Genomic DNA, 57,671 nt, shown 5'->3' with positions numbered 1-57,671 from the left:
CTGCGCGATCTGCTCGCGGCGCGGGTCGCCCTGCCGCGCGAGCATCCAGCCCGGGTACTCGGCGGGCAGGCGGCTCACTTCGTCGAGCTTCGCGAGTTCGTCGGCGGTGAGTTCGACCTGGGTGGCCGCGATGTTGTCGTCGAGCTGTTCGAGCCGCTTCGCGCCCACGATCACCGTGGTCACGACGCGCTGGTGCAGCAGCCACGCAAGCGCGATCTGCGCGACGGACACGCCCTTGCTCTGCGCGATGCCGCGCATCGCGTCCACGCAGTCCCATGCGCGCTCACGGTTGACGGGCGGAAAGTCGAACGTCGTGCGGCGGCTGCCGGCTTCGCCCTGCTGATCGCGCCCGTACTTGCCCGAGAGCAGACCACCGGCGAGCGGACTCCACACCATGAGCCCCACGCCTTCGCTTTGCAGCATCGGCACGATCTCGCGTTCGAGGTCGCGTCCCGCGAGCGTGTAGTACGCCTGCAGCGTTTCGAAGCGCGCAAGGCCGAGGCGCTCCGCAATGCCCAGCGCCTTCGCGATCTGCCACGCGGCCCAGTTCGACACGCCGACATAGCGCACGTGGCCGTGCTCGACGAGCGTATCGAGCGCGCGCACCGTTTCTTCGATGGGCGTGGCGGGATCGAAGCCGTGAATCTGGTAGAGGTCGATGTGATCGAGCTGCAGGCGCTTCAGGCTGGCCTTCACGCCGTCGAGGATGTGGTAGCGCGACGCGCCGCGCGAATTCGGCCACTCGCCGACCTGGCCATACACCTTGGTCGCGACCACCACCTTGTCGCGCGGCACCTTGAGGTTTTTCAGCGCCTGCCCCGTGATCTGCTCGGAGCGGCCCTGCGAATAGACGTCGGCGGTATCGATGAAATTGATGCCCGCTTCCAGCGCGCGGCCGATGAGCCGCTCAGCATCGCCTTGCTGCACTTCGCCGATCTGCTGCCACATGCTGCCTTCGCCGCCGAACGTCATCGTGCCGAGACACAGCTCGGAAACGAACACGCCTGTGCGGCCCAGCTGGTTGTAACGCATCGTAGGACTCCATGGTGGAAGGGAGGAAATGAACAACCGAACACCCGCGGAGCAACCGAGCATACTGCAGGCCCGCGCGACGCGCAGAGCACCGGGCAGGCTGAAAGGCGATGGTCAGGAGCGGAGACGGCGGGCGTGACGCGCAGAAGGGACGGATGCGGCGAAAGCGCCCGAAGCAATGAAGCAACGAAAGCAGCGAAAGCACCCAAAGCGCCGAAGCAGCGAAAGCGCCGCCGGCATCGAAGCACAGCAAGCGGCAGGGCGCCCCTGGCAGCGGCTCGCAAAACCTGCGAGACTCTTTTCGACTTGTTTTTCGGGGCCTGCGCAGCGCACGCTCGGCGTGACGCACGCGCAAGGCCGCACGGCGCGTTTGCATGCAAGCGCCACGCACACCACGCGCCGAACGCAAACAAGGGCCATAGCAGCGGCATTGGATATCGCGAGCCGCATCCCCAACTACGCGACCATGAACTCTCGTCCCGCTCCCGCCGACGCGCTCGCCGGCTTCCACCCCGCGGTGGCCGGCTGGTTTCGCAAGCGCTTCGCGGCGCCCACCGCGGCGCAGGCCGCGGCGTGGCCGCTCATCCGCAGCGGACGTTCCACGCTGGTGGCCGCGCCCACGGGCTCGGGCAAGACGCTCACGGCGTTCCTCTCGGCCATCGACGAACTCGTGCGCGAAGGGCTCGCGAATGCGACGCAGCCTTCGGTTAAGGCAGTGCCGCCTGCGGCTAAGGCTGCGCAGCGTCCGACAAAGACCGCGTCTGCGAAGCCAACCGATCCGGCCGCGACTCCCGACGCCGCCGACAACCCCGCAGCCGCCGCCCTGCCCGACGCCACGCTCGTCGTGTACGTGTCGCCGCTCAAGGCGCTCTCCAACGACATCCGGCTCAACCTGGAAGCGCCGCTCGCCGGCATCGCCGACGAACTCGCGCAGCGCGGCCTGCCGCCCGTGGAGATTCGCACCGCCGTGCGCACCGGCGACACCTCGCAGCAGGAACGCACCGCCGTGCGCAAGCGCGCGCCGCACATCCTCGTTACGACGCCCGAATCGCTCTACGTGCTGCTCGGCTCCGCCTCGGGGCGAGCGATGCTTTCCACGGTGCGCACGGTGATCGTCGACGAAATTCACGCGCTCGCCGGCAACAAGCGCGGCTGCCATCTCGCGTTGAGCCTGGAGCGCCTCGATGCGCTGTGCGGCCGGCCTCTTCCGCGTATCGGGCTGTCGGCCACGCAAAAGCCCATCACGACTGTGGCGCGTTTTCTGGTGGGCAGCGCCGCGGCAGCCGGGCACGTCGCCGAAGCAGGCAGCAAGACGGAGCGCGACGCAAGCCTCGACACCAGCCGCAATACGAGCCGCGATACGAGTCTCAATGCAAGCCTCAATACAAGCGTGAACGCGCCCGCCCCACGGCGCGCAGACCGCACGGCCCGCACTATCCGCCGCGGTGCAAAAGCCGACCCCAGCACCACCGCCGACCTCCCGCTCGACCCCGAAGGCCACCCCATCGACTGCGCCATCGTCGACGTGGGCCACGTGCGCGAACGCGATCTCGCCATCGAGATTCCGCCCGAGCCGCTCGAAGCCGTCATGGCCAACGACGTGTGGGAGCGCGTCTACGACCGCCTCGCCGAACTCGTCGCGCAGCACCGCACCACGCTCGTGTTCGTGAACACGCGCCGCATGGCCGAGCGCGTCGCGCGCCATCTCACCGACCGGCTCGGCAAGGAAGCCGTCGCCGCGCACCACGGCAGTCTCGCGAAAGAGCATCGCTTCGACGCCGAACAGCGGCTCAAGGCGGGCGCGTTGCGCGTGCTGGTGGCCACGGCGTCGCTGGAACTGGGCATCGATATCGGCGACGTGGATCTGGTGTGCCAGATCGGTTCGCCGCGCACCATCGCGGCGTTCCTGCAACGCGTGGGGCGCTCGGGCCACCAGGTGGGCGCGGTGCCCAAAGGCCGGCTCTTTCCCACGTCGCGCGACGATCTGATCGAATGCGCCGCGATTCTGGACTGCGTGCGCCGCAACGAACTGGACCGGCTCGTCATGCCGCATGCGCCGCTCGACGTGCTCGCGCAGCAGATCGTGGCCGAAGTCGCGGCCGCCGAGTGGAACGAGGACGCGCTGTTCGAACGCCTGCGCCACGCAGCGCCCTACGCGACGCTTACGCGCGAACAGTACGATGCGGTGCTGCGCATGCTCGCCGAGGGCTACACCGGGCGTCACGGCGTGCGCGGCGCGTGGCTGCATCGCGACGCCGTAAGCCGCACGCTGCGCGGGCGGCGCGGCAGCCGGCTCGTGGCCCTCACCTCAGGCGGCACGATTCCCGACAACGCCGACTACGCCGTGCTGCTCGAACCGCAGGGCGTCAACATCGGCACCGTGAACGAGGACTTCGCGGTGGAAAGCCTCGCGGGCGACGTGTTCCAGCTGGGCAACGCGTCGTACCGGATTCTGCGTGTGGAGGCGGGCCGCGTGCGCGTGGAAGACGCCCAGGGCCAGCCGCCCAACATCCCGTTCTGGCTGGGCGAGGCGCCGGGGCGCAGCGACGAACTCTCAGCCGCCGTCGCGCGGCTGCGCGAGGAAGTCGAGCACAGGCTCGCGGCGGCAGAGCCTCACGCTGAAGGTGATGAAAGCGATGAAGTCGACGAAGGTGCCGATGGTAGCGAGCGAGCCAATGACGCGCACGCCGACCACCGCGCCACTGCGCTCGCGCCCGCCATCGGCTGGCTCGTCTCCACGCTGGGCCTGAACGAAGGCGCCGCGCGTCAGATCGTCGAGTACCTGGCCCGCGCGCGGGCCGCGCTCACCGTGTTGCCCACGCAGCACACGCTCGTCATGGAGCGCTTCTTCGACGAATCGGGCGGCATGCAACTCGTCATTCACGCGCCGTTCGGCAGCCGCATCAATCGCGCGTGGGGCCTTGCGCTGCGCAAGCGCTTTTGCCGCAGCTTCAACTTCGAACTGCAGGCCGCCGCCACTGAAGACGCGATCATCCTCTCGCTCACGGGCAGCCACAGCTTCGTGCTGGACGAAGTGTGGCGCTATCTGCGTTCCACTTCGGCCGAACACATCCTGATTCAGGCGCTGCTTGACGCGCCGCTCTTCGGCGTGCGCTGGCGCTGGAACGCCACCACGTCGCTCGCGTTGCCGCGCCAGACGGGCGGGGGCAAGACGCCGACGCCCATCCAGCGCATGCGCAGCGAAGACCTGCTCGCGGCCGTGTTTCCGGACCAGGTGGCGTGCCTCGAAAACATCGTGGGCGAGCGCGAGTTGCCCGATCATCCGCTCGTGAACCAGACCGTGGACGACTGCCTGCACGACGCCATGGACACCGACGGCTGGCTGCGCCTTCTGCGCCGCATCGAGGCGGGCGAAGTGAAGCTCGTCGCGCGCGACCTGCCCGCGCCGTCGCCGCTCGCCGCCGAAATTCTCAGCGCGCGGCCCTACGCGTTCCTCGACGACGCGCCGCTCGAAGAACGCCGCACGCAGGCCGTGCTGAGCCGCCGCTGGACCGACCCCGAATCCGCCGACGACCTGGGCGCACTCGATGCCGACGCCATCCGGAGCGTGGCGGCCGAAGCCTGGCCGCTCGTGCGCAACGCCGACGAGATGCACGAGGCGCTGATGAGTCTTGCCTGCATCAACGAACGCGAGGCCGGGCAATGCGACGGCTGGTCCGCGTGCCTCGCTGCGCTCGCCGGGGCGGGCCGCGCCACGCGCATGAAAGTGGCGCTCGGCGACGCGCTCTGGGTGCCCGTGGAGCGCCTCACCTGCCTCGAAGCGCTCTACCCGCAGGCGCCGTGCGAGCCCGCGCTGCGGCCGCCCGCGGGCCACGATGCGCCGTGGCACGAAGAAGACGCGCTCGTCGAAGTGATCCGTGCGCGGCTCACGGGCTTCGGGCCGCAGCCGGTGCCCGTGATCGCGCGGTCGCTCGCGCTGCCGGCGTCGGCCGTCGCGCTCGCGCTGACGAAGCTCGAAGCCGAAGGCTACGTGATGCGCGGCCGCTTCACGCCCGGCGCGCTTGAAGACGAGTGGTGCGAGCGGCACCTGCTCGCGCGCATTCATCGCTACACCGTGCGGCGGCTGCGGCGCGAGATCGAGCCTGTGCAGCGCCACGACTTCATGCGCTTCTTGTTCGAATGGCAGCACGTGAGCCCTTCTACACGCGTGGAAGGCCGCGATGCGCTCGCCGCCGTGCTCGACCAGTTCGAAGGCTGGGAAGCCGCGGCGGGCGCGTGGGAAGAAGACATCCTGCCCGCGCGCGTGAAGGACTACTCGATCACCTGGCTCGACGAACTGTGCCGCGCGGGCAAGGTGGTGTGGGCGCGGCTCGGCGCACGGGCACGCACGGCGGCGGGCCCCGTGCGCGCCACGCCCGTCGTGCTGCTGCCGCGGCGGCATCTGCAACACTGGCAAACGCTGGTCGGCGAAGCGGACGGCGAACTCTCGGCACGCGCGCAACGCGTGCATGACCTGCTCGCGCAACACGGCGCGATGTTCTTCGACGAACTCGCGCAGCACGCGCATCTGCTGCCCGTGGAACTGGAAAACGCGCTGGGCGAACTCGTGGCCGCGGGGCTGGCGAACGCGGACGGCTTTGCCGGCCTGCGCGCGCTCATCAAGCCCGTGGCGAAACGCAACGCCTATTACGGCAGCCGACGGCCTCGCGGCGCAGGCGCGCTGATCGGCGGCATGGAGGACGCGGGCCGCTGGGCGCTGCTGCGGCGTCCGGCGGCATCTACGGCGGCCACTGCGGCCACAGCGCAGAGCGAAAGCACGGACAGCGCAACGCTTGCCCGCAAACCGCAGACCGAGCCCGAGGTGCTCGAACACGTCGCTATCACGCTGCTGCGCCGCTATGGCGTGGTGTTCTGGCAGCTGCTCGCACGCGAGGCGCCCTGGCTGCCGCCGTGGCGCGACCTGCTGCGCGTGCTGCATCGCATGGAGGCACGCGGCCACGTGCGCGGCGGACGGTTCATCGAAGGACTCTCCGGCGAACAGTTCGCGCTGCCCGAAGCCATTCCGCTGCTGCGCGAGGTGCGCCGCCATGCCGACGACGGCGTGCTCGTCTCCATTGCGGCCACGGACCCGCTGAACCTCGTGGGCACCGTGCTGGCCGGCGAGAAAGTGCCGGCGGTGGCGGGCAATCGCGTGCTGTTTCGCGACGGCGTGCCCGTGGCGACGCTCGTGGCCGGCAGCTTCGATTATCTCGGCGACTTCGACCCCACCACGAAGAACCAGATGCGCATGCGCCTCGCGCAGCGGTATTGAAGCGGCGGTATTGAAGCGGCGATATCGAAGCCGCCATGTCGAAGCCCCCTGCCGGGACGCCACGGTCGATTGTTCTTTTTGCACGGCGTCACCGGTCACGAGCGCGACGCGCACCGCATCGCCCATAGCGGCGCCGTCGCGCCTCGACCCCTGCCAGCAAGGCGCCGCGCGCATACGCGGACGCTGCCTGCACGCTCGCGAGCCGCGCAGGATAATCAGGCACCAGTCTTGCCACTTCGAGGCACATTGAGTTCAAGACGAGGTTCACGCGATGGGCACTCCCGCAGCACGACCCGCCCGGCCCGGCATCAAGCCCGGGCTCACGCAGCGCACCACGCTCGCCATCGGCGAGGCGCTCGCGGGGCAGAGCCGCGGCCTGCGCTCGATGCTGCTCTTCGCGGGGCCGGCCGTGGTGGCGTCCATCGCCTACATGGACCCCGGCAACTTCGCCACCAACCTGCAAGCCGGCGCGCGCTACGGCTACGCGCTGCTCTGGGTCGTGCTGGCGGCGAACGTCATCGCCATGCTGTTCCAGGCGCTTTCGGCGAGGCTCGGCATCGTGACGAACCGCAATCTCGCCGAGATGTCGCGCGACCACTTCCCGCGGCCCGTCGTCTATGCGATGTGGGGCGTGAGCGAAGTGGCGGCCATGGCCACCGACCTCGCCGAGTTTCTGGGCGGCGCCATCGGGCTCTCGCTGCTCTTTCATCTGCCGCTGCTCGTGGGCATGGCCGTGACCGCCGTGGTGACGTTCGCGATTCTGAGCGCCGAGCGGCGCGGCTTTCGGCCCGTCGAACTGATCATCGGCGCGCTGATTGCGGCCATTGCGCTTTCGTACGTGGTGGAACTGATGATCGTACCCGTCGATCTGGGCGCCGCCGCTCGAGGCGCATTCGTGCCGCAGTTGCCGGACTCGGGCGCGCTCGCGATTGCCGTGGCCATGCTGGGCGCCACGGTCATGCCGCACGCCATCTATCTGCACTCCGGACTCATGCAAGCCCGCGCGCCGGCCCGCGACGACGCCGGGCGCCGCCAGCTCGTACGCTATTCCAACCGCGAGGTCATCGTCGCGCTCTCGCTCGCGGGGCTCGTCAACATGGCGATGGTGATCATGGCATCGGGGGCGTTTCATGCCGGGCACCGCGACGTGGCCGAAATCGGCGCGGCGTTCCACACGCTCACGCCGCTCTTCGGGGCCGGAGCGGGCGTGGTGTTTCTCGTCTCGCTGCTCGCTTCGGGCATGTCGAGTTCCGCCGTGGGCACGCTGGCCGGGCAGATCATCATGCAGGGCTTCACGGGCTATCGCATTCCCGTGTGGCTGCGCCGCGTCGTGACGATGGCGCCCGCATTCGCGGTTGTCGCGGCGGGCGTGAACGTCACCGATGCCCTCGTCTACAGCCAGGTGGCGCTGAGCTTCGCGCTGCCCGTGCCGATGATCGCGCTCGTGATCTTCACGAGCCGCCGCGCCGTCATGGGGCCCTTCGTGAACAGCCGCTTCATGACGATGGTTGCGGCGCTTGCCACCGTCGTCGTGCTCGCGCTCAACGCCGTTCTGCTGCTGCACGTCTTCGGCGTACCGGTGCCGGGGCTGCCGGCCGCGTGAAGCGCTCGCGGCTTGTCTCATTGCGCGCGGGCGTTCAGGAGTTCGGATCGGTCCGCATGGGCGGTTCGCGTTTCGGGTCTCATTCAAGCTCTCACACGTCAGCCTGCGCCTGGGATTTCTCTCACGCGGGCGTTCAGGGCATGACCGACCTGCGAACCCACCGTCCATGAAAAGATCGCCTGCTGCCTGCGAATCCGTCGCTCCGCGCGTGTGCCCGCGCCCACGCCTGCACGGCATGCGCCTCGTCGTGCCCGCGTGCCTCGCGTCCATGGTGGCGGCCTGCACCACGCCGCCCACCGCGCAGATGCCGCCCGCCAACGACACGCTGCCCGAAGCCCTGCGCGCCACGCCCAACGAAGTGCTCGCGGACGTGCTGACGGCCGTAGGCGACACGACCTACACGTGCCGCCGCAACGGCGACACGCTCACGTGGGTCGCGACGGGTTCGGACGCCACGCTCGTGGACCCGGCACGGCGCAGCGTGGGCACCGTGGCGCCGGGCCGCTATTTCGTGGGCTACGACGGCAGCTACGTGGTGGGTCGCGTCGTGGGCGAGGAAGTGGTGGCCGCGAACGCGCTGCCCTGGCAACGGCTCGTCGCACGCTTCAATGCGGGCGAGCGGCGCGGCGAAGGCCGCTTTGCACGCACGAGTTCGGTCCAGCGCGTGCAGACCACGGGCGGCATGCCGCCGGACCCGGCGTGCGGCCAGGAAGGCGTCTCGCTCTTCGTGCCTTATTCGGCCACGTACCTGTTCTATCGCAACGCGGAGCCTTCCGCGGACAATGCGGTGACGCGGCCCGCGCCCAAGCCTGGCATCAGCGTCGCGCATGCAATGGCATCGAGCGGCGTATCGGCCAGCGCGACCGCGACCGCAAGCGCAAGCGCGACCGCAAGCGCAAGCAATGCGGCACACGAATGACGGGCAGCATCACGCAGTCATTCCCCGTCTGCCGCTTTTGCAGAATATGGCAATAGCGTGTCAGCAGAAGCTATGCATATCGACTTCGCCCCGATGCCGCGTTTATGCAAATGGCGTACGAATGAATGGGACAAAGCTCAATAAGCTTAAACCATCCTTTCATATTCGTAATATTTGATAGAAATGCTTGTCCGGCGAGGCTCCGACGGCATGTCATGTCGAATTGACCGAAAGCTTCATGCAATGGCGCAAAATCTACGTGACGCGATTTTCTATCGATTTTGCCGTTAACGTTGCGCGAATTGCGTTGAAACGCGCATAGGCATTTTTCGTCACGTCTCCTCCGGTCTTACCAAGGTGACATTCGGCAATCGGTATGAAACAAACCGTTACAGCCTTGAAACACTCGCCGCTCTACCTTCCGATCATTCGCTGCGACGGCTACGGTCTCGATACGGTTTGCATTGCGTGCGAGTGCAGGGGGACGCCGGGCGACAGGGACAACCGGAGGAAAAATGAAACTAGCCGTAATGACGAGGAGCACCGCGCTGTTCAGGTTGATCTGTCAGTGTTTCGAGGCCGACGGCGCCACCTGCAGCCAGTTCGCCGACGACGTTACGCTCGCCCGCGCCGTCTATCGCGAAGACTTCAGTGCGATTCTGATCGACGCCGAAACCGGCGTGAACCCGCTGCGCCCCGTGCTCGCGCGCCGCGCCTGCTATGCGGACCGCCGTGCTCCGCTCATCGTGGTGGGCGCGCGCGGCGACCGCGCGAGCATTGCCCGCACCTTCGACGCGGGCGCCGACGACGTCGTGCTCTCTCCCATCGACTCGCGCGAACTCGTCTTGCGCGTGCATCTCGCGCTGCGCCGCTTCCAACCCGTTCAGCCTTCCGACGCCGACGACCGCCTGGAATGCGGCGTCTATCGGCTCGACCGCCGCTCGTGCGTCGTGCACGTGGCAGGCGATACGGTGCGCCTCACGTCGCGCGAATTCGCCACCGCGTGGCTGCTGTTCTCGCGTCCCGGCGAATACGTGAGCCGCCGCCAGATTGCGGGCGCGGTGTGGAGCAGTTCGGAAGACATCGTGGGCCGCACGCTCGAGCAGCACATCTACAAGCTGCGCAAGAAGCTCGAACTCAACGGCGCGCACGGCGTGCATCTGCGCACGATGTACGCGCACGGCTATCGCATCGAGCTCGCGGAGACGGCGGCAGCGCAATCCACGGACGAGATGCACGAGGCGAGCGGCCTGAACGACACGGGCGCCGCACGCCACAACGCCACGCACGAATCGCACAACTCGCACCCATCGCACAACGCGCAGCACGAGCCCGAGACCGTGATGCGCACGGCGACGCCGCGCCATGTCGCCGTGCTCGCCGCGGTCGTGCAGCGCAAGGACGCCGCCGCAGCCGTCACGCGCGCCGCGCCCGCCGACGCGACGGAATCGCTGGTGCTCGAAGAAGCCCTGCGGCCCCAGGTGCATCCGGCGGGCAGCGCGGCGGCACTCGATGCGCGTCCGTGGTCCGATACCGACAGCGACGCCTACCCGCCGCCCGCCGCCAGCCTCACGGCGTGCGCGCAAACGGCTGCACGCGTGGTGCGCACGCCGTGGGCCGGCACCACGCGCACGCCGCGCAGCAGCCGCAACTGAGTCGCCGAAGCATCAACGGAAAGACAAGCGGGCGCAGCCGCCCGCTTGCCGTTTCTTCACCACGCGTCAGAACTCGATGATGCGCGGCGACAGCAGAAAGAGCCGTTCCATGTGGCTGTGCTCGTTGCTGCGATAGCGGAACAGCGCGCCGATGAGCGGAATTTTCGAGAGCCCCGGCACGCCCGATTCGCCGTTCGTCGTGCTGTCCACGCGATAGCCCGCGATCAGCAGACTCTCGCCCTCGCCCACGAACGATTCGGTGTTGATCGTGCTCGTCGTGATGATCGGAATGTTGTCCACCTGCTGGCCCGTGAGCGTGCCGTCTTCGATGTGCACGTTGAGCTTGATGCGCTCCTTGCCGTCCTCGTCCACCACGAGCGGCAGCACGCGCAGCGACACGCCGGTCGAAACCTGGTAGAGATCCGCCGACGTATAGCCCGACACGCGCACGAAAAAGCGCGTCTTGTGGTCCATCACGGCCTCCACGTTGTCGAGCGTCGCCACCTTCGGGCTTGCGTCGATCCGCGCGAGGTTGTTGTTCTGCAATGCGTTCACGCGCGCCAGCAGGTAGCGGCCCGCGTTGCCGATCACGGCCGTGAGCGACCCGCCCACGGGCGACGTGTCGATGACGGTGGTGCCGTCCGAGAGCGTGCGCGTATCGAAGGTCGGGTTGATGTTGCCGTTGTAGCCGTTCTGCTGCGTGATGCCGTTGCCCGTTTGCAGGTCGATGTGGCTGTTGTGCGCGCGCCAGTCCACGCCGATCTGCTTCAACGCGTCTTCGTCGATCTCGATGATGTGCGCCTCGATCTCCACGAGCCTGGGCTTCACGTCGAGCTGGTCGATGAGCGTCTGGTAGAGCGGCAGGCGTTGCGGCAGATCGCGCACGAGCACGGAGTTCGTGCGCGGGTCCGCGACGATGACGGGCAGGTTGTCCGTGCCGCCCATGGGTGTGGCGCCATAGCCGCTCTGCGAGGCGTTGGCACCGTATCCGCCATATGCGCCGCCGGCGCCGCCATAGCCCGGCAGCGGCGCGCCGCCGCCCCCGCCGCCATTGCCGCCGCCGCCCATGCCCGCGATGAGCCCGCCCAGCGCCGTGGGCGTGCCCGCGCCCGCCATGCCCGGCGGCAACGGCGGATTGCCGCCGCCTTCGTAGCCGCCGCCCGAGGTGCTGCCCGTCACGTCCTGCATGGGCTGCAAGCGCTGCATGGTGGGCTGCACGGCGTTGCGCTGGCCGCCCGCATCGCTACCATCCGGGCCGCCGTTGCCCTGCGGGTGGTACATCTTCGCGAGCACATTCGCCACGCCCGGCACGTTCACCGTATTGCCGTCGATCTGCACCTTGTGGTCCGCGGCCCACGCGTGGTGCAGCGGGAACACGCGCACCATCGACCCGATACGCTGCTCCGCGTTGTCGTCGAGCCGCCGTGCCACGTCGGCCACCATCTGCACGTACGCGGGCGGCCCGCTCACGAGCGCCGTGCCCTGCTCCGCGTCGAACATGATCGGAAAGCGCGGGTTGGAAATGTGCAGCTGGTCGAGCGACGCCTTCAGGTCCGACACGCGCGCGTGGTCGAGCTTGATGACCTGGCGCGTCACGCTGTTGGCGTCGCTGATGGACAGCACATTGCCGTCGTAGAACCAGACGAAGCCGAAGGTGGACGCGAGCGTATCCAGAAAGCGCTGCGGCGACATGTCGAACTGCCCCGTCACCGTGCCGTGCACGTCGCCGGAGATGGTGGCCGGCACGCCCTGCCCCGCGGTGAAGTCGCGCAGCACGTCCTTGAGATCCTTGCCTTCGACCGAAATATGAACCGCCGAATTGCGCCACCGGATGGGCGCCGCATCGGCGGTGAGCCCCGGCATCGCAGTCGCGACGAACACCGCTATCCAGACGGCGCAGACGAGTTTTTTTCTATTCATGGAGACAACGTCGTTCGTTGGGAGAGGGGACGTCTCGACCTCCACGGCCGCGCGCGCCGGGACCAGCGGCGGCGCGCAGCGTGGAGGGCCATGCCGGGCGTGGGGCGCCCGCGATGCGAAGGCGTTTAGCGTTCCAGCGTTTCCGAAGGCGCTTCGTGGAATTGCTTGCGGTAGCCGTTCACGAGCGTGGAGCGGTTCTGCACGCCCCACTTGTTCGCGGCGATAAGCACGCTGCGATCGCTCGTGAACGAGTCGCGCAGCAGTTCGGCGCGAATGCGTTCCATGCGTTGACGGCGAATCAGTTCCGTGGGCGAGAGCCCGAGGAAGTTCTTGAACGCGCTTTGCAGCGCGCGTTCCGTGACGCCCACCTCCGCGGCCACCTCGCGCACCGAGAGATCGCGGCGATCGAGGTTCTCCTGCAGATAGCGGTACGCGCGCCGGTACTTCGCGGGCAACCGTGCACCCACGTCGTCGAGTTGCGCGCCGTGGCGCGGCGCGCGATTGGCGAACGGCACGATGGCCGCCGCGTCGTCGCGCAGGCACTGCGCGCAGATCAGCGCGTAGCGGCTGTAGAACTGCATCGATTCGCGCGTGCGGCCCTGCGTCTGCCGCACCTTCGCCACGCAGTAGAGATATTCGAGCTGGCGGTGCCCCGTGGAGGCCGCATAGTCGATGCGATGCAGCGGCTCCAGCATCGTTTCGGCCAGTTGCGGCGACTCGGACGCGAGCGCGGCCAGCACGATTTCGAGCCGCGTGGTGCGCAGGTATTCGTGCAGACCCGTGTGCTGGGCCCAGTTCAGATGCGCGGTGAGCGCGTCCATCGCATTGCGGTTGCCGCGCGTGAGCGCACGCAGTTGCCGCAGATAGTCGATGCGTTCGCGCAGCAGCGGCACGCGCACGCGCAGCGCCGCCACTTCGTGCAGGTCCGCGGCTTCCGTCACTTCGCCGCTGCCCGGCGTGCGGTCGTCGGTCATGCCCGATTGCCAGTACGCGTGGTCCGAGAGCGCCGCCGCGGAGCGCAGTTCGCGCTGCACGGCGAGATCGAAACGCAGCGTCGTGATGACGTCGCGCCAGTACGAAGGCTCGCCGTTCACGGCGCCGCCCGCGGACGACGCGGCCATGGCCGCGAGTTCGTCGAGCGCTTCGGCCGCGGCACGCGACTGCCCGAGTTCGTGCAGCGCGCAGACGATGCCGAGCCGCGCCTCCATGCGTTGCAGCGGGTCGATGCCGCTCTCGTCCACCACGCGCGCAAAGCATGAAAGCGCCGTGGCGAGCCGGTGCCGGAACAGCGCCTGCCAGCCCGCGTTGCGGCACGACGCGGCACGAATGGCTTCGCGCGGCGTGCGGATCACCTTCTGCGCGCGGCGGTACTGCTCTTCGGCTTCGTCGCCGATACCGAGCGTCATCTGCATGTCCGCGTGCAGTTGCAGCAGGTACGGCATGTCGGTGCCCTGATGCGCGTCTTCGGCCCAGCGGTTGGCTTGCGCGCCCGCCGCGCCGAGATTGCCTTCGAGCACCTTGTCGAGAAAGCCCGCGGGCAGACGGCGCACGGTAAGCGCGGCGGCGAGCGGGAAATAGGGTGTCAGGAACATCGTGCACTCCTTGTTGAAGGGCCAGCCTGACAGGCGACCATGTGAGCCCAATGTATCGGAGCCCTTGGTTGACATCTTCAACAAATCTTATTGGCGCGCGCGATTTGAGAACTGTTGAGGTTCGATGCGTGACGGATGGTGACGCAGGCGCGAACGGTGCGCGTCAACGATGCTGCTGCGCCGTCGCGATGGCGCGCAACTGCTCGCCGAGGCTCGTGAGCACGAGCTGGTCTTTCACCTGGTCGACGAAGATGCCCACCAGCAAGGCCAGCATCAGCACGGTCATGGCGCCCTTCACGGGCTGGCTCAAGGTCATGAGGTCGAGCTTCTGCGCCGACTTCGACACGAAGCCGAACGCGAAGTCGATCATGAGCAGGATGAACAGCATGGGCGCGGCGAGCTTCGCGGTGGTCTGCATGAGCGTATCGGTCTGGCGCAGCACGAAGCTTTCGAAGATGTTCGCGGCCACCGGCGTATTCGAAGTCAACGGCCACCAGTGATACGACTCGTAGACCACGCCCAGCAGGAACGTCATGCCGCCCAGCGTCCAGAACGCGACGATGGCCACCTGCGAGAGCAGCGCGCCCGTGGGCGTGGACTGCTCCTCGCGCAAGGGGTTGGTGACCTGCATGTTGTTGTAGCCCGTGAGGTCGTCCACGTAGGTGCCCGCGCTTTCGGCCACCCAGAACACCGTGGAGGCCGCATAGCCGAGCACGAGTCCGATCACGGCCTCGCGCAGGCCGATTTCGATCAGATGCACGCCGGAAAGCGTGGTCATGAGCGAAGCCGGCTGACCGTACGCTACGAACGAACTGAGCAGCATCGCCACGCCGTTGCGCACCACGCCTTGCAGCACGCCGTCGGCCGTGGGCGGAAACATCGACATGATGACGAGGAGGCGCACCGAGCAGATGCCGAGCAGCGTCATGTAGCCGACGAAGGTGGTGCCCAGTTGCGGCAGTGCGTTGAAGAGGTCGTTCATGCGCGGATGGTTGGGCTTGTTTGTTCGTGCGGGCTCAGGCAGGCGTGGCGCGTGCGGCACGCGCCGCCGCGGCCAGACGTGCGAGCGCGGCTTCTTCGGCTTCCTCGTCGGCGGCGTCGCTCGCGGCTTCTTCGTCGCGGCGGCGCATCGCTGCAATGCGCTCGTTGCAGAGTTCGATGCGGCCGCGGTTGTTCGCGATGGCCCGCACCGCCGTGACGATCTCCTGCTGCTTCGCCTCGCAGGCCGCCACGAGCGCGGCGAGGTCCGCCTCGAGCACGCGCACGCGGTCGGTCACCACTTCGGCATAGCGCATGGCCGCGTTGAGATCGGCCAGCGAAAACGCGGCGCTGCCGCCCATCATCGCGCCAATGCGTGCGTGGCATTGCGCCAGCGTGTCGCGCGCCTGCTGCACTTCGGCGGCCTTGCCGTCACGCTGGGCCGCCAGCTGCGCGGCTTCTTCGCGCCGTGCCGCGAGCGCGGCGCGCAGCGTCTGCTCCAGCCGTTCGCGGCGTTCGGTGGTGCGCGTAAGGGCCGCGATGCGGCGTCGGTGCGTGGTCATGGTGCCCGGTTCGTTCCTCAGCTTGCTCGTGGCGCAACGCGTCAGCCGTTCGCCAGCGCGAAGAGCTGCGCGCCGGTCTCGTCGGGCGAAGCGAATTCGTCGGTGCCCTGCGAGAAGAACGCGCGAATCGCGTCGATCTTGCCGATGGCCTCGTCCGCCACGGGGTTGCCGCCCGGCTGGTATTCGCCGATCTGCAACAGCATCTCCACTTCGCGGTGCTTCGCCATCAATTCGCGCAGCCGCGCCGAAGCCGCCATGTACTCGCGCGGCACCACCTGAGGCATGACGCGCGAGAGGCTGCCCAGCACGTCGATGGCCGGATACTGGTTTTTCGCGGCGATTTCGCGCGAAAGAATCATGTGGCCGTCCAGAATGCCGCGCACTTCTTCGGCAATGGGATCGCTGCCCGATTCGTCTTCGGCCAGCACCGTGTAGAGCGCCGTAATCGAGCCGCGCGCGCCCATGCCCGCGCGCTCCAGCAGGCGTGGCAACTCCGCGAAGATCGAAGGCGGAAAGCCGCGTCGCGCAGGCGGCTCGCCCGCGGCGAGGCCGATCTCGCGCTGGGCGCGCGCAAAGCGCGTGAGCGAATCCATCATCAGCAGCACGCGGCAGCCTTCGTCGCGAAAGTGCTCGGCAATCGCGGTGGCCACATAGGCGGCCTTGGCGCGCTCGATGGACGAGCGGTCCGAGGTCGCGCACACCACGACGGAGCGCGCCATGCCCTCCTCGCCCAGAATCAGTTCGATGAACTCGCGCACTTCGCGGCCGCGCTCGCCGATCAGCGCGATCACCGTGACGTCGCACTGCGCGCCGCGCGCGAACATTCCGAGCAGCGTGCTCTTGCCCACACCCGCGGGCGCGAAGATGCCCATGCGCTGCCCTTCGGCGAGCGTCATCATGGCGTCCACCACGCGCACGCCGGTGGCAAGCGGCGCCTCGATCAGGCGGCGGCTCATGGGGTCCGGCGGGTCCGCGAAAATGGGACGCTCTCCGGTGGCGTCGATAGGACCGAGCCCGTCGATGGGCCGCCCGAGGCTGTCGATCACGCGCCCCAGCAACGCCGTGCCCACGGGCACGGAGAGCGGCCGGCCGAGCCCCACCACCTGGGTGGAACGCGACACGTCCGCGAGCCGCGAAAACGGCGAGAGCAGCGCGACGTCGCGCGTGAAGCCGATCACCTCGGCGTATTGCAGCAGCGCGCCGTTCGGCGCGCGCAACTCGCACAGCTCGCCGAGCGACACGTCGAGGCCGCCCACCTTCACGAGCGTGCCGATCACTTCGAGCACCTTGCCCGTGCGCGCGATGCTGCGCGTGGCGAGAATCTCCTGCTCGATGGCGTCGGTCAGGCGCTCGACGTCGAGCAGCCGGCGCGAGACCGCGGCGCGCGTGGAAGCGGTGTCGTGCGGCGTGCTCATTGCGGGCCGGGGTCATGCGCGGCACGCGCGTCGAAGTCGGGCGAGACGGCCTCTTCCAGGTCCGCACCCGCCTGTTCTTCTGACGCCCCGGACGCCTGCTGCCACGCCAGCCCGTCGATCTCGGCCGCGGAATGCTTGAGCGCGCGCGACACCGCCGAGCGCATGGCGCGCAGTTGCGTGGCGAGGCTCGCGTCCACGGCGCCGAAGTCCGATTCGCAGATGCAGCTGCCGGGCGCGAGCCGCTTGTCCGCGACCACGGAAAGCGGGAACGGCCGCCCCAGCTCGCGCCAGCGCGCGGAGAGCCGCTCGAACGCGACGCAGGCCTTGTCGTAGTCGCCGGGGCTCACGGCCACGCGCAGATACGTGGCCCCTTCGACGATGCGGTCCACGGTGGCCAGCGCGCGCTCGAACAACTGCTCCGACTGCTGCACGTGCACGATCTGCTCGACGGCGAGCGTGACGATTTCGGCGAGGCGCTCGCGCATCTTCAGTTGCGTGCGCCGCTGGTCGTCGCCCGCATCGGCCTGGCGCGCCATCCATTCGGCGAGCGCGCGTGCTTCGCCGTCGCGGTAGCCGCGCCCGGCCGCTTCGTCGTATTGAGCGCGCGCGTCCGCGAGAATGGCGGCGGCCTCGTGCTGCGCCGCGGCCACGATGGCCTGGGCCTCGGCCCGCGCCTGCCCGAGCGTCGCTTCGCGGTCGGCTGCAAGCTGCGCGTAGCCCTCTTCCAGCGACATCAGCGCGCCGAACGCGGCACGCGGCACGACGTCGCCGTGCACGCCGATGTGCACGGCGCCCTGCACGTCGGCCGGGTTGGGCAACGCGCGGTCGGATCTCAGCCAGATAACCATGCCCACTCCGGAAGCAGTTCGGGAAAGCGCGCGATCAGTTGAGGCGTGCCGAGCGGATCGGGCTCGCGCGCGGCAGCATCGAGCCACGGCACAGGCGGCAGGTCGCGCGGCAAGGCCAGGCGCAGCAGCGGGCATGGAGCGTCGGCTGGGCTTGACGAAGTGCCTGAAGTGCCGGCAAGGCCCGCGGAAAGCGTCGCGCCGCCGTTATGGTGCTCGCGGGCCATCAACGCGTAGCCTTCCAGCGCGAGCGTATCGGCGTCGAGTGCATCGAGGCCCGGCATCGCTCCGCGCGCGACGAGCCGAGCAGTGTCGGGCGCGTTCGTGGCCGTGGTGCCCGGCGGCTGCGCGAGCAGCCGATCGAGCGGCACGCCCACCCATTGCGCAAGCTGCATGCGGCTGCGTTTGTCGATGAGCCGCCGCACGTCCGCACGGCGAAACAGCAGCGCGCGCATGCGCAGCACGTTCAGACCGAGCGCGGCCGGCAAGGCGTCGAGCACCTGCGGGCCGGGTCTGAACCATGTGTCGAAGGCGGGCGGCGGCACGCGAAGCGCGCGCAGCAAGGCGCGCGAGCAGGTATCGATGGCGTTGCGGCAAGCGCTTTGGCTGTGTGCGTCGCTATCGCCCAGCGCCGCGTAGAACGTATCGAGCGCTCCCGGCGCCACATCCAACGCGCCCGCCAGCCACGACGGATGCGCCCATTGCACCGCCGTGCGCGCGTTGCGTTCCCACGCCGCGAAAGCGGCGGCAGTCCGTGCGAAAGGAAAATCTGTAGAAGCACCCATGGCGTGTGCGATATGTGCTCGTCGAATACCTGCGATACCCGCGCGATTCCGATGGTGCCGCTAGCGGCGATCGTGCCGTGCGCCGCGCCCTCAGGCCGTGGAAGACGGCCCGGCACGCCGCAGCCGCGCGAGCAGCGCGTTGAGCTTCGCGGCGAGCGCGTCGCCCTCGCGCGCCCCGCCCGCCTTGCCCGGCACGCCGCGTTTCATCCAGACGAAGAGGCCCGCGGCGCCCAACACCAGCACGAGCACGGCGCCCGCGATGATGGGCAGCGGCGAATGCGATTGCGGCAGCTTCGAAAGCTCGACCGGGTCGGCCGGCACGGCCGTCACGCTCACGGCGTCGTAGGTCAGCCCTTCCACGCTGTGCATGACGAGCGTCTTGATCTGCGGAATGAGCGCGCCCGCGTCAGAATCGGGCCGGTACTTGATGAACACCGACGCCGAAGACGGCTTGATCTGCTGCGCGAGCGGATCGTTGTTCGGCAGCACGATCTGCACACGCGCCACGATCACGCCGTCGATCTTCGACAGCGTCGACGAAAGCTCCTGCGAGAGCCCGTAGATGAAGCGCACGCGCTCTTCGGTGGGCGTGGAAACGAGCCCGTCCTTTTTGAAGAGACTGCCCAGGTCGTCGTACTTGCTGTGCGGCAGGCCGCGCGAGCGCAGCACTTCCACGGCGCGCACGATCTGGTTGCTGTCCACGTCGAGCGCCCAGGTCTTGCCGTTGTCGGGCGTCGCCTTCGAGGCGTCCACGCCCTGCTCCAGCAGCGCCACCAGCATCTCGTTCACGTCCTGTTCCGTGAGATTGCTGTACAGCTCCTTCTGACAGCCCGCCAACGCGGCGCAGAGCGCGAGCGTCGCCACGAGCGCGGCGCGGCGCGTGGTGCGCGCGATGCCGTGCCCCGGCTGCCGGACAGGTCGTGCCGCGTGGACCGTCGTTGCGTGCATGGCTACTGGTTCTTCATCAGCGTTTCGATGGCGGACTTCGACGAGTCCACCACGCCCATCTTCGCTTCCATGTCGAGTTGCGTGCTCGCCATTTCGAGCGTCATCTTCGTCGTGGCGGCCATGATCTCGTTCATCGACATCTGCGGGGCCTGCTGCGAGAACTGCACGACGTCGTTGACCGACTGCTGGATCTCCGCGTCCTGCGCGGCCACGAGCTTCGACACCACGTTGGTGTTCTCGCCGTCCGCGTGCTCGGGCTTCGCCATGCGGTGGTTCTTCATCATCGAACTGAACTTCTCGCCTTGCTGCGCGAGCGACGGGTCGCTCGCCTGCTGGGTGGCCTGCAGCGCGCTTTCCACCTGCTTTGCCGTCACCGATACGCTCATTGCTTCTCTCCCGCGGGAAGGTTGCCGTCATGCCGCCGCGTGCCACCGCGTGCGATCAGGTGCCACCGGCCGTCATCGCATGCGATGGGGCCGGGCCTGATGCCGTCCATGCCGTCGCGCGCTCGCGCCCATTCACGCCCATTCACGCGCGCAGATAGCCCTGGTAGCCCTGCTGCGCGAGCGGGTCCTGCGGCTGGCGCACGCTCTGCTGATGGCTGGCCGTCGTGGCGCTCTCTTCCTCGTCGTCGTTCAAGGTGGTGACCGACAGCGGAATTTCGAGCGGCGCGCCGTTGCGATGCTTGCGCACCGCTTCGAGCAGATCTTCACGCGCCTCCAGCGCGCGCACGAGCTTCTGCGTGTCGCGGCTCGGGTTGGCCTGCACGGCCTCGGTCGCGCTCTGGCGCCAGTTGGGGTCACCCTTCACCGAGAGGCAGAACGCGAGCAGCGCCTTCGCATACGCGAAGTGCGGCGCGTTCTCCACCACGCGCGAAAACACGCGCACGGCGTCGTCCCAGTGGCCGCGCGTCATGTGGATGATGCCCTCGAAGGTGTCGATCTCCGCCACCTTCGGACGCAGCACGCGCAAGGCGTCCAGCACGAGTTCGATGTCGTAGGGGTCCGCTTCCACTTTCGGGAAATTCGAAAGCAGCGCAGTCGAGACGGTCTCGATCAGCCCACCGACGATGTCCGGACTGCAGTTGAGATAGTTCGGCGAGGTCACGCTCATGTCGAAAGGCTCCTGCACAGGGTGAAAGAAGAGCACGATGCGGCGCGATGGGTCGAGCCACCGCCACAATGGTTCACGCCCACCAATGGTTCACGCTCACCAATGGTTCACGCCCACCAATGGTTCACGCCACAATACGCAGCGCGGTCCCACAGGAGCGGCAGCGACGCGAAGCGAGCGCAACGGGTGCGAAGCGGGTACGCAGCGGGTACAAAGCGCGGGTACACAGCTGAGCAACGGCAGGGCAACAACGAAGCCCGAGTCGCGACGGGCCGCAGCGCAACAGGCGACGGCCACGGCCGCGCAACCCGCCGTTCGCTACGGAAGCATGGTCCTGAAAAACCGCACCACGTCGGCGTTGAATCGATCATGGAACGCCGCGCGGTCGAACCCCGGCAGACTGTTGCAGAGCGCGGGCCGCATGCGGGAAAGGCGCGCATCGCACGGCGGCAGGAAGTCGTAGTGGCCTGCGTCGGCCACGAGGTGATAGTCGGGCGCGCGCGGCAAGTCGTCTCGCACCGGCTCGTCGTAATACGGATGCGGCTGATGACGATCGTCGGCGGCGCTCCAGAGCTGAACCGGCACACTAACGCCGCACAGGCCTGCGCGACCGAAGGCGAAGCCAAACGAAGGCGCGGCCACGACTGCAGCACGAATGCGCGGATCGTGCACCCATGCCCGCGCCGGCACGTCGGCCGCGAAACGGAGATCGACGCCGGCATGCCGCAGCGCCTCGCACAGGTCCTGCCCGGCGTGGACTTCGCAAAACGGGGCAATGGTGGAGAGGTCCGGTACGCCGCCCGCGGCTACCAGCACAGTGAAGCCGCCGTTGGAAAAACCGAACGCGCCGATGCGGGTGCCGTCCAGCCGTTCGTGCCCGTGCCACGTGTCGAGCATGTAATCGATCAGGCGGTGTAGCTGTTCAGGACGGCGCCAAAGTTGCAGGACGCCGCTCTGGTCGTCGACGGTGTCACCGGCGTGACTGACCGCGGCCGCGACGAAACCCGCGTGAGCCAGCGCGAGCGCGGTGTCGTAATGGCCGCCATACCAGCCCCCGCCGCCATGCGACAGCACCACCAGCGGCAGACGGTCACCGGCCAGCGGCGCATCGGGCGCGACAACCTGCGTGAGTTCGCCCACGGAATGCGACGTGGCCGGCGCATCGGTCGGATACCAGATGCCTGCTGTGAGCGGCGGCTGCGCTCCGTTCGGTATCCGGACCACTTCGAAGCCGACCTGGGCGGCCAACCCAGGCACAGGCACGGCCATCAGCCCGAGCAGGATCGCGACAACGGTGGTCCATCTCACGGTGCGCTCCGTCATGGTGAGTGCGCGAGGCGGGTGCGGGAAACCTCAGTATCGTCCGGCCACGCCCGCGCATGCTCCCCGCCCCTTCGCTTCCCCGCGAGCCGCTTCGCTTCGCCCGCACCTGCGCCGGACGCAGCCGATATCGTCGAATGTCGGCGCACATGGCGTGCGCCTGTCGGGCCTGTCGGGCCTGGCAGAGCTGCCGGCATCATGGGCGAGAGCACAAGGCAATGAGCGAGGAAAAGACCGAGAAACCCACATCGAAGCGGCTGCGCGACGCACGCCGGGACGGCCAGGTCTCGAAGAGCACGGACCTCGTCGATGCCATCGTGATGGTCGCCGTGGCCGGCACGCTGCTGCTCGCGGCGGGCGTCTTCGCGGGCGCGTTTCGCAGCATCGTCACGCTCACGCTCGATTTCGTTTCCGGCGACCACTCGCTGCCCGCGCTCGTGACGCGGCTCTACAAGATCGGCGGCGCCACCCTGCTCGTGGTCGTGCCCTGCGTTGCGGTGGCCGCAGCGGCGGGCGTGGCCGCGCTCATTCCGCAAGTGGGCTTCCAGATCGCGACCAAGCCCGTGGTGCCCAACATCCAGAACGCGAGCCCGATGGCGGGCCTGAAGCGCATCTTCTCGATGCGCACCATCATCGAACTCGTGAAGATGGTCATCAAGGCGGCCATCGTCGGCGCCGTGATGTGGCTCACGATTCGCTGGATGCTGCCGCTCATGGTGGGCTCGCTCTATCAGCCGCTGCCCGAGCTTTCCACCATGCTCTGGAGCCTGCTCGTGAAGCTCTGCCTGATCGCGGCGGCGGTGTTCGTCGTGATCGGCGCGGCCGACGTCAAGCTGCAAAGCTTCATGTTCATGCGGCGCATGCGCATGTCGAAAGACGAAGTGAAGCGCGAGTACAAGCAGCAGGAAGGCGACCCGAAGATCAAGGGCGAGCGCAAGCGGCTCGCGCGCGAATTGATGACCGCCGCGGCGCCGCAGCAGCGCGTGACGCTCGCCAACGCGATGATCGTGAACCCCACGCACTACGCGGTGGCGATCCGCTATGCGCCCGACGAGCATCCGCTGCCGCTCGTCATCGCCAAGGGCATGGACGAACAGGCCGCGCAGTTGCGGCGCTTCGCGCAGGACGCCAACGTGCCCATCATCGGCAATCCGCCGGTGGCGCGCGCGCTGTACAAGGTCGCGCTCGACGAGCCCATTCCCGAAGAACTGTTCGAAACGGTGGCCGCGATTCTGCGCTGGGTGGACGCGCTCGCCGCGAAGAAGCCTGAAACAGGCAGCGCGTTGCCGAACTGACGCTCACGGAGAAGCAGCATGTTCAAGACCCTGAAGCTGCCCGCAGGCGGCGAAATCGGCATCGCGATGCTGGTGGTGGCGATCATCTCGCTCATGATCCTGCCGCTGCCGCCCGAGCTGATCGACGTGCTGCTCGCCGTGAACATCACGATCAGCGTGACGCTCCTGATGATCACCATGTACGTGCCGAGCGTGGTGTCGCTTTCGGTGTTTCCGTCGCTGCTGCTCTTCACGACGCTCTACCGGCTCTCGCTCAACATCGCGTCCACGAAGTCGATCCTCTTGCATGCGGACGCGGGCCACATCATCGAAAGCTTCGGCGAACTCGTGGTGGGCGGCAACCTCGTGGTGGGGCTCGTGGTGTTCGTGATCATCACGACGGTGCAGTTCATCGTGATCGCGAAAGGCTCCGAGCGCGTGGCCGAAGTGGGCGCGCGGTTCACGCTGGACGCGCTGCCGGGCAAGCAGATGAGCATCGACGCCGACCTGCGTGCCAACATCATCACGCCCGAAGAAGCGCGCAGAAAACGCGCGACGCTCGCCGTGGAAAGCCAGCTGCACGGCGGCATGGACGGCGCCATGAAGTTCGTGAAGGGCGACGCCATTGCGGGGCTCATCATCACGCTCATCAACATCGTGGCCGGCATCGCGGTGGGCGTGGCGTATCACGACATGTCGGCGGGCGAGGCCGCGAACCGGTTCTCGATTCTTTCGGTGGGCGACGCGATGGTCTCGCAGATTCCGTCGCTGCTGCTCTCGGTCGCGGCCGGCATCATGATTACGCGCGTGGCCGACGAGCGCGAGGCGAAACAGCTTTCGCTCGGCGACGAGATTGGCCGTCAGTTGTCCACGAGCGCCCGCGCGCTCTACTTCGCGAGCCTGCTGCTGGTCGGTTTCGCGGCAGTGCCGGGCTTTCCGACCGCATTGTTCCTGCTGCTTTCGGGCACGCTCGCGTTCTGCGCGTGGCGCCTCGGCAAGAAGCGGCCCGCGTCGGCTTCGCATGCCACCGAGACCGTCAACGCGATGCAGCGCGCCGGCTCGAAGGTGGACGTGCCGGCCATTCTGGCGCGCCCGCCGCAGTTCGCCTGCCCGCTCGGCGTGCGCATCGCGCCGGACCTCGTGGCGCGGCTTTCCACCGCGGCGCTCGACACCTCGTTCGAAGCGGAGCGCAGCAAGCTCCAGGAGTATCTGGGTTTGCCGTTTCCCGGCATCACGATGTGGACGAGCGACGCGCTCGCACCCTCCACCTGCGAGCTGCTGATGCACGACGTGCCGTACTGCTCGTTCGAATTGCCCGCGGGCAAGGTGATGCTGCCGGAGCCGGCGAAGCTGAAAGCGGTGAATGCGAGCAGTGGTGCGGAGAGCGGCATAGCCAACGGCGCCGGCCACGTCCAGGCCGCCGCGCCGAACAATGCCGCTACGCCCAAAGGCGAACTCACCGCGGCCGAACTCGCCACGCTGCGCGAACGCGCGGAGCAACGCGCCGGTCTCGACGGCGGCCCGGGCCCTACGTACTGGATCGACGAAAAGGCGCTGCCCGCGAAGGCCCAGGCGTGGCGCGCGGAGCAGGTCATCGCGCATGCGTCGGTCGCGATGTTGCGCCGCCACGCCTCGCTGTTCCTCGGCATTCAGGAAGTGCAGTGGATTCTCGACCAGCAGAACACCGACTACCCGGGCCTCGTCGCCGAGGTGCAGAAGGTGCTGCCGCCGCAGCGCATTGCCGACGTGCTGCGCCGCCTGCTCGAAGAGCAGGTGCCTATCCGCAACATCCGCAACATTCTGGAAAGCCTGATCGTGTGGGGCGCGAAAGAGAAAGACATGCTGATGCTCACGGAGTACGTGCGCGGCGACCTCGCGCGCTTTCTCGCGCATCGCGCGGCGGGCGGCGCGCGCCAGTTGCCGGCCGTGCTGTTCGACCTGCCCGTGGAGCAGCACATCCGCCAGGCCATCAAGCAGACGCCCACCGGCAACTTCCTCGCGCTGCCGCCCGACGAGGCCAACTACCTCATCGACAAGATCCAGTCGTTCGTGGGCCAGGTGCCGCGCGAAGGCGTGGCGCTCGTCACGTCGATGGACATTCGCCGCTACGTGCGCCGCATGATCGAGGCGCGGCTCAACTGGCTCTCGGTGTATTCGTACCAGGAGCTGGGTGAACACGTCGAGCTGCAACCGCTCGGCCGCGTCACGATCTGACCGCGCATGTGATCGCGCTCACCACGCTCATGGCCCACATCGAGTCCCGACCGCTGCGCATCATTCCAGGCGACGCCGAACCGCAGCCGCTGCCTGACGATGCGCGCGCGAGGCGCTTCGACTACGCCACACTCGCCCGCCGCGTGCGCGCGCGAAAACCGCCGGGCCGCGATGCGGGCGCGTCGGGCGACACGAGCGCGGCAGAGCGCCACGACACGTCCGCGTACGGCCAGCCCACGGGCGACGACACGCAAGACGGCGCAGCCGACAACGCCGGCAGCGCACGCGGTGCCGACGCGGGCTCGCCCCTCGCGGGCCACAGCAACGCTGCGCCGCCCACGAGCGACGACCTCTTGCCCGAGCGGCTGGCGCACGTCACGCTGCCCATCGTCGATTCGATGTTCCGCACGCAGAGCCACTTCCTCGAACTGGCCACATCGCTCGCCACCGAAGTGGCCGCCTTCGCGAGCGACCAGGCCATTGGCGACGCGGGCAACTGGGAAGTGCAGATGCCGCTTGACCGCGCCATCCTGCCCGACACCACGCTGTATCTTTCGCTTTCGCGTTTCAGGCTTTCGCTTCGGTTCGATACGCCGGACGCCGATACGAAGCAGCTACTGTTGCAGCACAGTGCGCTGCTCGAGCGCGAACTGGACCAGTTGCTGCGCGCGTGGGGCACGCCGCGCGACATCGAGCTTTCGGTCTGGTGAGCGTCACGCCTTCACGTCTTGCTCGCCTTGCAGCGGCGCAACCCTCAACGCTCGACGAACGCGCCCGCCTTGTGCGGCCACACTGCATGGGCCATCTGACTGCTGAACTGCCGGCCGGCGAGCCCCACCTGGAGGCGGCGCCGCGCACGGTGCACGAGACCGGGCAGCCGGCACGTGTGCGTTATGGGGCCAATGTGCCTGGGAATGGGCCTGCGGATGGAGCCGGGAATGGGGCTCAGAATCAGCCCGACCCGGGGCGAGGCGCGACGGCCGGCGCGGACGCGCACTCAGCTTCGGACGATGCGCCGCACCGCCTGCCGCTGCGCCCCGTCGCCCACATAGCCGCGCGTGCGTCGCGCGTGCTGTGCGATGCGCGCACGCCTGTCGTGCTGCGTCATGCACTGGGCGTCGCGGACTGGCAGGCGACGGTGGAAGGCGTCGCGCCGCGCGATCTGTCCGCGCAGGCGTTGGCCGCGTCGTTCGACATGCCCGGCGTGCTCGAACTCGCACACGCCGCGGGTCCGTTGCACGTCGCGTTCGATCTCGCCGCGCATCCTGCGCTGGCCATTGCTGCGTCGCCGGCACGCGCGGCTACGTCCGCATCCGCCGACAGCGACCGCGCCCTGCGCACCGCGATTCTCGGCGTGCTGCTGGAGCCGCTGTTTCGGCGCGTGGCCGCGTTGGGGCTGGGCGACCTGCATGTCGTGCGGCTCACGCGCGGCCTGCTCGCAAGCGACGCGCAGGCGGCCTGCGTCACGTTGGCCTTGACGCTCGACGGTCGCCGCATCGTCGCGCAGATGGCGCTCACGCCGGCGCTCGTCGCAGTGCTCGAACAGGCGCACGCGGCGCATATGACGGCGCTTGCGCGCCGCGGCCTGCCGGCCATGCTGGAAGTCGGCCGCAACGCCGACGAAAGCGCGAACGTTTCGCTCGATGCCCATGCCGCGCTGCGCGCAAGGCTCGGCGAGTTGCGCGTGCCGGGCCGGCTCGTGCTGGGCGCACGCCGTCTTTCCATCGAAACGCTGCGGGCGCTCGCGCCCGGCGACGTGCTGCTGCGCGCGTTCGCGCCAAGCCTTGCACCGCTGCTTGCCGGCGCCGCGCGGGCCGCACGCAACGTGGCAACGGCAGACGGCGCTCGCCCCGCATCCGGCCAGATGCCGGCAGCGCAGCCCGCATTCGCCGACCCCACCCGCCCGAGCGACCCTCACACCGCCGGCGCCGCCCTCGCGACCGCCGCCTGGGGCACGCCTGGCCTCATCCGTCTGCACGCGCCCGCGCAATTCGACGGGCACACGCTAGTCATCACGAAGGAGCCGACCATGTCCGACGAACTGGACCCCGTGCGCGCCGACGACGCGCTCGCCGACGATCAGGCGCAGAACCCGATCGAAATCGGCGAGCTGGATCTGCCGGTCCAGTTCGAAGTGGATACCGTCGCGCTGCCGCTTTCGCAGCTCTGCGCGTTGCGGCCCGGCTACGTGCTGGAGCTGCCCACGCCCGTGGCCGACGCGCAGCTGAAGCTCGTCACGCACGGCCAGACTATCGGTTACGGCGAACTCGTCACGGTGGGCGAACACCTCGGCATCCGGATTCTGCGTATGGCGCACGGCGATGGTCCAGTTCAGTGACATCACCGGGCTGCTGCTCGTCGTCGTCGCGATCAGCCTCTTGCCCTTCGTCGCGATGGTGGTCACCTCCTACGCCAAGATCGTGGTCGTGCTGGGCCTCCTGCGCAACGCGCTCGGCGTGCAGCAGGTGCCGCCCAACATGGTGCTCAACGGCATCGCGATACTCGTGTCGCTCTACGTGATGGCGCCCGTGGGCATGCAGGCCGCACACACGCTGGAAGGCGAGCAGATTTCGGGGCAGCCGTCGCAGGCGCTCATTCAGGCATTCGGCGCGGCGCGCGAGCCGTTTCGCAGCTTCCTGCAAAAGCACGCGAACGAACGCGAGAAGCGCTTTTTCATCCGCTCCGCGAACGTGGTGTGGCCCAAGGACGCCGCCGGCAGTCTGCACGAAAACGACCTGATCGTGCTCGCGCCCGCGTTCACGCTGAGCGAACTCACGGACGCGTTCAAGATCGGCTTTCTGCTCTACATCGCGTTCATCGTGGTGGACCTCATCATCGCGAACGTGCTGCTCGCGATGGGCTTGAACCAGGTGCAGCCCACCAACGTCGCCATTCCATTCAAGCTGCTGCTGTTCGTAGTGATGGACGGATGGTCCACGCTCATTCACGGTCTCGTGCTCACCTACAAGTAGCGCAAAGCAGGAACAAGCTCATGGACGTCGATACGCTCGTTCGCTTCACCACGCAGGGCATGCTGCTCTGCATGTACGTTTCGCTGCCCATCGTGATCGTGGCCGCGGTGGTGGGCCTGGGCGTGTCGTTCCTGCAGGCCATCACGTCGATGCAGGACCAGACGCTTTCGCACGGCGTGAAGCTCGTCGCCGTGACAGTGGCCATCGTGATTGCCGCGCCGTTTTCCGCGGCCGCGATCCTGCACTTCGCCAACGAGATCATGCAGACGGCGGTGCCGCAATGACACGCATCGGCGGGCCGCCGCAGACGCCGCAACCTGCGCAAACGTCCGCGGTCAATCAGGCGCAGAACAACGCGACGCCAGCTTCGAACGACAGCGGCACGGCGCGCTTCGCGGTGCAGTATCGCGACACCACGTTCGGTTATCAGACGCAGCCGCAAGGCCCCACACGCAGCCAGTTGCGTGCGCGCAAGCTCGCGGATTCGCTCGCGCGCAAACGCCGCGCCGAACGCCGCACGCGCCGCAACGTGAGCGGCGGCTCGGACGACATCGACGACGGCGGCCACGCGCCCGAAGAGCACCGCCGCGTGACGCGCGACGGCGGCGGAGGAGGCGGCAGCGGTCAGCAGCATCATGGCGACGGCGACAGTCATGGCGAAGCGCAGGGAGACCTGCCCGCCGTGAAGAGCCGGCCCGGCGCCACGGTGCCGCCGCTCGCGCAAGGCGCGCTGCAAGGCATCGCAGCGGCGGCGCCGAACGAGCGCGCGCGAGAAAGCGCGGTGCTCGATGCCTTCAGCGATACGCTGCTCGACCTGCGTCAGCGCATGAGCGCGAGCCCTCACGCGCCGCTCGATGCGCGCATCCACGAAGCGATGCTCGATCTGCTCGCCGTGCAGCGTGCGTATGGGCCGTTCACGCCCATCACGTTGGGAGTCGCGCGGCAGCGGTTGATCGAGGCGAGCGAGCGGACGACGGGCGGCGGGCGAGCGGCGGCCACTGCGGGGCCGAGGGGCGCGAGTTCGCAGCAGACGGGCATGGGCGTGCATGCCGCGTTGGGCAGGGCCGCTTCGGGCATGACCGCTTTGGGCACGACATTACGCGCGGCGCCGGGCGTCTTGCCCGCGAGTGGTGCGGCGGTTGATGCGTCGGTTCGTGGTCCGAGTGTTGGTTCTCGCGTTGGCCCTGATGCTGGCCCTCGCGTTGGCCCGAGCGTTAGCCCTGCTGTCAGTCCCGCCGTTAGCCCCGCGATTAGCTCCCCAGCCAGTCCGCCTTCCGCCGAGCGTCCAACATCCGTCAATGGCGAGCCTGCTCAAACGCTGCTCGCCGACCGCGTCGGCCGCTTCAATCTGCTGCTCGGGCTGCTGATTTTCAGCGCGTCGCGGCCCACCACTTCCACGCGCCTCGCCCATCAGATCGACACGCTGCAATTACTGCGCGGCGGCATGCTCGCGCGTCGGCGCGGGTAAGGGCGACGGGGCATCACTGAGCAGAATCGAGCGCAACCCGGCGTGGATAGCGCGCTGTCGCCCGCGTCACGACACATGAAAAGCGGCACATGCCCCATCGATTCGCCTCGCCGCTGAGCGCTTCGCATCGCGGCCCGGCGCGCGCAATCAGGCCGCTAGAGTAGCGTCAGACGCGTGCGCCGCCGTGCACGCACTTGCCTCACGCTTACAGGGTCGGGTCCGTCCACACGATGAAACTGCTGCGTATCCTGACGGGTGTTCATGCAGGCGCCGAGCTGCGTCTGAGTCCGGGCACGCACCGTATCGGCCCGGACGACGACGCCGACATCCGCATCTCCGACTGGCGCGGCGCCGACGTGCTGCTCGCCGTCGACGCGGACGGCGTGGTGAGCGCACGGCGCCTCGTGCCGGAGACGGCCGAAGCGGTCGAGATGGAAAGCGGTGCAGCCGGCGCGAGCGTGGACGCAGCGAGCGGATTCCAGCCCGGTGGCGGCACGCTTGCAGTCAGTCCGCAGGCAAGCGGTACCACGCCCGCCGACGCGAACGCTCCCATCGACCCCGGCACCGTGTTGCTGGTCGACTTCGTGCCCATGCAGTTCGGCGAAACGGTGCTGTGCGTAGGCTGGTCCGACGCCGCGTGGCCGAGCGACCTCGATCTGCTCTCCACGCTGCTCATCAAGCCGAGCGAGGAGCGCCGCGAAGCCGAACGCTCGCGCCGCCGCAAGATTGCGGGCATCGCGCTCGCCTGCGCGATGCTGGGCGCCGTTATCGTGATCGGGTCCGTGCTGATGACGACGATGGTGAGCCGCGCCGCGCTGCCTCACGACGCGGGCGGCCTCGCGCAGCGCGTGAACGACGCCCTCGCCACCGCGCACATGAACGAACTGCACGCCCACGCGCAGGGCAACACGGTGCTCGTCACCGGTATGGTGGGCACGCCCGAGGACGACGTCGCCGTGCGCCGCCTGCTCGCGCGCTTCTCGCAGACGGCCATCTACCGGCGCTACGACGTGGCGCAGAACGACGTGCACAGCATCGAAGATTCGCTCGGCGTGCGCGGCGCGCGCGTCGCGTATGCGGGCAACGGCGCGTTCGACGTGACGGGCAGTGTCGCCAATCCCGCCGATCTCGATGCGGCCATCGCGCGCGTGCGCCACGACCTGAGCGAGAACGTGCGCGCCATTCGCAGCCACGTGACGCAGTCCGCGGAGAACCAGCCGCTGCCGCCATCGTTCTCGATGCTGATGACCTCGGACACCGTGCGCTACGCCGAAACACCGGACGGAGTGAAGCACATCTATGCCCAGCCCGATCCGCCGGACGGCGCCTCGGGCGCCGCAGCCGGAAGCGCCGACGGTGCCTCGGGCGCGGCCGCCGCGCAGGCGGACGGCGCGAGCGGCGTGCCGCCCACCGTGACGACCGGCGCCGCGACTGGCGTGATGGAACCGACACCCGGCCCCCGCGCGGCCTCCGGCGCCCCCGCAGGCACCGCATTTAGCGCCGCAGTCAGCGCCGCAACGAGCGCCGCCGCGGCAGGCACGGGCATCACGACGGGCATCGCATCGAACGCCACACCGAACCCCGCTTCCAGCACAGCCGCTGCGAGCCGCCCCACCCCGCATACCCCGTAGGAGAAACGACATGTACGAACCCCTGCAAGCCTGCGCCGCCGACTTCAACGATCTGCAGAAGACGCTGGCCGACCCGAACGGCGGCCCGCGCATCGCGGCCATTCGCGCGGCGCTGGACGCCACGGCGAAGAACATCAGCGAAACGGCGGGCGCCACGGCAACCGACCGCGACAACCTCGGCAAGCTCTATCGCGGCATGCTGGCGGCAAGCCGCATCGTCGCGCACCTGCAGGAAAAACGCGGCGCAGCGTAAGGCACGCGGCGCGGCTACCGGCGCCGCGGTGTCCGACACGCGGCGCCGGGCACGAGGCTTTTCCGGCACGGCAGCACGGCTACGCTGCTGCCGCCGTGCCGGAAGGCAATCTTGTCACTTCAACGAGGAGTAACGTTATGGCTCAAATGCTCACTGGCGCCCTTGGCAGCGCTTCCACGATGGGCGAGATGCAAGGCATCACCGACCAGATGAACCAGATGACGCTCGCATCGGCGCAAATGCAACTGCAACAGTGCATGGCGTCGTCGCTCGCGAACGTCACGAAGAGCGGCGCAAGCAACGTGAAGGACGCGTCGCGCGCAGGCTGACGGAAGGCTTAGCCTCCCGCAGCTTCGCACACTGCATCACCGGCCGGCGCGCGCCGCCTCTCGCGACGCACGCCGGCCGCTCTTCGCTTTTCTTCGCTGCGGCCTGTGAACCTGAATCCATCGGAGCGCTACGCGCAACTCGTCGAAGACCTGTGCCGCACCGTCGGACTCGCCGATGCGGCTCACGTGCTGCGCACGCGGTCCATCGAAGTGGAAGGCTTCGACGTGCGCCTCGAACACTTCGAGAACGACCTCGAAGCGCTCTACGCGAATTTCCACTACGGCGCGGTCACGGCGGGACGCACGCTCACGGTGTTCCGGCTGATGCTGGAAGCCAACCTGCTGATCTACGCGCAGGACCAGGCCCAACTGGGGCTGGATACCGACACGGGCGGCATCGTGCTCGTGCTGCGCGTGCCGATGACCCCCGACGTGGACGGCGCCGTGCTGGCGGACCTGCTCGCGCACTACGCGGAGCACGGGCGCTACTGGCGCCAGAACATCATCGAATCGACCGACGAGATGTTCGAGGGCGTGGTGGCCGGGGAATATATGTGGTTGAGGGCGTGACGGGTGCCATGCGGCGCCTGTGCAGCCGCGCTTATGCAGGCGCCGCCGTCATGCCGCCCTTGAAGCCTCCACCACCATCTCCACGCCCTTCTCGATGATCTTCGAAAGGGCCTGCCGGCAGTGCTCGCCCAGTTGCCGACGCGCCTCCGCGAGCTTGTGCAGCGCCGCCATCTCGTGCAGTCCCGCGGGCTGCTCCGTCTTGCCGGTGGCCTGAGCGCCGTCGGCCGTCGGCGTGTCTTCGTGTGGCGGCGTCAGCACCTCGTCGAGCGGCGGCGGCGGTTCGTGGGTACTCGAATGCGTGCTGTCGGTCACGGGTTTCGCCACGCTGCCCTTCGGCCGCAGCGCGAGTGCGGCGCGCTTCGCCTCGGCATCGCCGGGACTTCGTCTGCGCAGCGACGGCGCGCTACCGGGAGCCGTTACGCCGGACGGCCCCGCGGCGAAGGTCGCCTTCCTGTGCCTGCCGTGCGTCGAGCCCACCGGGTCGAGTCTTGCCAGTTCTGCCAGTTGCGCGCTGGGTACGGCTTGCGTTGACGGCGGCAGCACCGTACCCGTGAGCGTGCCGGGCGGCTTAGAACTCGCGGGCTCGGGTGTGGCGGCGCCCGGACCGATCGGTATGGCCCCGGGTGAGGAAGGGGAAACGCCGTCGAGTTTCGTCATCAGGTGGAACCTCGCTCGCTACGTTTGAAACGGGTGGGCTGTGCCCATGCGGGCCGCGCGCTCGACGCACGACCGTGCACAGCACAGAGATAACGCAGGCAGCCCGTTCGCACGCGCGGCTTCACGAAGCACTCGCCCACGGGACGAACCGCGTGACGACGTAGATGTATCCGCCTGCATGGCGCTGCATCCCACGCACACCACTGCACCTGCATGCACAGCGCCGCACCTGCCTCCATCGCGATGCACTTGCATGCACAGCGATGCAGCTGAGCGCCGGACGATGCACCTGCGCACCAAGCGATGAACCCGCCTGCACTTCGCCCCCCGCCGCCTGCATTCGCACCCCGGCGTGCCGGGCCGCCGTGCGCGCGACATACTCGAATCCCGCCCCCGGTGGAGTCCACGATGCTGCAGTTTCGTCCGCCCGAACGCTTCGAGACCGACACGCTCTTGCTGCGCGCGCCCGAAAGCCGCGACGCGCAGGCGCTGTTCGAAGAAATGCTCGGCGACGAAGAAACCACGCGCCACATGCGCATGCCGCGCCATCGCACGAGCGACGAGACGCTTGCCTACATCGAGGCCGTGCGTGCTGACTGGGAGAGCGGCAGTGCGTTCCGCTGGGTGATGGAGCACAAGGAAACGGGGCTGCTCGCGGGCGAGATCCAGATGCAGGCCGCGCTGCCGCGCGTGGAAGTGGGCTTCATGATCAGCCGGCCGGGGCCCGCACGCCGGCGCCGCGCGTCGCTCGACGCGCTTCGCAAGCTGCTTCACTGGACGATCGCCCAACCGCCCGTGTTTCGCCTCTTCGCGTACTGCGCCGTGGACGGCAAAGCGCACAGCGTGATGGAGCGGCTCGGCTTCACGCTGGAAGGCCGGCTCGTGAATCACGAGTGCCGGCCGAACCTTGGCCTCGCCGCCGGCGACAGCTACCTCTACGCGATGACGCGTCCCGTCGCTGCACCGCCGCAAGCCGATGCGGCCGCGGACTGGCTCGCGCGCAGCATCGATTGGGAGCCGGCCTGAGCCCCGCAGTCGGTGAGGCCGGCGCATGCATCGCAGAGAACGGCGCGCACAACGTGGCGCAGTGCAACGACGCGCACCATGCGCGGCGCATGGCGACAACTCGCTTCGCCGTGTGGGCATTCTTGCCCATCCGCCAGCAACGCAATAAGCTTGCGGCATTTTGATCGAACCCGGACGCCGTAACACGGCGGCCGGCGCACAGCGGCGCAAACCGGCGCGCAATCAGTCGCATCACCCCGAGCGCCGCGCGAGCCCGGGGCACGAACCGGACCGCCTTCACGATGGAGCCACGATGTCGTTACCACGACCTACGGGGCCGGTCTTTGCATTCAATCGTTACCGGCTGTCGCCGCACCCTCCCCGCCTCACCGCCGACGGTGTGCCCGTCGAGATCGGCGCCCGCGCGCTCGAACTGCTGTGCGCGCTCGTGGAAGCAGAGGGCCGGCCGGTTTCGCTCGCGCGCCTGGGCGAGCGCGGCTGGCCGTCGGATTCCGCGCGCGCAGGCGTCGACAACAACACCGTGCAAGCCCAGGTGTCCGCGCTGCGTCGCGCGCTCGGCACAGACCGCGATCTCGTCGTGACCGTGCCGGGCTTCGGATACCGGCTCGCGGTGCCGGTCCGGAAGATCGAACCCGACGCGGCGCAGGACGACGCGGTCACGCACGGCGCGCCGCAGCCGCCGCAGTCGCCGCATACCGCCGACGAAACGCCGCTGGCCGAGCCCGCGCACGCGCTGCGCGTGCCCACGCGCCTCACGCCGTTCGTGGGCCGCCACGCAGAACTCTCCGAATTGCTCGGCCTCGTGCCGGCCACGCGCATCGTCACGCTCGCGGGTGCACCGGGCATCGGCAAGACGCGGCTCGCGCGCGAAGTGGCGCGCAGGCTCGGAGCGCACTTTCCGGATGGCGTGCTTTCCGTCGCGTTGCCGCGCGAGGCCCAGGGCGAGGGCCTCGCCGAAACCGTGGCGCTCGGCATCGGGATAAGTGCAGGCATCGCGCCCGAGCCTGGCGCTTCCGCATTCGAACGCCTCGTCGCGGCGCTGGGCACGCGGCGCATCCTGTTGATCGTGGATTGCAGCGAGCAGTTGAGCGAGCCGGCCGGCTGGCTCGTGGATACGCTCGTGGCCGCGACGTCGGTGCACGTGATTGCGACGAGCCTCGCCCCGCTCTTTCTCGCGGGCGAGCAGGTGGTGCCGCTCGGCCCGCTGCGCACGCCGGACCGCCTCGACGTGGGGCCTGTCGACGCCCCCGAGTTCGATGCGCTGCGCCTGCTGTTCGCGCGAATCGCCACGCTGCCCGGCACACCGTTCGCGGAGCACCCCAGCGGCACGAACACCATCGGCACCAACCCCAGCGGCACGAACGCCATGGGCACAAACCCCGTCGGCACGCGCCGCAGCCGCAGCGCCATGAGCGCGCTGGCGCTCTTCGATGCGGGGCGCCTCGGCGCTGAAACGCTCGCGGCCGCCGCGCTGATCGCGAGGCGACTCGACGGCGTGCCGCTCGCGCTGGAACTCGCGGCAGCGGCCATCGCGCGGCGCACGCGAACGCGCTTCACGCTGGACGCCGCGCTCATCGCCTTCGCCCGCGCGCTGGACGACCTCATGGTGCATCGCGCGGGCGCGCTCTATGTGCCGGTGTCGCGCGCGGCACCGCTCGCCGCAGTGCTCGATCTCGCGGCAGCGGAACTGGACGACGCACCCCGCCGCTGCCTCATGCGCCTCGGCGTCTTTCCCGGCGAGTTCTCGCGTTGTTCGGCCGTGCGGCTGCTCGCGGAATGCGCGGCGCCGAACCGCGTCTTCCTCGGCAACGCCGTCGACGACCCCGTCGCCGCGCGCGCCGACGTCGACGTGGATGCGCACGTGGCGGATCTGATCGACGCCGGCTTCGTCGAACAGATCGACGACGCAACGGGCCCCACGCTGCGCCTGCCCGCGCCCGTGCGCGCCTTCGCAGTCGACGCGCTCTGGCAGAGCGGCGAATTTTCGCGCGCCGCGGCAGCGCATGCGCAATCGCTCGTGCCGCGGCTCGCGGCGCGACGCGATCGCATGGCGGACACGCGCCATGCGGTCCTGGACCGCAACGACGTGGCGGACCTGCGCAGCGCATTCGACTGGGCCATTCACGCGGACCGCTTCGATCTCGTGCTCGCGCTCGTGGAAGCGTCCGAGCCGCTCTGGCGCGCGCTCGGCCTCACGCACGAATACGTGCGCACCATTCGCGCGGCGGTGGCGCGCGCCGAAGACGCCTCGCCCCGCCGCGTGCGCGACGAGATGCGGCTGTACGCGGCCCTCGCGCGAACGCTGCCGCTCGTGCAAGCGCCGCTCGACGAAGTCGCGGCCGCGTGGCAACAGGCCTACGACCTCGCGAACGCCTGCGCGGACAACACCGGGCGCCAGCACGCGCTGATCGGGCTGATCGTGTGTTCGGCGAAGGCCGGCGAGATCGAACGCGCGGCGGATCTGCAGGCGCGATACGACGAAATCTCGCAGGGCAAGGGGCAATAGCTCGAAGCGGCGGCGCTGCCTAGAACTCCATGTCGAGTTCGTCGATATCTTCCGTCTCGGCTTTCGCGATGCCGATCCACTCCGCCACGAACGGTTGCGCGAGCACGCGCATGCAGTACTCCGCCATGTCCTTGTCGAGCTTCACGTCGTAGGTCAGAAAGCGCGTGGCGACGGGCGCATACATCGCGTCCGCCATGCCGATGTTTTCGCCGAAGAGCCACGGGCCGCCGTAACCGGCGAGGCACTCGCGCCAGATGGCGAGCACGCGTTCGATGTCGTCCTGCGCGCGCGACCAGATGCGAAAGCCCGGGAAATAGCCGCGCAGATTCATCGGCAGCGCAGAGCGCAACGCGCTGAAGCCCGAATGCATCTCGCCGCAGATGGAACGGCAATGCGCACGTGCCTTGCGCTCGCGCGGCAGCAGTCCCGCTTCGGGACGAATCTCGTTGAGGTACTCGCCGATGGCGAGCGTGTCCCATACCTTGATGCCGTCGTGTTCCAGGCACGGCACGAGAATGGACGGCGAGAGCAGCAGCAGTTCGGCGCGCGCGGCGGCGTCGATGGGCACGGTCACGGTCTCGAATTCGAGCCCCGACAGTTTCGCGAGCAGCCAGCCGCGCAGCGACCACGACGAATAGTTGTAGCTGCTGACCGTCAATGTCGTCTTCGCCGTTTTGGCCATAGGGGTCTCCGTTCCGTTCGGTGCGCGCATGCACCGCGAGCTGTCCGGCAAGGTGCCGGCCGCACTGGAACGGCACCGCACGCACCACGATGCTGCGCAAAACGAGCCGCCTGCGCGGCGAGCACGACTGCCCGCGATGGTGCAAGCACCATGCCAATCGGCATCGTGAAGACGCGGCCCCCGGACAAGAGCCAGCGCACCGCTTCAAGGGCGCTTGAAGGAACCACGACGTGGCCTTCGATCCGCAAGCAGCACACCACGGCGGCGCACGACTGGCACACGTATTGCCTTTGCACCCCATGCCTGCCTCGTCGCGCAAACGCCATGAATCTGCTTGCCTATCCGTCGTACCAAGCTCTTGCCGATCTCGCACGGCCGCTGCGTGCCTGGGCGTCGTTCGCGCACGCCGCCTGCAACGCATGGCCCGCGTTCGCGGCCACGCCGTATGGGCGCAGCTTCACCGCGCTGTGCGAACTGATCGAGGTGGCGGGCCTCACGCATCGGCGCCCGCGATTCGGCATCGACGCTATCCAGGTGGACGGCCAGCGCGTTGCCGTCGTCGAGGAAGTGACGAAGCGCACGCCGTTCGGCTCGCTGCTGCACTTTCGCAAAGAGATGGCCGCGCCGCAGCCGCGCGTGCTGATCGTCGCGCCCATGTCGGGCCACTTCGCCACGCTCTTGCGCGGCACCGTGCGCACCATGCTCGCGGACCACGACGTCTACATCACGGACTGGCACAACCCGCGCGACATCCCGCTTTCCGCGGGACGTTTCGGCTTCGACGAGTACGTCGAGCATCTGGTGTCGTTCATCCATCGCATCGGGCCGGATTCGCACCTCGTGGCCATCTGTCAGCCCACCGTCGCCGCGCTCGCCGCGGTCTCGTTGATGGCCGCCGCCGACGATCCCGCGCAACCGGCCAGCATGACGCTGATGGCCGGGCCGATCGACTGCCGTGTCAATCCCACGCGCGTGAACGATCTGGCCAACAGCAAGCCGATCGAATGGTTCGAGAAGCATCTGATCGGCGTGGTGCCGCCGGGCTTCGCGGGCGCACAGCGACGCGTGTATCCCGGCTTCGTGCAACTCACCGCGTTCATGTCGATGAACATGGAGCGGCACGCCACGTCGTTTTCCGAGCTGTATTTCGAGCGCGCGAAAGGCGATGCCGCGAAGGCCGACCAGATCCGCGCGTTCTACGACGAATACTTCGCGACCACCGACCTCACGGCGGAGTTCTATCTCGAAACCGTGGCCACGGTGTTCCAGCAATACGCGTTGCCGCGCGGCGAACTGAAGGTGGCCGGGCGCCTGGTGGAACCGGCTGCGATCCGGCGCACGGCGCTGCTCACGGTGGAAGGTGAAAAGGACGACATCTGTTCCGTGGGCCAGACGGTGGCCGCGCAGGAGCTGTGCTCGCAATTGCGCCCCTACATGAAGACGCATCACGTGCAGACCGGCGTGGGCCACTACGGCGTGTTCAACGGCCGCAAGTGGGAAACACAGATCTATCCGCTCGTGCGCGCCACCATTCACGACAACGAGCCGCGCGCGAGCCGCCTGCCTGCGCGTGCCGACGGCGTCGCGAGCGAACTCGTGAGCCTGCATGCCCTGATGGAAGCGCAAACGCTGACGAAGGCCGCGCTTGCGAAGGCGGCCGCATCGTCTTCGTCGACCTGAGCGTCGTTCGCCCCGTGGGTTCGGGTGAGCCCCGTTGCGCTACGACGTTGCCGCGGCGCTCACCCACGGCGTGGGCGCGGGCACTTCGCACGGTCCTTCCACGTCGATCGATTTGAAGTCAGCCGGGCTCACGATCTCGAGGTACTCCATGTCTTCGGAGTAATCGAACAGGTAGTGCACGATGCCGGGCGCCTGGTGCACGCAGTCGCCCGCCGCCACGAGCGTCTCCTTGTCGCCGTACATGAAGCGCGCCCAGCCCTTCAGCATGATGACGATATGGAAGTCCGCTTCGTGACGATGCCAGCCCGTGCCCTGCTCCGGCGCGTGGTTGGCCTTCACGAGCTGCGCGAGCACCTTGCCGCCCGTCGCCTGCGCAATGCCGAGATCGCGATAGAGGAAGAAGTCGCGCAGGCCTTCGCCTTCGAACGGCGTCTCGTGCGGCTTGACGTGCGAAAACCGGGTGGTGAGCGGAAAGTTCATGGCACGGCTCCCGTAGGGTAGGAGCGCGCGAATCAAGCATTTCCCGTTCCATTGCGCAGCGAAACGAAAGCGCTCGCGGAAAGGCCGAGAAAGGGTCGAGCAACCCGCGTCGATACGGGCTCGTTCCCAAAGCGTGAACACGCAATGCGCGGCACGCACCGGCACGCGCCATTCCGTTGCGGTGCACTTCGCCCTGTGAGCGCCCTTTTCGCACCATGCTGCGGCGTGTCACATTCGGCGACCATAGTGCAAGCCGGTTTCGTTTGCTGCGCCGCGACGCACCGCTTCCATGCCCGACCACAGCCGCATCAATCTGCCGCCCACGCCGGGCTTCGTCGAAGCGGCGCCGTCGCAGGCCTCGTCGCCTGCTGCCGGGGCAACGCCGGCCCCCGGCAACGCGCCCGCTCCCACGCCCAGTACCGCGCCTTCGCACCAGCTCGAAGGACCGCAGCCCGCCGTGCCGCATGGCGTGCTCGACCGGCTCAAGTCCACGATGGCGCGCAAAATGGATACGCTGCGCGCGCGTCGCTTCGACGTCAGCACGGCGGTCTATCAGCAAAGCACGCACGGCAAGACGTCAGGCCCTGAGAACTACGTGCAGGGCACGAAGCGCTACGCGACGAGCCAGCCTCCGCGTCACGCCCGCGTGGGCGGCTCGATGCTGGAGCGTACCGACGGCCTCGTGACAGGCGCCATCGGCCGCACGGTATCGAAGCCCGCGCCCGCGCCGAACGCGCAGACAGCAGGCGCCGTCGCGCCGCCGCGCGTGCCCGCCCCGCCGCCGCTCGACGCCTGCACGACACGCGCCGGCCTGCTCGATTACGTGCACGGTCAGTTCGCGTGTCCGCCCGACCGGCTGCTCGATGTGCCGGGCCTCGCGAATCGCCTCTACGCCCTCGCGCCGCAACCCGATCCGTCGACGCCCGCGAGCATGGCCGAAGCCGCGACGCGCGGCGCGTTGATTGCCCAGGCGCTGCGCCAGGCGGGCGTGACCGACGTGGATGGCGCGCATCTCGCGCTCGAACGCGTGGGCATGCTCGACTTCAACGCGCCGCACACGGCGCGCTCGACGAGCGCCGCAGACCGTGAGGCCTGGCTCGTCGCGCGCACGCTCGCGCGCTCGGGCGAAGGCTTCGCCGCACTCGACGCGTTGCGCAACGCCGTGGGCCAACCCTTCGCCGGCGACCCGCAGCGCACGGCCACGCGCGTGCTGCTGCAAGCCACGGACGCGCTCGATCCGCATCCGCCCGGCACGAACTACCCGCGCCATAGCGATCCGTCGCCCGCTACCGTCGCCGAAAGCGTAGGCCTCGCCGAAGGCGCGGCTCCGCTCGATGCCTCCGTGCCCGGCCCCGACGCGCTCGCGAAACGCGCCTTCGATGCCGCGGCCACCCATCTCGCCCACGGCCGCGATGCGCTCACGCCGGACCAGAGAGGCGCGTTCTTCGCGTGGCGCCAAGGCTTCACCACGGACGGTCGCGGCAGCGATCTTTCGCAGGCTCGCGAGCGTTTGAACAAGTTCTCCGCGAAGACGATCAACCGTGTCGGCGAAAACCGCTGGAAGACGCTGCTGCCGCGCATGTTCGCGGCGAAGCGCGCGTCGCCGCTTTCCGCGTTGAGCTTCGGCACGCAAGGTCTGCCGCGCAAGACCGTGGAGCAGGAACGCGCGGCGCTCGCCAAGGGCATGGGCGCAGCGCGTACGGCCCTCGCGCAGCACGAAGCCATGCAGCCCGCCACCGCGTTCACGCACGTGCGGCCCGCGCAGTCGCTCGTGGAACTCGCGGCGCTCGACGTGTGGCTGGAACGCGGCGGCTTCGCTCGCGGCCGCATGGACGAAGACGCGCTCGGTGCCGTGGCGCAGCGCGTGGCGCAGATGTGCGACGGCCTGACCGAAGCGGACGTGCCCTCCGCCGAAACGCTCGCGAGCGTGAAGGCAGACGCCGCGCGCTGGCAGACGATGACGCCGGAGCAGCTCGCGAAAACGAAGCCCTTCAGCAAGGTCGCGAAAGAGCGCTTCGACATCGAGCGGCTCGCCGTGTGGGGCAAAGTGGCCCACGTGAGTGCCGAATCGGACTTCTGGAACGAGGTGGACACGCTGCGCGCGCTCGCGGACCCCGCCCAGGACAAGCGCCCCGCCAACACCGTGGACGACGTGCGCGACACGCTCAAAGACGTGGTGGCGAACCTGCAGTCGGGCGCGAAACTGCGGCTCACTGATGGTGGACGCCAGGGCGTGAGCACGCGCGGCCTCAATGCCACGGTGCACGCGTTCACGCACGGCCACGGCATTCCGGTCTCGCCGCGTATCGACGTGCGCGCCTCGCGCACGCGTGAGGCCGTGGTCGAAGTGAGCCGCGCGACGCATGGCGTGGAGATGTTCGTCGGCACCGCGCACAGCCGGCAGCAGCATTACGGCGCAGGCGTGCTGGTGGGCTACGACTTCGACGTGGGCGTGACGTCGCTGCGCGCGGGCGTGGTGGCAAGCGCCATCCTGCATTCGCAGGACCTGCAGGAGCCGCGCGGCGTGTCGCTGCGCGTGGCGCGTCGCGTGAAGCCCGACGGCTCGGGCTACGACGACGACGCGATGCGCGCGAAGCTCGGCACGATCGTCGATCACGTGTTCCACGAAGCGACGCTCGAACATAACGACGGCTCCAACGGCGTGTGGAATCGCCTTGCGCAGCAGTATTTCGACGACCCCGACGTTTCCGTGAGCTGGACCGACGGCCAGCAGAAGACCACGCGCCGCGGCGTGACGGTGGATGCGACGGCCATGTTCAAGGCCGCGAGCCTCGGCGCCGATACCGAGACCGACCCCGTCACGGGCAAGCACGCGAAGCAGCTTTCGGTGAGCGTGGGGCCGACTGCGGGCGTGGGATGGGAACATTCGAAGCAATCCGTCGATTCGGTGGAACGCACGGGACGCATGCAGGTGGAACAGCACCGCGTGGGGCTCGGCTCGCGCTGGCAGTTGCGCGGCGGCTTCAAGCCGAGCTTTTCGCATCCGCTCGATCCGAACGGCCATTCGAGCATCGGCATGTTCTCGCTCGATGCGCCCGCGGGCACCATGACGCTCGGCGACAAGAACCGCTCGGCGAAGCTGCAACTGGTGCGCGAAGACGGCAAGCTGAACCATCGCGCGTGCATGCTCGACGTCGAATACCTCGACGCGAAGCACTACACCGAAGCGCTCGACGCAGGGCGGCCCGAGTTGATCGATCTCTTCGCCGCGCAAGAGGTGGCGCAGCGCAACAAGGCGGGCACGACGCACGCGCCGGACGGCACCGCACTGGACGACCCGCGCGTGGTGGCCAGCCAGCGCATCGATCAGCATCTCGCCGACGTACGCAAGAACCAGCGCCCCAACCTCACGTACATGCATCGCTTTCGCCTGCGCCAGGACGCGGCCTTGCGCATCGACGCGAACACGGCCGCGCTCGCGCAATCGGGCGGCGACGCGCGGCTGCGCGCGCAGGTGGAAGCGCGCAACGCGGAGATTCTCGGCAACCCCGATTCGTGGATGCCCATCGAACTCAAGGTGAAGGAGCGCAGCACGGATACGCGCAACGTGGGCCTCAACGTGCTCGCGCAACTGCATACGCGCACGAGCGCGACGGGCGACCGCGAGATCGTGACCGAAAACGTCTCGTTCGACGTGCTCGAAGCGTTGGACCGACGCGAGCCGCCGCAGTTGGGCGCGTAGCAAGGGCGCGTTATCGACGCGAAGAGATCGCGAAGTAGCGAACGTGCCGCGCGCGAAGCGAAGCGCGCGGTTTGCGTGGGCCGCGCGGCCTGCCTATCATCGACGGTCCCGACCGCCGTTTCGCTCGTCGCCACTGCCCCGATGAAATCACGCCTCAGCCTGTTGCCGAACTCCGTTTGCGTCGCGCTGCGCATCACCTGCGCCTCGGCGCTCGCGGTCCTATCCGCAGGCACTGCGCACGCGGCCGACTACGCCGACGGCATCTGCAAGGGCCAGGCCCACTCCGCGCAGGCCATCGCGCAGGCACGCGACTCGGGCATATCGAAAGAGGACGAACTGCAACGCATCCGCCTCGCCGCGCAGCAGATGCCCTACGACTCGCGCATGCTCGCGCTGACGGAGTTGCCGCAACTGGTGGAGGCGCTGTACGGCCAGTATGCGAACGTGCCGGCCGCGGACATGTACCCGAAGTATCTCGACTGGTGTCGTCAGCAGATCGCGAAGCAGCGCGCGCCGGGCAAATAGATCTGTGCGGGTTCATCGCGGGCTTACCGCGGGTTCATCGCGGGCTTACCGCGGGTTCATCGCGGACTCACCGCGGGTTCATCGCGGGCTTACCCCGCGCGCATCCGCACGCCGCGTCGACACTCACACCACGGTTCCCTGGACGACTCTCGGCACGGGCCGCTGCATCGGCCGCTGCCACATACCGTTCAGGTCGGGGCCGTACGGCCCTTGCTGCGGAAATCCGTGCGCGTTGTACAGGCAGCCATAGCCCGGCTGCGCAAAGCGCGGCCGGCGCGACACGGCATAGCCAATGGCGCCCGCGAGCAGCGACGACACACCGGCCGTAACGAGCGGCGCGAGCCCGAAGCCGAGCATTCCCATACCGAACGACGACCCCATCCCGAACCCGCCCGTACCCAGCGCGCCCACGCCGCCTGCCGCGAGCGCGAACATGGCATCCGACATCAGGCGGGTGCCGGTCATCGCGACAAAAGAGGCGCCGTATGACGAACCATACGATGAACCATACGGCGAGCCGTAGCGCACCGACCACGGCGCGGGCCGCACGAACGACGCGTACGGCGCACCGTAGCCGCCCTGCGGCGGCCAGCCTGTCGATACGCGCGTACGCAGCGGACGCGCGAAGCTGAAGAAGCGCGTCTTCAGCGCGCTTGCCTGCTCCCGCGCTTTGCCGATGCCGGCCTCGCCCGCGCGCTTCGTGGCTCGAAAGAACGTGCGCAGTTTCTCGTCGGTGCGGCGGATGCCATCGGGCGCACGATGGCCGCCGACGCCGCCGATGCGGGCAGCGCCGTCCGGGCCGGGCGCTGTGCCGGTCGGCCCGGTGTTGGACGCTGCGCCGATGCGCGGCGCGGTGTTCGACGCTGCGCCGACGCGCGGCGGAGGCCCCGCGAGCGCGCTCAGTACGGCGTGCCGCGCAGCGCCCGTAGCGGGCGGCGCTGGCGCGGTACGCGGCGTCGCAGCCTGCGCCGGGTCATCCGCGCCACCCGTCGCGCCCGTCGTTGTGGTGCCGCGTGGCACGCCGCCCATGCGATCGATCGTCATGAGCTCTTTCCTCCCTTTGCCTTTGCATTGCGAAGTCACGCTGTCACGAAGTTCACTGCCCCGGCGCGTACAGATCGAGCAGTTTCAGCGTCACGCCGTTGGTCCAGCCGAAGCCGTCCTGCAACGGATACTCGCCGCCTCCGCCGCCGCCCGTGCCTGCACCTTCCACCACGTACTTCTCCACGAGCTTCTGCTCAGACGCATACACGCCCTTCACGTCGGAGAGAAATCGCAGGCCGATCTGCTGCGCGGTATCCGACGCGCCATAGCGCTTCATGCCCTGAATCGCGATCCATTGCAGCGGGGCCCAACCGTTCGGCGCGTCCCATTGCTGGCCAGTGTTGTAGGTCGTCGTCACGAGACCGCCCGGTTGCACGAGCACGTTGCGCGCGGCCTGAATGGTCTTCTGCGCGCGGTCCGGCCACGCGGCGCCCGCGAAGAGCGGATACAGCATCGCCGCCGTCTGGTTGTCGCGCGGCTTGCCGAGCTGCCAATCGTAATCGCCGTAGTAACCTTTCGGATTCCATAGGTAATGGTTGATACCGATGGCCCGCTTCGCCGCGCGTCCCACGAACTCGCCCACGCAGCGGAAATCGAGCGACTCGCCGCAGCCGCGCGCAATGGTGAGCTCGAGATGGAACATCAGGCTGTTCAGGTCCACGGGCACGATGGACGTGGTGCGTATCGTGGCCAGCGTCTGGTTGTCGCCGAACCAGCGCGAGCTGAAGTCCCAGCCGCTTTCGGCCGTGGCGCGCAGATCGCGATAGACATCGCTCGCGGGGCGGCCCGTCGCCTGCTGCGCGGTCTGCACGTCTTCCAGATACGACTCGTCGCGCGGCGTATCCAGTTCGTCCCAGTAACGGTTGAGCACGGTGTGGTCGGGCATCACCACCACGTTGCGCGTGGCCGCGCCTGGCGCCGTGCCGGTCTCGCCCTGCATCCAGTACGCGTACTCCTTGCGCAGTTGCGGCAGATATTTCTGATAGACCTTGCCGCCCTCCTGGTTCGCCGCGAGTTCCACCATGTACGAAAAGAACGGCGGCTGCGAGCGGTCCAGGTAGTAGGTGCGATTGCCGTTCGGAATGTGGCCGAAGGTGTCGATCATGTAGGCGAAGTTGTCGAGCATGTCGTCGACGAGATCTTCGTGGCCCGCCTCCTGGAGCCCCAGCATCGTGAAGTACGTGTCCCAGTAGTAGCCCTCGCGAAAGCGGCCGCCCGGCACCACGTAGGGCTTCGGCAGCGGAATCAGCGAACTGTACGGCGGCGCGCTCGTGGTGGTGCGCGTGAGCGCGGGCCACAGCCAGTCGATGTGCTCGCGCAGCGTCTGGTTGGCGGGCGGCGTAATCACGGGCTCGCCCGGCGGCGTGAAGTACTGGTTCACGAAGGCCGCCAGCGAAAAGCCGGGCTGGTTCTTCTGCTGCTCGTAGGCCTGCACGATGGCGGCGGGCGCGGCGTTCGGCGTGGCATCGACGAAGGTCTTCTGGTCGGGATAGATCTGCGCCGTCTGCACGGCGACGAAGAGGTCGCCGTAGAGCTGATCCGGCGGCGGGGGCAACGGCTGGCCCACCTGCGTGTCGGCGAAGGCCACGCCCGCGGTCGTCGCCAACGCGAGCAGGCCGGCGGCCGCCAGCGTGCGGGGCATGGCGCGCATCGAAATACATTGCATGACGAACGATCGTGCTGCCGCCCTGCCCGCTGCCGTACTTCGAGGCGAAGGCTTGGTCGTGGCATCACGGCCTTCGGCTGCGATAGCGCCACGGGCGGCGATGCCCGATGGGGAATGGACGTGCGACGGGGTGCTCATGTCTCCTCCTTGCTGGATAGACAACCGGACCGGTCTCCGTCGCGTGCGCCTTGGCTTGTTGGGTTGATCGTTGGCGCGATTCGTTTGCTCGATTCGTTTGCTCGATTCGTTTGCTCGATTCGTTTGCTCGATTCGCTCGCGCGGTTCGACTGTGCGTTGCGCCTCGCGAGCATCGCACAGGCCCGGCGCGGGCCGCAATCGCGCGCGGCGCCATGCTCCGAAACGATGTGCAGCCCAGCGAAGCCAGCCGTATTTGCGGTGAGAAGAAGTGAAAAGAAGCAAGAGGCAGCAGCAAAAAACGCTCCTTCATTCGCGTGGTTCCTCGCGCGGCAACTTCGCGTGGCGAGAACATCGCAATTCGCGAATGGCCGACGAGACGAAAACCCCATAAATAAGGGCACCGCACCCTTCAGGCATGCGAAATGAATGCCGATACCACGGCGAGGCCATGGTAGGCTCGCGCTTCGCTACAATCGAAGCAGTCGACGCAAGCTCGGCGTTATCCGCGCACCCGCACCGCAACTCGCACTTCAACGCTGTTTCGACGCAGGTCATCTGGATTTCCGCGACGGGGACTTATGAACGACGACCAATCCGACTCATTGCTGTACGCCCGCTTCGGCACGACGAGCCCTTGCTGGCGGCTTTCGGGTGACAGCAACGCGCTGGAACTCACGCCCGAGACCGGGCCCGGGCCCGCCGACGTCGCCATTGCGCTTTCGGGGCACCAGGCGGCGCAGATCCGCCAGCTCACGGGCGTCACCTCTCACCTCACGCTCGACCTGCGGCTCTTCGGCGAACCGGTGCGGCTGCATCTGGTGGGCCGCAAGCTCGGTCCCAACGCATGGGCCGGCACGGCTTCGGAATGGGCCGATACCGAATCCGTGGCGCGCGATCTCGTGCACGGACTCTCGTTTGCGGAGCAGGTGGTTTCCGAGGTGAACTCGGTGGTCGTGATCGTCGACCGGGCGGGTCGCATCCAGCGTTTCAACCGCCTTGCCGAAGAACTCACCGGCATGAAAGAAGAAGACGTGGTGGGCCGCAACGTGTGGGCGCTGTTCATGTCCGAAGAAGCAGGCGCGGCGTCGAGCCAGAACATCTCCGGCTTCTTCAATCGCGGGGTCTCGTACGAAGTGGAACGATGGGTGAAGACCGTTCACGGCGACCGGCTCTTTCTCTTTCGCAACAAGTTCGTGCAAAGCGGCAGCGGCATGAACGAGCAATACCTGATCTGCTCGGGCACGGACATCACCGAAGAGCGGCGCGCCCAGACGCGGCTCACCGAACTCGCGAATACCGATTCGCTCACGGGCCTGCCGAACCGCAACGCCATTCACGAGAAGATTCGCGCAGCGATTGCCGACCGGTCCGGGGACGAGGCCGTCGGCATTCTGTTTCTCGACCTCGACAACTTCAAGCGGGTCAACGACCACTACGGCCACCTGTTCGGCGACCGGCTGTTGAAAGACGTGTCCGACGCGATTCGCGCCTGCCTCGATCCGGGCGACACGCTCGCGCGACTGGGCGGCGACGAGTTCATCGTGCTGGCCGCGCCCACGACGCAGGCCGCGCTGGAAGCCACGGCGCAGCGCATCCTCGAGCGTCTGCGGGTGCCGTTCAGCCTGGGGCTCGTCGAGGTCTATACCGGCTGCTCCATCGGCATTGCACTGTGCCCCGACCACGCGGGCACGCTGGAAACCATGGTGCGCTGCGCCGACACGGCCATGTACGTGGCGAAAGATGAAGGCAAACGCACGTGGCGCGTGTTTTCGCCGGAAATGAACCGCAAGGTGGCCGAGTACATGTGGCTCGACAACAACCTGCGCCGCGGCCTCGACGAAGGACAGCTTACGCTTTGCTATCAGCCCAAGATCGCGCTCGCCAGCGGCACCGTGCAGGCCGTGGAAGCGCTCGTGCGCTGGAATTCACCTGAACGCGGGCAGATCATGCCGGGCGAGTTCATCCGTTATGCGGAGGAGTCCGGCCTGATCGGCGCGCTCGGCCAGTGGGTGATGCGCACGGCCGCGGACCAGGCCGCCATCTGGAAAGAGCGCGGCCTGAACCTGCGCGTGGCCATCAACGTGTCGCCGCGACAGCTTGCCGATACCGACGTGGTGCGGCACTTCCGCGAGGCGCTCGAGCAGGCGAAGCTCGACCCGTGCCTCATCGACATCGAGTTGACGGAAAGCTGCCTGATCGAAGACGAAGCGGCTGCACTGGAACGCATCCAGCAGTTCCGGCAATTGGGTGCACAAGTGCATCTGGACGACTTCGGTACCGGCTACTCGTCGCTCTCCCAGCTCGGCCGCATTCCGCTCGACGTCATCAAGCTCGACCGCAGTTTCGTGCATGCCATTCACGAGAAACCGAAGTCACAGGCACTGGTGCGGTCCATGGTGGCCGTCGCACAGGAACTGAACCTCAAGGTGGTGGCCGAGGGCATCGAAACCGTGGCGGAAGAACGCTTCATGCAGGACCTGGGCGTGGACTACGTGCAGGGCTATCTCTATGCGCACGCCATGCCGGCCGCGGATTTCGAGGCATGGTTGCGGGAAAGGCAGCGGCCGAGGTTGATTGCTTGAGCGCGAGTGCAGCGGCTCTTGCCGCTGGCGCGGGTTCGCGAGTCGCCGAAGCAGACAGGCAGACTCACAGGCGCGGGACAGACCACATGCCGGGCACGGATGCACCTGGCCGACCCGCCCCGCGCCTACGGTGCCATTACTTCGGCAAGGCCGCGTTGAGCGAACTGAGGAGGCTCGTCGCGGGACTGAGCGGACTCGCGGTGCCGCTGCCCGCGTGAGACGCCGTGTTGGTCACGGTGGCCACGAGACCCGTGACCGGCGCGAGGAGACCCGTCGTGGACGGGCCCGCCGACGCACCGAGCGCGTTGGCGCTGGACGCCACCGCGGCACCCGTCGCGTTCGCACCCACGCCAAGCGCGTTGCCCGTCGCGGCAATCGCGCCGCCGAGTGCACTGCCTCCTGCTCCGAAGCCCGCTCCAAGCGCGCCCGCGCCGGCAACAGCCGCGTTCGCGCCCGATGCCGCCACGGTATTGAGCGCCGTGGCGAGCGGCGCAATGGACGCGCCGCCGCTACCCGGTGCCGGCACGGCGTTCGTCACTGCGCCGAGCGCGCTCGTGATCGGCGCAAGCGGACTGCCGCCGCTCGTGGGATTCGGCAGCGAACTGAGAATGCTCGTGATCGGCGCGATGGGGGTGCCGCCGTTGGTGACGCCACCGAGGGCACCGGTGATGGGGGCGAGCGGGTTGCCGCTGTTCGTGGGGTTCGGCAGCGAGCCGAGCACGTTCGTAATGGGCGCAAGCGGATTGCCACCGCTCGCAGGATTCGGCAGCGAACCCAGCACGCCAGTAATCGGCGCAAGCGGATTGCCAACGCTCGTCGGATTCGACAGCGAACCCAGCACGTCAGTAATCGGCGCAAGCGGATTGCCACCGCTCGCAGGATTCGGCAACGAACCCAGCACGTTCGTAATCGGCGCAAGTGGACTGCCGCCGCTCGTCGGATTCGGCAGCGAGCCCAACACGCCAGTAATCGGCGCAAGCGGATCGCCTCCACTCGCAGGACTCGGCAGCGCCCCGCCAGGCAGCCCCACGCTTACCGCGCCCGTCGGCAGCGTCAGGGTCGCGCCGACCGTGCCGCCGCCCGAGCCTGCGTTCGCGCTGCCCGCGGCGCCCAGGGTCACGTTATTGCCGTCGCCGGCGGCACCGCTACTGCCGCTGATTGCCCCGACCGGCAAGCCGGCCGTCGTTGTCTCCGCTATCGCCACACTGCTTTGTGCCATTGCCAATGCCGCCATTGCGCCAAGCGCGGTAGCCGCAAGCGTGAAGCTCTTTTTCATGTCGCCGACCTTTCTGGTGAGTACTGCGGTTGAGAAGGCGGCGTCTCTCAGCAGAAGGCGTGCCATATCAATCGGCGCGCATGAAGGCGGGACGAAAAGGTGGCGGGATCGAGGCGGGAGACCGTCACGCGGCGACATGGCACGACACCAGCGCTCGCTACGTGCCAGCCATGTGTCCCAGAACATCGCGGCTGTTACGGGCGGCGTCACGTAACGCCGCCCACAAAAACGCCCCCCGCCCGCAAGGCAAAGGCCAACTCAAAAAGACCAACGCAAAACAGACGCACAAAAAATCGAAGCCCCGCTCAGACCGCCTGCGCCATCTGCACCCGCGTCGCGGACGTGCGCCGGTTCTGCAGCGTGACGAGCCGCTCCATGAACGCGAGGTCCTTTTCTTCGATCGAAAACGCGGCGTCCACCCAGTCCTCGGTAATCTCCATCAGTTCCGCGCGCGAAAGCTGCAGCACGCGCTGCCGCGCGCGGATCATCGCGCGAATGCCATTCAGCTTGGGCCGCAGCGTATCGATGAACGTGCGCGTCGCCGTGTAGGCCTCGCCCGGCTCGAAGAGCTGATCCACGAGGCCGCGCGACGCATACCACTCGGCCGTGTGCGATTCGCCGCCGCCGATCAGTTCTTCGGCGAGCCGCATGCCGGCACGCCGCGCCACGAGCGAATAGCCGCCCATGCCCGGGAACAGGTTGAAGGCAATCTCGGGAAAGCCGAGCCGCGCGTCGTTCTGCGCGAGCAGGAAATGGTGGGCGAGCGCGGCCTCGAAGCCGCCGCCGAGCGCCGTGCCCTCCACCATCGCGATCGAGACCGCGCCCGTGTCGAAGCCGCGCGAAGCGGCGTGCACGCAGTCCACGCAGGCGCGCGCGTAGGCCATCATGTCTTCGCGCCGGCCGGTGCGAATGGCGTCGGAGAAGAAGTCGAGGTCGCCGCCCACGTTGAACATGGAAGGCACGAGCGAGCCCGTCACCCAGAAATCGATGGGAAGCCCCGAGTGACGGGCGGCGCGGGCGAGCGCGAGGATGTCGTGAACGAGTTCGAGGTTGAAGCACGGACGAGGCTGCGAACGCAGCATCATCCACATGACGTTGCGCCCTTCTTCGTAGTACGCACAGAGTTGGGAAAGATGGCCGGCATCGACGAAAGGCCGGCAGGCGTGGTGATTTTGGAGGCTCATTTTGATCGGTCCTGTTTAGGTGATTTCACGGGAGTAAAGCAATACGAGCCTAAAACAGGCATCCATTCGAAGAGGATGGCTACGTCACATAATCGGGTAGAAACCCTGATCGGCCATGAGCGCTGGCGCACAAAAGGGAGAGCCGCCCCTGATGTACGGCGTGCCTTGCCCGGGGCCGCAAGGCGGGCGATCGGCGGCCTCGCGCGAACAAGCGCTGCATGTGCCATATGCGCAAAAGGCGGCACAATCGCTTGAAACGCAATAAGGAGATATTGGTAAGCGGGCGAAAGGCGCTTTAATTATTTTTGTGCGACCTTTTCCCTTTTCGCCGATTCGCTCATTCAAAGAGAACCGGATTTATGCCAGTAGCATATTGAATTTCGCTGCGTCCGCGAATGGCGCGTGGTCCGCTTGCACAGAAAGCAAGGATCGCGATGCAGCGGGCCCGGCAGACCGCAACTTCGTCCGACCTGCCCCCCGCCGCCGCGCATTCAATCCACGCCGGCGGCCCAGCGGCGCGCCTCGTCGGCGGGCATGCCGGCCGACACCGCGGCGTCGTGGATCTGCTGCCAGGTCGCGGGATCGACGGGCACGCCGTGCGCCTCGCGTTGCGCGCGCATCTCGCGCTCCGGTTCGCCGGGCGCGTAGATGCGCTCCACGCCTGCGGCGCGCGGCGACGCCTTCACCCATTCGATGAACGCGTCGGCCTCGGCCTCCGCATTGCCGGCGTCGAATGCGTTCGGGTCCACGATCACCGAGAGCATGCAGTTCACGATGGCACTCGTCTTTTCCAGCGTGTCGGCATGCGTGGTGTAGCCGCCCGACAGCGCCCCGCCGAAAATCTCGCACATCGCCGCAAGCCCGTAACCCTTATGGCCGCTCGCCTCGCCGCCCGTCGGCATGAGCGCACCGAAGGGCGCCTCGTGCATCACCTTCGGTTCGACGGTGGGCTGGCCCGCGTGGTCGATCAGCGCGCCGCCCGGCACACGCTTGCCCTGGTTGTAGGCCACGCGCGTCTTGCCGTAGGCAATCGCGCTCGTCGCGAAATCGAGCACGAGCGGCGGCTTGCCGGTGCGCGGAAAAGCGGCGCAAAACGGATTCGTGCCGATGCGCCGGTCGATGCCGCCGAACGGCGCGACGAGCGGGTCGCCCGCCACGTTGGCAAAGTGAAACGAAACGAGGCCCGCCTGCGCGCACTGCTCCGCCCAATGTCCGATGCGGCCGATGTGATGCGCGTTGCGCAACCCTACGGCGCACACGCCGAGCTTCGCGGCACGCTCGATGCCGCGCTCCATGGCCTCGGCCGCGACCACCTGCCCGAAGCCGCGGCCGCCGTCGATGGTCAGCACCGCGCCCACGTCGCGCACGACCTGCGCGTGCAGGTTCAGCTTCAGCTCGCCCTCGCGCAGCGACGCCACGTAGCGCGGAATCATGCCCACGCCGTGCGAGTCGTGCCCCGCCAGATTCGCCGCCACCAGATGGTCGGCCACGAGGCGCGCTTCCTGCGCGGCGCTGCCCGCATGCTCCCAGATGGCGCGCACGTAGGCATGCAGGCGATCGGGCGAAATGCGTGGCGAGGCGGCGGCAGTCGCGCGGGTAGCGTCGTTCATGAACGGAATCGCTCCTGATGGCTGAGGCGGTTGGGAAAAAGAGAAGCACGGCGCGACGCCCTTCGCGGACGCCGCGCCGTGCAGGTCACGGCGCGGCGGCGATCACCTCGGCCACGGTGGCCGTCAGTTTCTTCGCGTACGGCACATGCAGGAATTCGTTCGGACCATGTGCATTCGATTTCGGGCCCAGCACGCCGCACACCATGAACTGCGAGTTCGGGAAGCCTGCCTTCAGTACGTTCATGAGCGGAATCGTGCCGCCCTGGCCGATGTAGGCGCAATCTGCACCATAGTGCTCGCGCGAGGCGTCGTTGAGTGCAGACGAGAGCCACGGCGCGAGGTCCGGCGCGCTCCAGCCGGTGGCCGCGCCCGCGTCGGGCTTGAACGTGACCTTCGCGTTGTACGGCGGATCGAGTTCGAGCAGCGACTTCAGTTGCGCCACGGCCGTAGCCGCATCGACGAGCGGCGGCAGCCGCAGCGAAAGCTTGAACGCCGTGCGCGGACGCAGCACGTTGCCTGCATCGGCGAGCGACGGCAAGCCCGCCGCGCCCGTCACCGAAAGCGAGGGACGCCACGTCGAGTTCAGCAGCGCCTCCTGCGGATCGGTCGTGGTGGGCAGCACCGGCCGGCCGTCCTGTCCGCACGCCCAGGGCACGCTCTTCCAGACGCTGTCGCCGAGAATCTTCGCGGTGGCCTCGGCCTCGCGCAGCCGTTGCGACGGAATCGCGCAATGGAATCCTTCGGGCAGCAGGTTGCCCGTGGCGGCGTCCTCGAGGCGCTCGAACAGCTGCCGCATGATGCGGAAGCTCGATGGCGCGATGCCGCCATAGCCGCCCGAGTGAATGCCTTCGTCAAGCACCTGCACTTCGAGGTCGCCGGCAACGAGTCCGCGCAGCGACGTGGTGAGCCACAGCTGGTCGTAATTGCCGGCCCCCGAATCGAGGCACACCACGAGGCCCACGTTGCCGAGCCGCTCGCGCAGCGCATCCACGTAAGGCAGCAGGTCGTAGCTGCCGGACTCCTCGCAGGTCTCGATCAGGCCGACGCAGCGCGGCCGCTCGATACCTTGCGCGTCGAGCGCGGCGAGCGCCGTGATGCTTGCGTAGATGGCGTAGCCGTCGTCGGCGCCGCCGCGGCCGTAGAGCTTGCCGTCTTCGAGCTTGGGCGTCCACGGCCCCAGGTCGTTGCGCCAGCCCGAAAACTCGGGCTGCTTGTCGAGGTGACCGTAGAGCACGATGGTGTCCGTGCTGCCCGAGCGCGTGGCCGGCGTTTCGAAGAAGATCACCGGCGTGCGGCCCGGCAGGCGCACGATTTCGAGCGTGAGGCCGCGCACCGGCTGCTTTTCGGCCCACTGCGCGGCGTCCGCCACCACGCGCTCGATGTAGCCGTGGCGCGCCCAGTCGGGATCGAATGCGGGACTCTTCGCGGGCACCGCGATGTAGTCGGTCAGCGCCGGCACGATCTCGTCGTTCCACTTGCGTTCGACGAACTCGCGCAGCGTGTCGTGATTCACCTGATGGGCTTCTTTCGTGTCGGAGATCATGATGGGCTGACCCTGCCAATGAAAACGCCCATGATAGACCGATCCGTCTGGCGGCGTGGCGCGCGCCCCGCCTGCGCGCACGGGCACGCGCAGGCCATGCCGGCCTGTGGACGCTGCACGCCGGCACCCCATTCGCGCGAGAATCGGAAGATTCCGGGTGCAGGCACTGAATGCACTGTGTGCACTGCGCTGCATGATCCAAAGGGAGGGCTATGGGAAGCAATCTGCTGGTTCAGGCAGTCGAGGTGTTGGCCGCACTGGCCCTCTATTTCATGCCATCGATTCTCGCGGACCGCCGCAAGCGCCGCGACGTGCTCACGATCGCACTCTTCAACGCCGTGATGGGCTGGACCGTATTCGGCTGGTTGCTCGCCCTCTACTGGTCGCTACAGCCGAACCCGCCGGAAAACGTGGCCGGCGAGGTCACGGAGAAACGGCGCCTGCTCAGCATGGGGCGGTTTTCGCGTGCACTCGCCGAGCGGGTCAGTGCACGCGTGACGCGCACCGCTGCACGCGACCGGGTGCAGAAATAGCCGACAGCCGGTGCATGCCGAGCGCGCTTTGCGGGTGCATGAAATAATCGGCACTCAAACGCATCTCACGTCCGCCCGCGATGAAGTGCGGGCGCCTCCCCACCGAACTTCCCCCCGCCCGACAGGAGCCCGCAGTGCCGCAAACCACCCATCTGCTCGCTTTCGCCGCCGTCGCCCTCGGCATGGCGCTCACGCCCGGACCCAACATGATCTACCTGATCTCGCGCTCCATCTGCCAGGGACGCACGGCAGGGCTGATCTCGCTTGGCGGCGTCGCACTCGGGTTCATGTTCTATATGTTGTGCGCGGCATTCGGCATCACGGCGCTGCTGCTCGCCGTGCCGTTCGCCTACGACGCCCTGCGCTTCGGCGGCGCGCTGTATCTGCTCTGGCTCGCGTGGCAGGCCCTGCGCCCCGGCGGCCGCTCGCCGTTCCAGGTGCGCGATCTGCCGGCGGACAGCCCGCGCAAGCTCTTCGCGATGGGCTTCGTCACCAACCTGCTGAATCCGAAAATCGCGGTGCTTTATCTCTCGCTGCTGCCGCAGTTCATCGATCCGCTGCACGGCAGCGTGCTCAAGCAGTCCCTCGCACTCGGCACCGTGCAGATTGCGCTCAGCATTTCGGTGAATGGCGTCGTCGCCATGACGGCCGGTTCGATCGCCGCGTTCCTCGCCGGGCGGCCAGCGTGGTTGGCGCTTCAACGCTGGCTGATGGGCACCGTGTTGATCGGCCTTGCGGCGCGCATGGCAACGGAAGCGCAGAAATGACGGGGCAGACGGCCACGTTGCCCATCCGTCCGCTCACGCCGGACGACGTGGACCTTGTGTGTCACCACCGTCACGCGATGTTCGTCGAGGCGGGCAAAGACGCCGAGAGCCTTGCACGCATGACGCCGGCGTTCCGGGCGTGGCTCGCGCCGCGCCTTGCCGACGGCTCCTACTTCGGGTTCGTGGCCATGGACGGCGAGCGCGCTGTCGCGGGCATCGGCCTGATGGAGGTGGCGTGGCCGCCCCACCCGCTGCATCCGGACCAGGACCGGCGGGGCTATGTGCTCAATGTGTATGTGGAACCGGCGTACCGGCAGCGCGGTCTTGCGCACACGTTGATGCAATGGGCCGACGAGGCGTTCAGCGCGCGCGGCCTTCGATATGCCGTGCTGCATGCAACCGACATGGGCCGGCCGCTGTACGAGAAACTGGGTTGGTCGCAGACCACTGAGATGGCGAAAGCGGTGGAGGCCGTGCGCGGCGCCTGAGCTGCGCGTCAGGTAGACGACGTAGCCGCCGTGCCGGGAGGCAGCGCCGGAGACTTCGTCGGTCGTCGCGCGGCGCTCGCCACGACGGTCACAGGCGTCCCACCGTCGCGATGCCGAAATACTGTTGCATCTGCACCGAGCCGGGCGGAATGGAGCGCGGCTCGAGCCGCACGCGGTCCTGCGCGAACATGTCCTGCCGCAACTCGCCCTGCTCGTCGAACCACTGGCACACGAGCCAGTCGCCGCTCGCGAATCCCACCGGTCCCACGTACGTCACCGTCATGCGCGGGCCGCCCGATCTGAGCGCGACCACGTCGCCGATGCCGATGTTCTGCTCCTGCTGCATGTCGATCAGGGTTGCGCTGGACATGAGAATCCCCAATGGAAAACCATGACTTGAAGCCCGTGGCGGGGTTGCATGGCGAATTTGTCTCTGCCTTTTCCGCTTTCCTGCGTGCCCGGGAGGCACGATGCGTTAAAAGGTGAGCCAAGATTAACAACGCCAATATCCGTCTGCAAGCGATTTTTATAACGATGATTTACAGGCAGATGAATATACCTGGGAAATTCCTGGGTATCAGCATAAACGGGTCCAGCCGCGTCCCGCCCGGCGCGACATGGCGCCGCAGCAGGCCGGACGGCGGCAGGTCTTACTTATTCCCGCACGAGCGTCCGTAAAACGTGCCGAAGCGCGAATGACGTCCGGACGTTCGGCATTAATCGCCAATAATCATACTGTTTTCGGGTTTGGCGATTTTTTCAGGTAATGCCATTTACGGCGCACTGCACAATTGCGCGGATATCGAAAACGTTTTTCCCGCGCTTTTTTAATCGTTATGCATTTATCTGTAAAGGAGCGGTTTACCGGTGAGCAAAGGCGCGAGGCGTTTCAGTCCGGCGGCGCCTCCCG

Annotated in this window: 47 protein-coding genes (2 of these 47 cut by a window edge); 24 read left to right on the top strand and 23 right to left on the bottom strand. The window is 68.0% G+C overall.

Annotated features, from left to right (window positions below; genetic code table 11):
• Positions 1 to 1,032, bottom strand: partial view of an aldo/keto reductase gene (locus U0042_RS08225; protein ID WP_114810522.1) — the 5' portion only. It extends 33 nt beyond the left edge of the window; the window shows 1,032 of its 1,065 coding nt (coding positions 1-1,032); it begins with the start codon at positions 1,030 to 1,032; the stop codon falls past the left edge of the window.
• 466 nt (positions 1,033 to 1,498) lie between these two features.
• Between U0042_RS08225 and U0042_RS08220 the strand changes: the two genes are divergently transcribed.
• The 4 genes from U0042_RS08220 (at position 1,499) to U0042_RS08205 (ending at position 10,481) form a co-directional block, all read left to right on the top strand.
• The gene (locus U0042_RS08220; RefSeq protein WP_232833326.1) at positions 1,499 to 6,304 is read left to right on the top strand and encodes a DEAD/DEAH box helicase; all 4,806 of its coding nucleotides are present in this window, start codon (positions 1,499 to 1,501) and stop codon (positions 6,302 to 6,304) included.
• Between the two features lie 271 nt (positions 6,305 to 6,575).
• On the top strand, positions 6,576 to 7,907 hold the full coding sequence (locus tag U0042_RS08215) for an Nramp family divalent metal transporter (protein WP_114810520.1): 1,332 nt from the start codon (positions 6,576 to 6,578) through the stop codon (positions 7,905 to 7,907).
• A 166-nt stretch (positions 7,908 to 8,073) separates the two neighbouring features.
• Entirely contained in the window at positions 8,074 to 8,826 is a 753-nt protein-coding gene (locus U0042_RS08210; RefSeq protein WP_114810519.1) for a DUF3455 domain-containing protein, read from the top strand.
• Positions 8,827 to 9,341: 515 nt separating this feature from the next.
• Positions 9,342 to 10,481, top strand: coding sequence for a response regulator transcription factor (locus U0042_RS08205; RefSeq protein ID WP_232833325.1), 1,140 nt, complete (start codon positions 9,342 to 9,344; stop codon positions 10,479 to 10,481).
• Between the two features lie 66 nt (positions 10,482 to 10,547).
• On the opposite strand, the gene sctC is transcribed toward U0042_RS08205, so the two are convergent.
• From sctC to U0042_RS08150, 11 genes are all read right to left on the bottom strand, one after another.
• The gene (gene sctC / locus U0042_RS08200) at positions 10,548 to 12,401 is read right to left on the bottom strand and encodes a type III secretion system outer membrane ring subunit SctC (protein ID WP_114810517.1); all 1,854 of its coding nucleotides are present in this window, start codon (positions 12,399 to 12,401) and stop codon (positions 10,548 to 10,550) included.
• A 125-nt stretch (positions 12,402 to 12,526) separates the two neighbouring features.
• Positions 12,527 to 13,993, bottom strand: coding sequence for a helix-turn-helix transcriptional regulator (locus U0042_RS08195; protein ID WP_114810516.1), 1,467 nt, complete (start codon positions 13,991 to 13,993; stop codon positions 12,527 to 12,529).
• A gap of 163 nt (positions 13,994 to 14,156) precedes the next feature.
• Positions 14,157 to 14,975 (bottom strand): type III secretion system export apparatus subunit SctT, encoded by an 819-nt coding sequence (sctT, locus tag U0042_RS08190; RefSeq protein ID WP_114810515.1) that lies wholly within the window; start codon positions 14,973 to 14,975, stop codon positions 14,157 to 14,159.
• A 34-nt stretch (positions 14,976 to 15,009) separates the two neighbouring features.
• Positions 15,010 to 15,534 (bottom strand): type III secretion protein, encoded by a 525-nt coding sequence (locus U0042_RS08185; RefSeq protein WP_232833324.1) that lies wholly within the window; start codon positions 15,532 to 15,534, stop codon positions 15,010 to 15,012.
• A 41-nt stretch (positions 15,535 to 15,575) separates the two neighbouring features.
• Positions 15,576 to 16,949 (bottom strand): type III secretion system ATPase SctN, encoded by a 1,374-nt coding sequence (gene sctN, locus U0042_RS08180; RefSeq protein WP_269814038.1) that lies wholly within the window; start codon positions 16,947 to 16,949, stop codon positions 15,576 to 15,578.
• Positions 16,946 to 17,797, bottom strand: coding sequence for a type III secretion system stator protein SctL (sctL, locus tag U0042_RS08175; RefSeq protein WP_114810514.1), 852 nt, complete (start codon positions 17,795 to 17,797; stop codon positions 16,946 to 16,948). Before sctL ends, sctN begins: the two co-directional genes overlap by 4 nt.
• Positions 17,782 to 18,579, bottom strand: coding sequence for a type III secretion protein HrpB4 (locus tag U0042_RS08170; RefSeq protein ID WP_114810513.1), 798 nt, complete (start codon positions 18,577 to 18,579; stop codon positions 17,782 to 17,784). Before U0042_RS08170 ends, sctL begins: the two co-directional genes overlap by 16 nt.
• A gap of 90 nt (positions 18,580 to 18,669) precedes the next feature.
• Positions 18,670 to 19,527 (bottom strand): type III secretion system inner membrane ring lipoprotein SctJ, encoded by an 858-nt coding sequence (sctJ, locus tag U0042_RS08165; protein WP_232833323.1) that lies wholly within the window; start codon positions 19,525 to 19,527, stop codon positions 18,670 to 18,672.
• Between the two features lie 2 nt (positions 19,528 to 19,529).
• Positions 19,530 to 19,913, bottom strand: a complete 384-nt coding sequence (locus U0042_RS08160; protein WP_114810512.1) for a type III secretion protein HrpB2 — start codon at positions 19,911 to 19,913, stop codon at positions 19,530 to 19,532.
• 142 nt (positions 19,914 to 20,055) lie between these two features.
• Positions 20,056 to 20,640 (bottom strand): HrpB1 family type III secretion system apparatus protein, encoded by a 585-nt coding sequence (locus U0042_RS08155; RefSeq protein WP_114810704.1) that lies wholly within the window; start codon positions 20,638 to 20,640, stop codon positions 20,056 to 20,058.
• A gap of 318 nt (positions 20,641 to 20,958) precedes the next feature.
• Complete coding sequence (locus U0042_RS08150; protein WP_232833322.1) at positions 20,959 to 21,948, bottom strand: alpha/beta hydrolase family protein; 990 nt, start codon at positions 21,946 to 21,948, stop codon at positions 20,959 to 20,961.
• Between the two features lie 230 nt (positions 21,949 to 22,178).
• Here U0042_RS08150 and sctU point away from each other — a divergent pair, with 230 nt between their 5' ends.
• The 11 genes from sctU (at position 22,179) to U0042_RS08095 (ending at position 32,671) form a co-directional block, all read left to right on the top strand.
• Positions 22,179 to 23,255: a type III secretion system export apparatus subunit SctU gene (sctU, locus tag U0042_RS08145; RefSeq protein WP_114810511.1), complete on the top strand. Its 1,077-nt coding sequence runs from the start codon at positions 22,179 to 22,181 to the stop codon at positions 23,253 to 23,255.
• A gap of 18 nt (positions 23,256 to 23,273) precedes the next feature.
• Positions 23,274 to 25,448 carry an FHIPEP family type III secretion protein gene (locus tag U0042_RS08140; protein ID WP_114810510.1) on the top strand — a complete coding sequence of 725 codons (2,175 nt, stop codon included), beginning with the start codon at positions 23,274 to 23,276 and terminating at the stop codon, positions 25,446 to 25,448.
• Positions 25,449 to 25,456: 8 nt separating this feature from the next.
• Entirely contained in the window at positions 25,457 to 26,158 is a 702-nt protein-coding gene (gene sctP, locus U0042_RS08135) for a type III secretion system protein SctP (protein ID WP_232833321.1), read from the top strand.
• A gap of 86 nt (positions 26,159 to 26,244) precedes the next feature.
• Positions 26,245 to 27,786, top strand: coding sequence for a type III secretion system cytoplasmic ring protein SctQ (sctQ, locus tag U0042_RS08130; RefSeq protein ID WP_114810509.1), 1,542 nt, complete (start codon positions 26,245 to 26,247; stop codon positions 27,784 to 27,786).
• Entirely contained in the window at positions 27,770 to 28,420 is a 651-nt protein-coding gene (gene sctR / locus U0042_RS08125) for a type III secretion system export apparatus subunit SctR (RefSeq protein ID WP_114810508.1), read from the top strand. Before sctQ ends, sctR begins: the two co-directional genes overlap by 17 nt.
• Positions 28,421 to 28,440: 20 nt before the next feature.
• Positions 28,441 to 28,704 (top strand): type III secretion system export apparatus subunit SctS, encoded by a 264-nt coding sequence (gene sctS, locus U0042_RS08120; RefSeq protein WP_017775655.1) that lies wholly within the window; start codon positions 28,441 to 28,443, stop codon positions 28,702 to 28,704.
• Entirely contained in the window at positions 28,701 to 29,888 is a 1,188-nt protein-coding gene (locus tag U0042_RS08115) for a hypothetical protein (RefSeq protein ID WP_114810507.1), read from the top strand. Before sctS ends, U0042_RS08115 begins: the two co-directional genes overlap by 4 nt.
• A 230-nt stretch (positions 29,889 to 30,118) precedes the next feature.
• The gene (locus U0042_RS08110) at positions 30,119 to 31,519 is read left to right on the top strand and encodes a secretion protein (RefSeq protein ID WP_114810506.1); all 1,401 of its coding nucleotides are present in this window, start codon (positions 30,119 to 30,121) and stop codon (positions 31,517 to 31,519) included.
• 10 nt (positions 31,520 to 31,529) lie between these two features.
• A complete protein-coding gene (locus U0042_RS08105) occupies positions 31,530 to 31,772 on the top strand; it encodes a type III secretion protein (RefSeq protein ID WP_114810505.1) in 243 nt (80 codons plus the stop codon).
• Between the two features lie 137 nt (positions 31,773 to 31,909).
• Positions 31,910 to 32,101, top strand: coding sequence for a hypothetical protein (locus U0042_RS08100; protein ID WP_156125932.1), 192 nt, complete (start codon positions 31,910 to 31,912; stop codon positions 32,099 to 32,101).
• 105 nt (positions 32,102 to 32,206) lie between these two features.
• The gene (locus U0042_RS08095; protein ID WP_017775650.1) at positions 32,207 to 32,671 is read left to right on the top strand and encodes a CesT family type III secretion system chaperone; all 465 of its coding nucleotides are present in this window, start codon (positions 32,207 to 32,209) and stop codon (positions 32,669 to 32,671) included.
• A 48-nt stretch (positions 32,672 to 32,719) separates the two neighbouring features.
• Here the strand turns inward: U0042_RS08095 and U0042_RS08090 are convergent, their stop codons facing one another.
• On the bottom strand, positions 32,720 to 33,328 hold the full coding sequence (locus U0042_RS08090) for a hypothetical protein (protein WP_157977807.1): 609 nt from the start codon (positions 33,326 to 33,328) through the stop codon (positions 32,720 to 32,722).
• Between the two features lie 408 nt (positions 33,329 to 33,736).
• Between U0042_RS08090 and U0042_RS08085 the strand changes: the two genes are divergently transcribed.
• Positions 33,737 to 34,354, top strand: coding sequence for a GNAT family N-acetyltransferase (locus tag U0042_RS08085; RefSeq protein ID WP_114810503.1), 618 nt, complete (start codon positions 33,737 to 33,739; stop codon positions 34,352 to 34,354).
• A 292-nt stretch (positions 34,355 to 34,646) separates the two neighbouring features.
• A complete protein-coding gene (locus U0042_RS08080) occupies positions 34,647 to 36,860 on the top strand; it encodes a winged helix-turn-helix domain-containing protein (RefSeq protein ID WP_157977806.1) in 2,214 nt (737 codons plus the stop codon).
• A 19-nt stretch (positions 36,861 to 36,879) separates the two neighbouring features.
• Here U0042_RS08080 and U0042_RS08075 read toward each other — a convergent pair whose 3' ends face one another.
• Complete coding sequence (locus U0042_RS08075; protein WP_114810500.1) at positions 36,880 to 37,542, bottom strand: glutathione S-transferase; 663 nt, start codon at positions 37,540 to 37,542, stop codon at positions 36,880 to 36,882.
• A 324-nt stretch (positions 37,543 to 37,866) separates the two neighbouring features.
• Here U0042_RS08075 and U0042_RS08070 point away from each other — a divergent pair, with 324 nt between their 5' ends.
• Complete coding sequence (locus tag U0042_RS08070; RefSeq protein WP_114810499.1) at positions 37,867 to 39,222, top strand: polyhydroxyalkanoate depolymerase; 1,356 nt, start codon at positions 37,867 to 37,869, stop codon at positions 39,220 to 39,222.
• Between the two features lie 39 nt (positions 39,223 to 39,261).
• On the opposite strand, the gene U0042_RS08065 is transcribed toward U0042_RS08070, so the two are convergent.
• The gene (locus tag U0042_RS08065; protein ID WP_114810498.1) at positions 39,262 to 39,702 is read right to left on the bottom strand and encodes a cupin domain-containing protein; all 441 of its coding nucleotides are present in this window, start codon (positions 39,700 to 39,702) and stop codon (positions 39,262 to 39,264) included.
• A gap of 289 nt (positions 39,703 to 39,991) precedes the next feature.
• On the opposite strand from U0042_RS08065, the gene U0042_RS08060 reads away from it, so the two are divergent.
• Both U0042_RS08060 and U0042_RS08055 read left to right on the top strand, forming a co-directional pair.
• A complete protein-coding gene (locus U0042_RS08060; protein ID WP_114810497.1) occupies positions 39,992 to 43,405 on the top strand; it encodes an autotransporter in 3,414 nt (1,137 codons plus the stop codon).
• 141 nt (positions 43,406 to 43,546) lie between these two features.
• The gene (locus U0042_RS08055) at positions 43,547 to 43,930 is read left to right on the top strand and encodes a hypothetical protein (protein WP_157977805.1); all 384 of its coding nucleotides are present in this window, start codon (positions 43,547 to 43,549) and stop codon (positions 43,928 to 43,930) included.
• A gap of 123 nt (positions 43,931 to 44,053) precedes the next feature.
• Here the strand turns inward: U0042_RS08055 and U0042_RS08050 are convergent, their stop codons facing one another.
• Together U0042_RS08050 and treA are read right to left on the bottom strand one after the other, a co-directional pair.
• On the bottom strand, positions 44,054 to 44,974 hold the full coding sequence (locus tag U0042_RS08050) for a hypothetical protein (protein ID WP_114810495.1): 921 nt from the start codon (positions 44,972 to 44,974) through the stop codon (positions 44,054 to 44,056).
• 52 nt (positions 44,975 to 45,026) lie between these two features.
• Entirely contained in the window at positions 45,027 to 46,616 is a 1,590-nt protein-coding gene (gene treA, locus U0042_RS08045; RefSeq protein ID WP_419150503.1) for an alpha,alpha-trehalase TreA, read from the bottom strand.
• A 740-nt stretch (positions 46,617 to 47,356) separates the two neighbouring features.
• Between treA and pdeR the strand changes: the two genes are divergently transcribed.
• A complete protein-coding gene (gene pdeR, locus U0042_RS08040) occupies positions 47,357 to 49,360 on the top strand; it encodes a cyclic di-GMP phosphodiesterase (protein WP_114810493.1) in 2,004 nt (667 codons plus the stop codon).
• Between the two features lie 136 nt (positions 49,361 to 49,496).
• Here the strand turns inward: pdeR and U0042_RS08035 are convergent, their stop codons facing one another.
• From U0042_RS08035 to U0042_RS08020, 4 genes are all read right to left on the bottom strand, one after another.
• Positions 49,497 to 50,636, bottom strand: coding sequence for a hypothetical protein (locus tag U0042_RS08035; RefSeq protein ID WP_114810492.1), 1,140 nt, complete (start codon positions 50,634 to 50,636; stop codon positions 49,497 to 49,499).
• Between the two features lie 305 nt (positions 50,637 to 50,941).
• Positions 50,942 to 51,820 (bottom strand): crotonase/enoyl-CoA hydratase family protein, encoded by an 879-nt coding sequence (locus U0042_RS08030; protein ID WP_114810491.1) that lies wholly within the window; start codon positions 51,818 to 51,820, stop codon positions 50,942 to 50,944.
• A gap of 491 nt (positions 51,821 to 52,311) precedes the next feature.
• On the bottom strand, positions 52,312 to 53,430 hold the full coding sequence (locus tag U0042_RS08025) for a malate/lactate/ureidoglycolate dehydrogenase (protein WP_114810490.1): 1,119 nt from the start codon (positions 53,428 to 53,430) through the stop codon (positions 52,312 to 52,314).
• A gap of 85 nt (positions 53,431 to 53,515) precedes the next feature.
• A complete protein-coding gene (locus U0042_RS08020; protein ID WP_114810701.1) occupies positions 53,516 to 54,973 on the bottom strand; it encodes a M20 family metallopeptidase in 1,458 nt (485 codons plus the stop codon).
• Between the two features lie 212 nt (positions 54,974 to 55,185).
• On the opposite strand from U0042_RS08020, the gene U0042_RS08015 reads away from it, so the two are divergent.
• From U0042_RS08015 to U0042_RS08005, 3 genes are all read left to right on the top strand, one after another.
• Entirely contained in the window at positions 55,186 to 55,506 is a 321-nt protein-coding gene (locus U0042_RS08015; RefSeq protein ID WP_114810489.1) for a superinfection immunity protein, read from the top strand.
• Between the two features lie 134 nt (positions 55,507 to 55,640).
• On the top strand, positions 55,641 to 56,273 hold the full coding sequence (locus U0042_RS08010; protein ID WP_114810488.1) for a LysE family translocator: 633 nt from the start codon (positions 55,641 to 55,643) through the stop codon (positions 56,271 to 56,273).
• Positions 56,270 to 56,761 carry a GNAT family N-acetyltransferase gene (locus U0042_RS08005; protein WP_114810487.1) on the top strand — a complete coding sequence of 164 codons (492 nt, stop codon included), beginning with the start codon at positions 56,270 to 56,272 and terminating at the stop codon, positions 56,759 to 56,761. The genes U0042_RS08010 and U0042_RS08005 overlap by 4 nt, the downstream gene beginning before the upstream one ends.
• Positions 56,762 to 56,849: 88 nt before the next feature.
• Here the strand turns inward: U0042_RS08005 and U0042_RS08000 are convergent, their stop codons facing one another.
• Together U0042_RS08000 and U0042_RS07995 are read right to left on the bottom strand one after the other, a co-directional pair.
• Positions 56,850 to 57,131 (bottom strand): YodC family protein, encoded by a 282-nt coding sequence (locus U0042_RS08000; RefSeq protein WP_114810700.1) that lies wholly within the window; start codon positions 57,129 to 57,131, stop codon positions 56,850 to 56,852.
• A 519-nt stretch (positions 57,132 to 57,650) separates the two neighbouring features.
• Positions 57,651 to 57,671, bottom strand: partial view of an isocitrate lyase/PEP mutase family protein gene (locus U0042_RS07995; RefSeq protein WP_232833320.1) — the final stretch only. The gene runs 897 nt beyond the window's last position; the window shows 21 of its 918 coding nt (coding positions 898-918); its start codon lies beyond the right edge, outside the window; it ends in the stop codon at positions 57,651 to 57,653.

The organism is Paraburkholderia kururiensis (genome assembly GCF_034424375.1).
Classification (GTDB): domain Bacteria; phylum Pseudomonadota; class Gammaproteobacteria; order Burkholderiales; family Burkholderiaceae; genus Paraburkholderia; species Paraburkholderia kururiensis_A.
Note: the sequence above shows the minus strand (reverse complement) of the source record. Positions and strands in the feature narration are given on the sequence as shown.

Coding starts and splice junctions, on each gene's coding strand:
- treA (WP_419150503.1), bottom strand. CDS start 46,616: ATGCCCCGCACGCTGGCGGCCGCCGGCCTGCTCGCGTTGGCGACGACC.
- U0042_RS08215 (WP_114810520.1), top strand. CDS start 6,576: ATGGGCACTCCCGCAGCACGACCCGCCCGGCCCGGCATCAAGCCCGGG.
- U0042_RS08090 (WP_157977807.1), bottom strand. CDS start 33,328: ATGACGAAACTCGACGGCGTTTCCCCTTCCTCACCCGGGGCCATACCG.
- U0042_RS08160 (WP_114810512.1), bottom strand. CDS start 19,913: ATGAGCGTATCGGTGACGGCAAAGCAGGTGGAAAGCGCGCTGCAGGCC.
- sctR (WP_114810508.1), top strand. CDS start 27,770: ATGGTCCAGTTCAGTGACATCACCGGGCTGCTGCTCGTCGTCGTCGCG.
- sctN (WP_269814038.1), bottom strand. CDS start 16,949: ATGAGCACGCCGCACGACACCGCTTCCACGCGCGCCGCGGTCTCGCGC.
- U0042_RS08070 (WP_114810499.1), top strand. CDS start 37,867: ATGAATCTGCTTGCCTATCCGTCGTACCAAGCTCTTGCCGATCTCGCA.
- sctC (WP_114810517.1), bottom strand. CDS start 12,401: ATGAATAGAAAAAAACTCGTCTGCGCCGTCTGGATAGCGGTGTTCGTC.
- U0042_RS08050 (WP_114810495.1), bottom strand. CDS start 44,974: ATGACGATCGATCGCATGGGCGGCGTGCCACGCGGCACCACAACGACG.
- U0042_RS08075 (WP_114810500.1), bottom strand. CDS start 37,542: ATGGCCAAAACGGCGAAGACGACATTGACGGTCAGCAGCTACAACTAT.
- pdeR (WP_114810493.1), top strand. CDS start 47,357: ATGAACGACGACCAATCCGACTCATTGCTGTACGCCCGCTTCGGCACG.
- U0042_RS08025 (WP_114810490.1), bottom strand. CDS start 53,430: ATGAACGACGCTACCCGCGCGACTGCCGCCGCCTCGCCACGCATTTCG.
- U0042_RS08185 (WP_232833324.1), bottom strand. CDS start 15,534: ATGACCACGCACCGACGCCGCATCGCGGCCCTTACGCGCACCACCGAA.
- sctU (WP_114810511.1), top strand. CDS start 22,179: ATGAGCGAGGAAAAGACCGAGAAACCCACATCGAAGCGGCTGCGCGAC.
- sctT (WP_114810515.1), bottom strand. CDS start 14,975: ATGAACGACCTCTTCAACGCACTGCCGCAACTGGGCACCACCTTCGTC.
- U0042_RS08105 (WP_114810505.1), top strand. CDS start 31,530: ATGTACGAACCCCTGCAAGCCTGCGCCGCCGACTTCAACGATCTGCAG.
- U0042_RS08055 (WP_157977805.1), top strand. CDS start 43,547: ATGAAATCACGCCTCAGCCTGTTGCCGAACTCCGTTTGCGTCGCGCTG.
- U0042_RS08035 (WP_114810492.1), bottom strand. CDS start 50,636: ATGAAAAAGAGCTTCACGCTTGCGGCTACCGCGCTTGGCGCAATGGCG.
- sctQ (WP_114810509.1), top strand. CDS start 26,245: ATGGGCCATCTGACTGCTGAACTGCCGGCCGGCGAGCCCCACCTGGAG.
- U0042_RS08060 (WP_114810497.1), top strand. CDS start 39,992: ATGCCCGACCACAGCCGCATCAATCTGCCGCCCACGCCGGGCTTCGTC.
- sctS (WP_017775655.1), top strand. CDS start 28,441: ATGGACGTCGATACGCTCGTTCGCTTCACCACGCAGGGCATGCTGCTC.
- U0042_RS08080 (WP_157977806.1), top strand. CDS start 34,647: ATGTCGTTACCACGACCTACGGGGCCGGTCTTTGCATTCAATCGTTAC.
- U0042_RS08210 (WP_114810519.1), top strand. CDS start 8,074: ATGAAAAGATCGCCTGCTGCCTGCGAATCCGTCGCTCCGCGCGTGTGC.
- U0042_RS08155 (WP_114810704.1), bottom strand. CDS start 20,640: ATGAGCGTGACCTCGCCGAACTATCTCAACTGCAGTCCGGACATCGTC.
- U0042_RS08000 (WP_114810700.1), bottom strand. CDS start 57,131: ATGTCCAGCGCAACCCTGATCGACATGCAGCAGGAGCAGAACATCGGC.
- U0042_RS08005 (WP_114810487.1), top strand. CDS start 56,270: ATGACGGGGCAGACGGCCACGTTGCCCATCCGTCCGCTCACGCCGGAC.
- U0042_RS08030 (WP_114810491.1), bottom strand. CDS start 51,820: ATGAGCCTCCAAAATCACCACGCCTGCCGGCCTTTCGTCGATGCCGGC.
- U0042_RS08140 (WP_114810510.1), top strand. CDS start 23,274: ATGTTCAAGACCCTGAAGCTGCCCGCAGGCGGCGAAATCGGCATCGCG.
- U0042_RS08085 (WP_114810503.1), top strand. CDS start 33,737: ATGCTGCAGTTTCGTCCGCCCGAACGCTTCGAGACCGACACGCTCTTG.
- U0042_RS08065 (WP_114810498.1), bottom strand. CDS start 39,702: ATGAACTTTCCGCTCACCACCCGGTTTTCGCACGTCAAGCCGCACGAG.
- U0042_RS08170 (WP_114810513.1), bottom strand. CDS start 18,579: ATGGGTGCTTCTACAGATTTTCCTTTCGCACGGACTGCCGCCGCTTTC.
- U0042_RS08220 (WP_232833326.1), top strand. CDS start 1,499: ATGAACTCTCGTCCCGCTCCCGCCGACGCGCTCGCCGGCTTCCACCCC.
- U0042_RS08020 (WP_114810701.1), bottom strand. CDS start 54,973: ATGATCTCCGACACGAAAGAAGCCCATCAGGTGAATCACGACACGCTG.
- U0042_RS08100 (WP_156125932.1), top strand. CDS start 31,910: ATGGCTCAAATGCTCACTGGCGCCCTTGGCAGCGCTTCCACGATGGGC.
- U0042_RS08015 (WP_114810489.1), top strand. CDS start 55,186: ATGGGAAGCAATCTGCTGGTTCAGGCAGTCGAGGTGTTGGCCGCACTG.
- U0042_RS08205 (WP_232833325.1), top strand. CDS start 9,342: ATGAAACTAGCCGTAATGACGAGGAGCACCGCGCTGTTCAGGTTGATC.
- sctL (WP_114810514.1), bottom strand. CDS start 17,797: ATGGTTATCTGGCTGAGATCCGACCGCGCGTTGCCCAACCCGGCCGAC.
- sctJ (WP_232833323.1), bottom strand. CDS start 19,527: ATGCACGCAACGACGGTCCACGCGGCACGACCTGTCCGGCAGCCGGGG.
- U0042_RS08115 (WP_114810507.1), top strand. CDS start 28,701: ATGACACGCATCGGCGGGCCGCCGCAGACGCCGCAACCTGCGCAAACG.
- U0042_RS08110 (WP_114810506.1), top strand. CDS start 30,119: ATGAAACTGCTGCGTATCCTGACGGGTGTTCATGCAGGCGCCGAGCTG.
- U0042_RS08195 (WP_114810516.1), bottom strand. CDS start 13,993: ATGTTCCTGACACCCTATTTCCCGCTCGCCGCCGCGCTTACCGTGCGC.